A 54,765-nucleotide genomic window follows, 5' to 3' on the forward strand; every position below is an offset into this window, starting at 1 on the left:
GGCAGGCCGCGCCGCAGGGCGACGGGGAGGACTGGATCAAGGCCACCCGCCGGCTGGCGGAGACGGAGATCAAGGCCGGCAACGATGCCGCTGCCATGGCCACCTTGCAGGCCCTGGTGGAGCGCCACCCGGGCGATGCCGAGGCGCTGCGCCGGCTCGCCAACCTTGCCGAGGAATCCGGACGGCCGGCCCGGGCGGCCGACTGGCTTGCCCGGGCGATCGCCGCGGACGGCGCGGCGGCCGGTGACAGCGCGAGGGACGAAGCCGCCCGACGGAAGGAGCGGCTGCGCCTGGCGCGGCTCTACCTGGAGGCGGACGACCCGGCGGCGGCGGCGCGGGTGCTGGCGGCGATCCCGGAGCAGGCCCTGGACACGGAAGGCGAGACCCTGAAGGCAGAGATCCTGCTGCAGGTTGGCCGGCCGGGCGAGGCGGCTGCCATCTTCGAGAGACTGGCCGGCGAAGAAGCAGGTGAGCAGCGGGTGTCGGCCCTGCGCTCCGCGGTGGAGGCACTGCGTCGCGCCGGCGACCTGGATGACGAACTGGAGCTGCGCCGGGAACTGGTCCGGACCACCGGCTCGGAAGCCGACAGCCAGGCGCTGCTGGAGCGTCTTATCGCCGTGGGCCGGCTGGACGAGGCGGCGAAGATCCTGTCGGCAGAGGTGAAGAACGGCGACAGCGGCGCGATAGACCGGCTGCTGTCGGTCCTGGTCGCGGCGGATCGAGCCGAGGCCGGCATCGAGATGCTGACACGCCAGGGGCGGCTGGTGGAAGCCGCCGAACTGGCGGCTTCCGTCCGGCGCTGGGCGCAGGCCAGCGACCTGCTGCTGCAGGCCTATCGCCGCACGGACGGGCGCGATGCCGACCTGCTGGCGCGGGCGGTCTATGCCGCCGGCAGGGCCGGGGGCAAGGCGGCCGAGATCCGGGTGCTGGAGGGCGCGTTTCCCTATCCGGGGCTGCCCGCCAGCCGCCGCAAGACGCTGGGGCTGCAGCTGGTCCAGGGCCTGCGCGACGCCGGTCGCGCGCAGCAGGCGGAGCAGGTGCTGGAGCGCCTGGCGACGGCCACCGGCGATCCGGGGCTGGCGGTCGAGGTCGCGACCGGCCTGGCCGGCCGCGGCAATTGCGCCGCCGCGCTGGAATGGGCGCAGCGGGCCGCCGCCGGCTCGACCCCGCCGCCGCGCCTCTTCGCCCTGTCCGGTTTCTGCGCCGATCGCCTGGGCCGGACCGCGCAGGCCCGCCGCGACCTGCAGCGCGCGATTGCCATGGCGGATGCCGCCGGCACGAAGCCGGATCCTGCCTGGCTCAACACCCTCGGCTATCTGGAATCGGCGGCCGGCGACACGGCACGGGCCGTCGCCCTGTGGCAGCGCAGCCTGGCGCAGAGGTTCGATCCCGCCGTGGCGCTGTCTGCGGCCACGGCGCTGCGCAATCTCGGCGGCACTGCCGCGGCCGACAGGCTGCTGGCCCGGATCGAGCCGCAGACCCTGTCGCCGGACGACCGGGCCCAGTATTTCAGCGAGATGGCCGAAGCCGCGGCCGCGGCCGGCGATCCGACGACGGCGCAGGCGCTGCTGCGCCAGGCGCTGGCGCTGCAGCCGAATGCCGACCGCTGGTTCCGCCTGGGCAGCCTGCTGGCGGAGGCGCGCCAGACGGAGGAGGCGCTGGCCGCCTATGGCAAGGCGGTGGAGCTGGCGCCGGACAATGCGGAAATCCAGGCGGCAATGGGCTATGCCCTGGTCGAGCTGGGCCGGGATGCGGCGGCGGAAGAGCATTTCGCGCGGGCCATCGCCCTGAAGCCGGATGGCCTGGACCCGGTCTACGAGGATAGCGGCTATGTGAACAAGCGGCTGGCACGCAACGATGTCGCGGTGTCGCGCTTCAAGACCGCGATCGACCGGATCCACGATGACGGGCCGGAGGCGAGGGAAACCCGCTTCCGCCTGCGCCGCGAGGTGGAGCGGCTGGAGAACCGCTGGACCGCCACGGCCAATGTGACGGTGAACAGCCTGCAGGCGGCCACTGGCGCGCCGAGCCCGGTCCGCGACACCTCCAACGGCACCGGCGCGGTGGAACTCGCCTGGCAGCCGCCGGTGATCGGCAACCGGGACAGCCGGACGGTGGAGATCTTCTCGCGCCTGTTCTGGAACGCGGAGGAAGGCAGCATCGTGCCGGTGCAGAACTCGCTGCAGGCCGGAATCGGCGCCCGCTGGAAGCCGCTGACCGACTACAACCTGGTGCTCTCCTTCGAGCGGCTGTTCGCCATCGGCCGCTTCGCCTATGACGACTGGCTTGCGCGGGCCAGCATCTCGTTCGGCCAGAGCCTGGACTGGCAGCCGGTGCGCGACGACTGGCCGACCGGCTCGCTGTACCTGGACGCAGCCCGGGTGCTGGGGGAAGGCACGACCTTCCTCACCGCGATCGGCCAGTACGGCTATGCCTGGAAGAAGCCGTTCGGCATCGACCTGCCGGCGGAGGCCGACGCGGTTGCCGCCTATGGCCTGGCGACGGCGTCAAGCAGCCGCGACGACACCCTCTCCAGCAATCGCGTGGAGATCGGCGCCGGGCTGGGCTACCGGCTCTGGTTCAACGATACCAAGTACGAAGCCTATCGCTCCACCGCCGAGGTCGGCCTGGAAACCCGCTATCGGTTCCAGAACGATGCGCAGGACGACCTGGTACTGCAGGTGCGGGCGCAGATCCGGTTCTGAGGGGATCCGGCCTCAGGCCTTACCCCCGCGGCTGCCAAGGGTCATGGCCAGCCGGTGCAGTTCGTCCGGCACCTCCTCCTCCGCGACGCGGCGGCCGAGGTCCGGCAGGAGGGCATAGAGCTCTTCCCCCGGCTGCTCGAAGCCGGGCATCGCGCCGGAACCCGCCGCATCTTCCCCGGCCCCGCTGCCATCCGGTGCGGCGCCGCCCATCATGGCGTCTTCGGTCCGGGCGTCCCACCTCTGCGTGCCGGCGGCTGTGACCTCGCGCAGCCCGTCATCCGCGGCAGCCGGAGACCGGACGGTCCTGTCCTTCGTCTTCCCGTTCTGTTGCGTCATCGTGGAAAGCTCTTGTACGCCCCGTGCCGGGCATACGTGCCCGGATGCAGCAAGAATGCATGCAGTTCCACCGAAAAATGCCAGAAAGCCGGGCTTTCGTCCAGATTCCCGTAGCGCAGGGGGAGGCCGCGCGGTTGCACGCGGTCTGGGGTGAGTCGCGCAAGGCCTGCGTTCGGTCTATGCTCGAGCCGACCGCGCGGCCGGAGGCTGCCGCCGCGGCTTCACGCGGCTGCTGGCCGTGAGGAGGAGTGGGATGGCCGGCCGACAGAGCGCGTTGGTCCAGGCACTGCCGCAGCTGCGGCAGTACATGTACTGCATCACCGGGTCGCGGGACTATGGCGACGATGTCATCAAGCAATGGCTGCTCGCCCTGTCCGGCGACGGCGACCTGCCGGCGGAGGATGCGTCGCCGGTCGAGATCTTCGCCCGCTTCCATACCCATGCCCCCAACCATCTGGACCGGCAGAAGCTGACCGACGGCCGCTCGCCGGAGGAAGAGGGCCTGCATGCGCGGGTGCTGGCCCTGCCGGTTCGCGAGCGGCAGGTCCTGGTCCTGCGCGCGGTCCTCGACTTCGAGCAGGAAGAGGTGTCGGAGATCCTCGACATCCCGGAGCGCTTCATCCGCCGCTTCCTGCATCGTGCGGAGAACAGCCTGAAGCGCAGCCACCACACCGCCCTGGTGATGGAGGACGAGGCGCTGCAGGGGATCGAGATCGCGCGCGCCCTCAGCGATATGGGCTTCGAGGTGGCGCCGCTGGTCTCCACCGGCCAGGAGGCGATCGAGACCGCGGAGCGGGTGCGCCCGGACCTGATCGTCGCCGACCTGAGCCTGGCCGGCGGCGAGGACGGGCTGAGCGTGCTCCGGCATATCTGCAGCGAGCAGCAGCCAGCGATCATCTACGTCACCGCCTATCCGGAACGGGCCTTGAGCCTGGTTGGCGATCTCAGCGGGCCTGTGCTGTCCAAGCCGATCACGCCGTCGAAGCTGATCACCGTCGTGCACGAGGAGATGGAGCGCGCCAATTGACCCTCCGGCCGGCAGTGCCGGCCCGGGTCCCTGTCAGCAATCCAGGCTGTTGTCGCGCTCCCATTGCGTGAGGTGGCGCATATAGTCGGTCCATTCCGCCTGCTTCAGCTTCAGGTATGAGCCTACGAAGGCCTCCCCCAGGGCGGCACGCAGCGGCTTGCTGCGCTCCAGTTCGCGCAGCGCGTCCAGCAGGTTCAGCGGCAGGGTGCGGGCACCGCGGGCCTTGTGCCCCTCGGTGTACATGTTGATGTCCAGCCGCTTGCCCGGGGACAGCTTGCGCGCGATCCCGTCCAGCCCCGCCGCCAGGTAGGCCGCCGGCAGCAGGTAGGGATTGGCGGCGCCGTCGGCCAGCCGGATCTCGAAGCGGCCGGCATCGGGGATGCGCACCATGTGGGTGCGGTTGTTGCCGCCATAGCTAACGGTGTTCGGCGACCAGGTCGCGCCGGAGGCGGTGACCGGCGCGTTCAGCCGCTTGTAGGAATTCACTGCCGGTGCGGCCAGCGCGGTCAGTGCCGGCGCATGGGCCATCAACCCGCCCAGGAAGGCATAGCCCAGGTCGGAGATGCCGAGTTCGCCCTTGGGATCGTCGAACAGGTTCTTGCGGCCAGCCTTGTTCCACAGCGAGACATGCGCATGGCAGCCATTGCCGGTGAGATGGGCGAAAGGCTTGGGCATGAAGGTGGCGCGGAAGCCGTGCCGCTCCGCCACCGACCGCACCATGTACTTGAAGAAGGCATGCCGGTCGGCGGTGAGCAGGGAATCGTCATAGTCCCAGTTCATCTCGAACTGGCCGTTGCCATCCTCATGGTCGTTCTGGTACGGGCCCCAGCCCAGGGTCTGCATGTGGTCGCAGATCTCGGATACCACGTCGAAGCGGCGCATCAGCGCGGCCTGGTCGTAGCAGGGCTTGCCCTGGATGTCGGCGGGATCGGACAGGCCGCTGCCGTCAGGCGAGATCAGGAAATATTCGCACTCCACGCCGTGCTTCAGGCGGTAGCCCGCCGCCTCCGCCGCCTGCAGCACCTTCTTCAGGACGAAGCGCGGCGACTGCTCCACCGCCGCGCCGTCCATCATCAGGTCGGACGCCAGCCAGCCGACCTCCGGCTTCCAGGGCAGCTGGATCAGGCTGTCCGGGTCCGGCAGGGCGAACATGTCGGAATCCGCCGGCGTCATGTCCAGCCAGGTGGCGAAACCGGCGAAGCCGGCGCCGTCCTTCTGCATCTGGGCGATTGCCGCCGCCGGCACCAGCTTGGCCCGCATGGTCCCGAACAGGTCGGTATAGGAGATCAGGAAGTACCGGATCCCCAGATCCTTCGCCTTCTTCTGCAGGTCTGTTGCCACGGCCTCCGCCTCCTTCTGTCGCATCGCGCATCGCGCGTCCCGCTTCGTTCCGTCCGGCCCGTCTGCCGCCGCAGCTACATCCGGCCCGGAATCCAGCTGGTCCCGGCAAGCGGCACCTGCGCCATCGCCGCCGCCTCGACGGTCAGCGCGGCGAGGTCGGCCGGCTCCAGGTTGTGCAGGTGCGACTTGCCGCAGGCCCGCGCCAGGGTCTGCGCCTCCTGGGTCAGCACGTTGAGATAGTTGGCGACCCGCCGGCCGGCCGCCTCGGGATCCAGGCGGGATTCCAGCGCCGGATCCTGGGTGGCGATGCCCACCGGGCAGCGGCCGGTATGGCAATGCGCGCAGGCCCCGGGCTCGGTCCCCAGCGCGTGGTAATCCTCTTCATAGAGCGGCCGGTTGCAGTTCAGCGCCACCATCGCCGCGACGCCAATGGACACGGCGTCCGCGCCCAGCGCCAGCGCCTTGGCGACATCGGCGCCGGAGCGGATGCCGCCGGAGACGATGAGCTGCACCTTGCGGTGCATGCCCAGTTCCTGCAGCGCCCGCACCGCCTCCCGCACCGCCGGCAGGGTGGGAATGCCGACATGCTCGATGAAGACGTCCTGGGTGGCGGCGGTGCCGCCCTGCATGCCGTCGACAACGACCACGTCGGCGCCGGCCTTCACCGCCAGGGCGGTGTCGTAGTGGGGGCGGCTGGCGCCGACCTTGATGTAGATCGGCTTCTCCCAGTCGGTGATCTCGCGCAGTTCGCGGATCTTGATCTCCAGGTCGTCCGGCCCCGTCCAGTCGGGATGCCGGCAGGCGGAGCGCTGGTCGATGCCGGCCGGCAGGGTGCGCATGGCGGCGACCCTTTCGGTGATCTTCAGGCCCAGCAGCATGCCGCCGCCGCCTGGCTTGGCGCCTTGCCCGACCACCACCTCGATCGCATCGGCCTGCAGCAGGTCTTCCGGGTTCATGCCGTAGCGCGACGGCAGCAGCTGGTAGACCAGCATGCTGGAATGGCCGCGCTCCTCCTGCGTCATGCCGCCGTCGCCGGTGGTGGTTGAGGTGCCGGCGGCGCTGGCGCCGCGGCCCAGCGCTTCCTTCGCATGGGCGCCCAGCGCGCCGAAACTCATGCCTGCGATGGTGACGGGGATCTTCAGGTGAAGCGGCTTTCGGGCATGTCGGGTGCCGAGCAGCACGTCGGTGCCGCAGGCCTCGCGATAGCCTTCCAGCGGATAGCGCGACATGGAGGCGCCCAGCAGCACCAGGTCGTCGAAACTGGGGACCGGCCGGCGCGCGCCATAGCCGCGGATCTCGTAGACCCCCTGGTCGGCGGCACGCTGGATCTCCGCCACCACATGCGGCGGGAAGCTGGCGGAGCTGCGGATGCGGCGTGGATCCATGGCGGTGGCTTGTCCCCCTGTCGGCAGCGGAGGCCGGTTACCGGCTGCCGGCATTGTCGATCCTGAAGTTGTAGAGGCGCCGGGCGGAGCCGTAGTGCCGGAACGCGGCCGGGTCGGCATCCATCTCCGCCCGCCGCAGCAGGGCGGCGAGCTTTTCCCGGTCGGCGTCGGTCATCGGCTTCTCCTCGCAATCGGCGCCCAGCCCGGCGACCGCGCCGCGGACATAGAGGTCGGCCTCGTACAGGGAATCGCCGAAGGCGGCGCCGGCGTCGCCCAGCACCACCAGGTTGCCGGCCTGCGCCATGAAACCCGAGAGATGCCCGACATCGCCGCCGACGACGATATCGATCCCCTTCATCGAGATGCCGCAGCGGGCGGAGGCGGTGCCGGTCACCACCAGCAGCCCGCCATGGCCCGATGCGCCGGCGGACTGGCTGGCATTGCCCAGCACGCGCACGGTGCCCGACATCATGTTCTCTGCCACGCCGGTGCCGGCATTGCCGTCGATGGTGACCTCGGCCTCCCGGTTCATGCCGGCACAGTAATAGCCGACATGCCCCTCGATCCGGACCTGGAGCGGACTGCGCAGGCCGCAGGCCAGGGCATGCGCGCCGCCCGGGTTGCGGATCATCACCGCGCCGTCCGGCGCCGCATGAAGCGCCCTGTTCACGGCGCGCAGGTCCGTCGCCGCCAGGTCGTAGACGGTCTCGTTGCGGCCGGGCGCGAGCGGCGCGTCACGGCTCATGCCGCCGCCTCCCCGCGGTCCCGCGACCAGGAATAGACGATGCCCGGTTCCGGCTCCCAGATCTCGGCATGGCCGACCCCGGGCAGCCGCGCGATGGCGCGGAACTCCGAGGACATCGCCACCCAGTCGTCTGTTTCCGCGATCACCGCCGGCTTGCAGGCGATCGGGTCGCGCAGCACCGCAAAACCGTCGGCGGTGCCGACGGCGAAGGTGTAGAAGCCGTCGAGGTCGGCAATGGCGGCCTCCAGTGCCGACTTCAGGTCGCGGCCGCGGCGCATATGGGCGGCGACATAGGCGGCCGCCACCTCGGAATCGTTCTCCGTCTGGAAGCGCTCGCCCTCGCGTTCCAGGTCCAGCCGCAGCCAGTTGTGGTTGGACAGCGAGCCGTTATGCACCAGGCAGGTATCGGCACCGGTGGAGAAGGGATGCGAGCCGGCGATGGTCACCGCGGATTCCGTGGCCATCCGGGTATGGGCGATGGCATGGCTGCCGCTGCGCCCCTCCAGGCCGAAGCGCGCCGCTACCCGGTCGGGATCGCCGACCCCCTTGTACAGCTCGATCCGCCGCCCGGTGGCCAGGACCGTCAGGCCAGGTTCGTTGTCCAGCAGCCAGTGGCGCAAGGCGGCGGGGTCGCCTGCGGTTTCCAGGATCGCATGATCCGACACCCGGCGGGCGGTGACCGCGGCCCCCGGGCCGGCGCTCTCCAGGCCCGCCTCGGCCCGGGCGGCCAGTGCGGCCCAGTCGCGGCTTTCGCCATCGGCGGCCATCACGCTGACCTTGTGTGCGGTGCCGCCCTCGCCATAGATCGCGAAGCCGGCGGAATCCGGGCCGCGGTCGCGCATCTCGTGAAGCATCAGCGCGGTGAGGCGCCCGAGATCCGGCTCCAGCCGTTCCGCCTTCAGGAAAAGGCCCACGATGCCGCACATCTTCGATCCCGCCCGTCTGCTTCTTTTTTCTGCGCCTGCCCCGCAGGCCGGCGCCCGTCCTTATACTGGTGGTGAAAGTGATTGAACAGAAGGAAAAAGCTGTGCAGGCGGTGGCCGGCTCATGCCCGTGACGAGATGATCACCGACAGATAGATCGCCGGCAGGTCCAGCAGCTCGGCCGGGCCGTGCGGCGCGTCGGATTCGAAGAACAGGGAATCCCCTGGGCCCAGGGTGTAGGTGCGGTCGGCATAGCGATAGATCACCCGGCCCTGCAGCATGTAGATGAACTCGTAGCCCGGATGCTCGAAGACCGGGTAGGTGCTGGCTTCCTCGTCCAGGGTGATCAGGAACGGCTCCACCCGGACCTCGCCGCGCATGGAATTGCCCAGTAGCTGGTACAGATGGCCGGCACGGCTGCCGCGGCGCTCGATCGGCAGCCCTTCTCCCGCCCGTACGAAGGTCGCGTCCCGGCTTTCGTCGAAGCGGGCGAACAGCGCGGTCATCGGCACGTTGAGGGCGGTCGCCAGGCTCTGCAGGGAGGTCAGCGACGGCGATGTCTGGCCGTTCTCCAGCTTCGACAGCATGCCGACCGAGAGCGAGGTGGCGCGCGCCAGCTCCGTGATGGTGATTCCCAGCGACTGGCGGATGGTGCGCACCTGCCGGCCGATCGCGACCTCCAGCGACAGATCCTCCCGTCGGCGCGGCTTGTCGTCGGAACGCCCGACAATGCGGTCGGCCGGGGATGGCGGGGCGTCGTCCCGTGCGCCGCGCGGCGCGGCTGCGGGCGCCGGGCGTGGCTCGGGGGCGGCAGGGCTGCGCTTTCGCCGCTGCGGTGCCGCCGCCGTCGCGGGGGTGGCAGGGGTCGCGGGGGAGACGGGGGCGGGCTTCTTCGCCGGCTTGCGCGCGGCCGGCCCCGGCGCCCCAGCGCTGCGCCCGGCTTTCGCCCCGGCCGGCTGGGCCTTCGCCGGCTTGGCCTTCACCGGCTTGGCCTTCACCGGCGGTCGGGAACGAGCCTTGCTCATGCCGCGTCGATCGTCATCTGGCTGTCTCTTTTCGGGTGGGTGGTCCCCTGCCGGGATGCGGCGCCGGCGGCATGCGGATTGAGTTCCAGGAAAATATTATTCCGCCGGATAGTCCCGGTGCAAGCCGCCGCCAGGACCGGCGTTCGCCGGGCCATCGCGGGACGGATGGCCGCGATCTTCCCCTCCTTATCATGCCCGGCCGTGGCCGGAAGGGGTGGCGCATCGCTGACCCCGCCGGTGTAGACTGAAGGATGGGCGGCCGCCTGGCGACCGCTTCCTTCGATCCGCAGCGCCACCCCTGGAAGGCCGGCAAGCATCCATGACCCTGCACGCGCTCCTCGCCCTGCAGCATGCCGACAGCGCCTTTCCCAGCGGCGGCTTTGCCTTCTCGCAGGGGCTGGAGGCCTGGGCGGGCCTGCAGGCCGGCGGCGGCCGGCTGGCGCCGGAACGCCTTTCCGCCTTCATCGGCCAGCAGCTGCGCCAGCGCTGGCATCCGGCCGACCGTGTGGCGGTTGCGCTGGCGCACCGCAGTGCCGGCGACCTCCCGGCTCTGGCCGCGCTGGATTCGGAGGTCGAGGCGGCGACCCTGAACCGCCGTTTCCGCGTCGGCTCCCGCCGCAACGGTGCCGCCCTGCTTGCCACCCACGACCGGCTGGGTACGCCCGGTGCCGCCGCGTGGCGGCGGGAAGTGCTGGCGGGCCATGTCCACGGCCATCTGGCGCCGGTCCAGGGCCTGGTCTGGGCCGGCCTCGGCCTGGCGGAGGAGGTGGCGCTGGCGATGTCGGGCTATGTCTTCCTGACCGGACTGACCACCGCGGCGATCCGCATGAACCTGATCGGCGCGCTGGGCGCGCAGGCGATCCTGCGCGACATGCTGGACCTGGTCGCGGCATCGGCCGCCGAACCGGTGCCGGCGGATGCGGCAATCTCGGCCTTCACGCCGCTGACGGAAATCGCGATCATGCAGGGCGGCCAGGACGGCGCACGGCTGTTCTCCAGCTGACAGGGAGATCGACGGGATGCTGCTGACCCCGACGGAAATGGAACGCCTGACGATCTTCACCGCCGCGGAGCTCGCGCGGAAGCGGCGCGCCAAGGGCCTGAAGCTGAACCATCCAGAGGCGACGGCGCTGATCGCCGACGAAATCCTGGAGGGCGCGCGGGAGGGCCGCACGGTCGCCGACCTGATGGCCTTCGGCTCCACCATCCTGGACGCCGCCGACGTGATGCCCGGCGTGGCCGACCTGCTGCCGGTGCTGCAGGTGGAATGCAGCTTTCCCGACGGCACCAAGCTGGTGACGGTCCACGACCCGATCCGCGGCGACGCGCCGGCGGCGGAAGAGGGCGCGCGGGTGCCGGGCGAGGTGATCCCGGGCGAGGTGATCTTCGGCGATGGCGAGATCGAGCTGAATGCGGGCCGGCCGCGCAGCACCCTGACGGTTACCAATACCGGCGACCGTCCCGTGCAGGTCGGCAGCCACTACCATTTCTTCGAGACCAACAAGGCGCTGGACTTCGATCGGGAGGCGGCCTTCGGCAAGCGTCTGGACATCCCGTCGGGCACCGCAGTGCGCTTCGAGCCGGGGCAGAGCAAGGAGGTCACCCTGGTGCCGTTCGGCGGGCGCGGCCAGCTGACCGGCCTGAACGACCTGACCGGGGGCGCCGTGTCCGATCCGGTGGTGAAGGACGCCGCCCTGGCGGCGGCGAGGGCGAAGGGCTTCAAGGGCGCCTGACGCCCCTTCTGCCCGGGGCCTTCTTCCCGAACGCCCCGCGCCTAGACTGCGATCCCCGGAACGGGCGCGCCGCCGGCCGGCGCCAGGCCGCGAGCCTCCGACGGCGTGCGGCCGAAATGCGCCTTGTAGTGGCGGCTGAACTGGGCGTGGTCGCCGAAGCCCCAGCGATGCGCCAGCTCCGCGATGCTGCCGCGGCGCCCCGCCGCCTGCCGCAGTTCCCGGTCGCAGGCCTCCAGCCGTTGCTCGCGGATCCAGCGCCCGACCGTGGTGCCGCTGGCGCGGAACAGGCCGTGCAGGTAGCGGGTGGAGATGCCGCAGGCCCCGGCGATGCGGTCCGGCGCCAGCTCCGGGTCCGGCAGGTTCTGGCGGATATAGCGTTCGACCCGCGCCAGATGCGCCGCCTGCACGCTGCCCTGGTCGCTGCCCAGGACCCGATCGTCCTGCTCCAGCGCCAGGGCGAGCAGTTCCACGATGCTCTGGGTCAGCCGGCCATGGTCGTCGGTGCCGGCCTCCGACAGCCGCTGCGGCATCATCCGCAGCATGTCGAACAGCAGGGCGCCGATGCCGCGGCTGGCGTCAAAGGCATAGGGTGCGAACTTCTCAACCGGGCCGACATGCCAGCGCAGCAGTGCCGCCCGCACCCGCAGCACCCACAGCTCGTCCGGCGCCAGCTGGGTGAAGCGATAAGGCAGGTGCGCCATCTCGATGAAGAACTGCTGCGGCCGGCAGGCCAGCCGGATCCGCTCCTGCTCGAAATGCAGCTCGGACCGGCCGGCGAAGGTGATCAGCAGCCGTTCGTCGGTATCGCTCCGGATATGGCTGCGGTCGCGGACATAGTCGACCGGCTCGGAATCGATCCGGGTCAGGGAGATATCCCCCAGGTCCCAGTTCTGCAGCTCGCCCCGGAACCGGTCGGGATTGCCCGGCCTGGCATTCAGCGGAAACAGCGCCGACGTGATCGCATCGTGCCAGATGCGGGCCCTGTCGACCGGCGCCGCAGCCGCGGCCTGGCCGTCCCCGACAGAGCAAAGCTTGGGCATTGGAGCATCCTCCTTGCCGATCTTTCGCGCAGACCGGCGGATTGCGATGCCTGCGCGCCGATATCTTGCCTGATTTCGCAAGGCGTATGCCAGCGTAGCGCCGGCGGCCGGTGCCGCAATGCCGGCCCGGCCCTGCCTCTGCGGGCCGCAAGCTTTTGTGCGGTCATCGACAAGCCCTGCCCGGGGCGCGCGGATAGCCTCCATTGCCTTGGCAACTGCAGGCAGGGATCAGGATGGACCCCGCGACCACCAATGCCGGCCGGGCGGCCGCGGCGGCGGGCGACCGCGATCTTTATCGCGCGGCCGGCTTCGGCCGGCCGGTGCCGCGCGGCAAGCGGCCGGCGATCCTGGTTGTCGATTTCAGCCGCGGCTTCACCGACCCGGCGGTGCCGACCGGCGCGGACATGGCGGAGGAACTCGCCGCCACCCGCCGTTTGCTGGACCTGGGCCGGGAGAAGGGCGTGCCGGCGGTCTTCACCACGATCGCCTTCGACGCGGCGCAGCTGGACAGCCTGCCCTGGCTGCACAAGGCACCGGGCATGGCAGCCCTGGTGCAGGGCAGCCCGCTGGTGGCCGTCGACCAGCGGCTGGCGCGCCGCCGGGAAGAGCCGCTGATCGTGAAGACCGGCGCCTCCGCCTTTTTCGGCACGCCGCTGGCTGCCCAGCTCGCCGCCTGGCGTACCGACACCGTGATCGTCACCGGTGCCACGACCAGCGGCTGCGTCCGGGCCAGCGTGGTCGATGCGATGCAGTCCGGCTTCCATGTCCTGGTGCCGCGGGACTGCGTGGCGGACCGCGCGGCGGCGCCGCACGAAGCCAACCTGTTCGACATGCAGCAGAAATATGCGGACGTGATCCCGCTGGACGAGGTGCTGGCCTATCTGGGCGGGCTGCCGGCGGCTGCCGCGGCGGAAGGAGGCAGGCTGTGACGGCAGACCCCGACATCGCCATCGCCGGCCGGCCCCGCGACGTGCAGGCCAACGGCCTGCGCCACCGGGTGCTGGAGTATCCGGCGGAAGGCCGCGCGACGGCCAGGGCCGAGGTGGTCATGCTGCCCGGCATCACCAGCCCGGCGGCGACAACGGACTTCCTGGCGCGGCCGATCGCGGCCCGCGGCTTCCGGGTCTGGTCGCCCGACATCCGCGGCCGCGGCGACAGCGAGGTGCCGCCGGCCGGCGGCTATGCGATGACCGACTATGCCGCCGATGTGGCCGGCCTGGTGCAGGCGCTGGGCCTGCCGGCGCCGATCGTGATCGGCCATTCGATGGGCGCCCGTATCGCCGCCGCCCACGCCGTGCTGCACGGCGGCGCGGACCATCCCCTGCTGGTGCTGGTGGACCCGCCCGTGTCCGGCCCCGGACGCGCGCCCTATCCGACCAGCCGGGACTCGTTCCTGGCGCAGCTGCACGAGGCAAAGGCCGGCACGACGGTGGAGGCGGTGCGCCGCTTCTACCCGAAATGGCCCGAGCGCGAGCTGCGCCTGCGCCTGCAGGTGCTGCCGAGCTGCGACGAGACGGCAGTGCTGGAGAGCTACGAAGGGTTTCACACAGAGGACTTCTTCGATCACTGGCGCCGGGTCACGCCGCCGGCGGTGCTGATCCGGGGCGCCGACAGTCCCGTCGTGCCGCCGGGTGCCGCGGCGGAACTGGCCGCCGCCAACCCGGCCGTGCCGGTGGTCGCGGTCCCGGCGGCCGGCCACATGGTGCCGTGGGACAATTTCGAGGGCTTCATCGCGGAACTGCTGCCCCGCCTGGAGGCGGCGGCGCCCTGATCGCGCCGGGGCCTGGCGGTCGCGCGCGGCCAGGCGCAAGGCTTTGTGCTCGGATCGACAAGCCTGGCCGACAGGCGGTTGCTAGCCTGTCACATGACGGTAAAGGAGGGCCCGGCCCATGGCGAAATCCAGCTGGTCCTATCTGAAGGGCGAGCGACGGATCGGCGAGTACGAGGAACTCACCCTGCGCTCCGTCGGCCATTGGTGGATCGGCGACGATCCGCAATGGCCGGAGGAAGTGCGGGAGGCGTTCCATGTCCGCTCCGAGACCGGCATCGACATCGTCGAGCCGACCCGCCTGCACCTTGGCGATCGCGGCGCCTTCCGCGACCCCTTCAAGCTGACCTATCGCAGCTACAACCTGCAGCAGGACGGCGAGGAGAAGAAGCTGGACGGGCTGATCGAGGGCGCGAAGGCGGCCGACGCCTTCGCCGGCCTGGACGGCGCGCGGCAGCCCGGCCTGGCGGCGATCCTCGACAGCTACATCCCCGGCATGCGGCACGCCTTCTGGGGCTTCAGCCTGCTGCAGACCTACGGCGCCGCCTATACCCCGGCCGGCACCGCGATGAACGTGCTGCAGTTCCAGGCCTTCGACTGCATGCGGCATGCCCAGCGTTTCGTGGAACTGGCCTGGGAGCTGCCGCCCGGTGCCGCCGCGGGCGCGGAGGCGGAGCCCTGGATGACCTGGGCGCCGCTGCAGCCCCTGCGCCGCTTCGTGGAAATGTCGCTGTGCAATTTCGACTGGGCGGAGAACCTGGTCCTGCTGAACCATGTCCTGCTGCCGCTGTTCCAGCCGGCGCACCATGCCCTGATGGTCGACATCCCGCGGGCGCATGGCGACTGGGTGCTGCCGCAGTACTGGCTGCGCCTGGAGGAGGACATGAAGCGCCACATGGCCCAGGGCCGCGCCTTCGCGGCCGCGGTGATCAAGCATGACGAGCGAAACAGGGACATCGTCCAGGACTGGATCGACCGCTGGCAGGCGCCGGCGCAGGAGGCGGCCGACGCGCTGGGGCCGGTGATCGATGCTGCGGCCGGTGCGCCGGCCTATGGGGCGATCCGGACCGAGGCCCGGGCCGCCTGGGAGGCGCAGCTGGCGGAATGCGGCCTGCAGCCGGCGGCGGCCGCTGCCGCCACAACCGAGGGAGAGCGCGATGTCGCCGTCGGTGTTCCGGGATAACAGCGGCCATGTCGCCATGGAGCTGATGAAGGGCGAGGTGGCCGACGCCGTGCTCGAGGCGGTGCGCGAAACCCATGACGGGGTCAGCGTCAGCGAACTGCCCGGCTATGTCATCATCGAGGTGAAGGGCCGGCTGGACCTGGAGGCCGAGGCGGTGCGCGACGAACTCGGCCGCGACGACTGGGTGATGACGGACCTGAACGAGATCATGCACGCCTTCGCCGGCAATGTGGAAACCTTCACGGTCGACCGGCTGGTGCTGTCGCGACCGCAGAAATGACAGGAGGCGCCCCGATGTCCGACCGGCCCGCAGCCCAGACCCCGCCGCGCGACATGGACAGGTACTACCGCGAAACGTCGCGCGGGCTGTACTGGGAACCGAGCTACGTGCCGAAGGAGGGGATCTACCCGCAGCGCTATGCGCCCCAGGCCAGCCGGATCCACGTCCACAACTGGGACCAGTGGGAAGATCCGTTCCGCATGTTCTATCGCGAATATGTGCGGATCCAGGCGAAGAAGGAGACCTCCTACCACGCCATCGCCGATGCCAACCAGCGCTTCGAAGCGGCGAAGCGCATCGACCGGCGCTGGGTGGAGGGGATGAAGCTGTACATGGCGGCGCTGGCGCAGAGCGAGAATTTCAGCGCCAACCTGATGACCCGCATGGCCCGCTTCATTCCGATGCCGTCCTTCAGCCAGGCCGCGATGTACCAGGCGATGGACGAGATGCGGCACGGCCAGAACGACGTCAACTACATGCGCTGGCTGAACAAGCATTACGACGGCGTCGACGACTGGCTGACCTGGTTCCAGCGGCACTGGCTGTTCCAGACCGCCCGCACCTCGTTCGAGCATCTGTTCGTCAGCGACCCGTTCGAGATGGTGATCGGCGTCAACGGCGTGTTCGAGGCGGGCTGGACCAACCTGCTGTTCGTCGCCACCCCGGCTGTGGCGGTCGCCAATGGCGATGTCATGTTCGGCCAGCACCAGCTGACCACCCAGACCGACGAGACCCGGCATATCGCCATCGGCATGACCGGGATGCGGATCCTGCTGGAGGCCGATCCCCGCAACGTGCCGGTGGTGCAGGAATGGTTCGACAAGTGGAGCTGGCTGCTGCACCGCCTGGTGGGCGCGCCGACCAGCATCTTCATCGACTATTTCGGCAAGTCGAAGGTGATGTCCTACAAGGAGGCCTTCCAGCACTACTACCTGCAGAACTATATCGGCGGCCTGATCGAGGATCTGGGGCCGCTGGGCCTGAAGCCGCCGCGCTTCCTGGACCTGATGCTGCAGGAGAACGAGATCTACAGCCACGCGGTCTGGAAGAACCTGTTCGAGGGCAAGCAGGCGCATTTCCACCAGGTGGAGGCGCCGTCCGCCGAGGAGCGCGCCTGGTTCGCGGAGAAGTATCCGCTGTACGGCAAGCTGTACGAGCCGTTCTGGCAGGCGCATGACGGCGGCGACCCGCTGGACGTGAACGCGCCGCCGCTGCACTGCAAGGTCTGCCAGTTCCCGCTGATGATGGTGGATGCGGAGAACAAGCCGATGTTCCGCCACCGTCATCATGACGGCCCGGACGGCGGGCAGGAGCTCTATTTCTGCTCGGAGGCCTGCGACTGGATCTACGGCCTGGATCCGGAGAAGTACCTGCGCATGCTGACCCAGGACGAGATGCTGGCCCGCGGCCTGCTGCAGCCCGACCAGATGCCCCGCTTCTGGGGCCTGGAGCATGCCAATACCGGCGAACTGCACCGCTGAGGGGGATCGAGCATGGCCGTTCTGGTGCGACTGGAGAACGAGATGCCGCCGGTGCTGATCCCGCCCTATTCGCTGGGCGCGGACACGCCGGTGGCGGAGGTGATGCAGGCCGCCTGCGACTTCTTTCGGCAGGACCCGGCGACCGCCACCCTGTGGAACATGGTGACCGGCGCGCCTGTGCCGGTGGAAGGCACCCTGGCCGATCACGGGCTGGGCGACTGGTCGGCGCTGACCCTGGGCCTGCCGCCGGGCCAGCCCTACCGCCGCACCTCGTTCGGCTGACCCCCGAAAGGGATCTGACGTCATGACCGGTGAAGACGATGACGATATCGAGGTGTTCGTCTGCCTCAATGTCGACTGCAAGAGCCGTGGCGCGCAGGAGCTGCTGGACCGGCTGAACGACAGGGTGGAGGAGGCCGGGCTCGACCAGGTGGCGCCGGAACCGTATCTCTGCTTCTCCGCCTGCCAGCACGGCCCGAATGTGGTGATCCCGTCGCGGCGCTGCTGGCTCTCCGGTGTGTCGGCCGACGATGTCGACGAGGTGGTGGCCTTCCTGGCCGGCGGGCCTGAGCCGGCCCGGCTGAAGGCGAAGAACGACCCGAAGCTGGAGAAGTTCATCTTCGACATCATCGATGCCGGCCTGCTGCCGGGCCGGGGCGACTTCTTCTCGTGACCGCATCTGCCGCCTTCCGTCCCGCCTTTCCCGCTGGCCTGCTGGCCGGCGCGCCGGAGGATTCCGACGGCGGCGAGCCGCTGGCGGCCTATCGCGAGCGCGGCGGCTATGACCTCTGGCAGGGCCTGCCGGCGGCCGATGCCGGATCGCTGCTGGCGAAGCTGCAGGCTGCCGCCCTGGCCGGCCGTGGCGGGGCGCAGTTCCCGGCGCACCGGAAACTACGCGCGGTCCGCGACCGGCCGGGGTCGGACAAGGTCGTGGTGGTGAACGGCAGCGAGCACGAGCCGGGCTCCGTGAAGGACCGCATGCTGCTGGCGCGGCTGCCGCACCAGGTGCTGGAGGGCGCCCTGCTGGCGGCCGGCCTGGTCGGCGCCGGGCGCATCCTGGTCGCGGTGAACGCGGAGGCGCAGGCGGCGCTGGCGGCGATCCGCGCAGCGGCGGACGCATGGCGCGCCGCCTGGCCCGCGGCGGCGTCCGCCTGTGCGGTCGAGGTGGTGCCGGTGCCCGACGCCTATCTGGTGGGGGAGGAGACCGCCCTGCTGGAGGTGCTGGAGGGCCGCGAGCCGTTGCCGCGGCAGCGCCCGCCCTATCCGACCGAGGCCGGGCTGGGCGGCCGTCCGACCCTGGTCCACAACGTGGAGACCCTGGCCTGGCTGCCGCCGGTCCTGGGGGCGGCTGCGGGGGGCATGGCGGCGTCGATGCTGTGCAGCCTGGGGCCGGAATTCGCACATCCCGGCGTGCATGAGGTGCCGCTGGGGATGCCGCTGCGCGACCTGCTGTACGGCATCGGCGGCGGCCTGCGCGACGGTGCGGTGCTGCAGGCGGTGCAGGTCGGCGGGCCCGCTTTGGCCTTCCTGGGGCCGGACCGGTTCGACCTGCCGCTCGACGAAGCGGCGCTGCGGGCCGCGGGGAGCGGGCTGGGCTGCGGCGTGGTCCGGGGCTTCTCCGAACGGGACTGCATGATCGACGTGCTCGCCGCGCTGATGGCGTTCTTCGCCGAAGCCTCCTGCGGGCAATGCCCGGAATGCCGGATGGAGACGAACATGTGCCTGGCGATCCTGCGCCAGGTGCAGGCGGGCAAGGGCAGCGAGGCGCTGCTGGCCCGCATCCCGCAGCTGTTCGAACTGGCCGAGGGCAAGGGGCTGTGCGGCCTGATCGCCATGCCGCAGGCGCCCCTGCGCAGCGGCCTGCAGCTGTTCGAAGGCGCCTTTGCCGCCCATCTGTCGGGCGCCCCGTGCCCGGTCTGCAGGGAAAGCGTGACCCGTCTGGCCGGCTAGGCGGCGATGGCCGAGGAGACCCAGCCGGGCCTGCCGCGCGACATCCATTTCGGCAGCGCCGGGGTCCGGGACATCGCCGCCGGCGTCACCCTGCTCGCCCGCCTGGTGGGCGCCGCCTATGGCCCGCATGGCGGCCGGGTGATGCTGGAGCGGGCCTTCGACACGCCGCTGCATGCGAGGGACGCGGAACGGATCTGCCGCGACTTCGCCCTGGACGATCCCCTGGCCGAGATCGGCGTGCGCCTGGTGCGGGAGCTGCAGTTGCGCACCCGCCGTGCCGCCGGCGATGGCGGCGCGACGGCGACCTTGCTGTTCGATGCCATGCTGCGCGAAGGGCTGCGGCTGCTGGCCGGCGGCATCCAGCCGCGGGCCCTGGCGGCCGGCCTGGAGGCGGCCGCGCGTGAGGCCGACACGCTGCTGCAGACGCAGACACGGCCGGTGCGTGGCGCCGCTGCACGGCGGGCGCTGGCACAGGGCATTGCCGGTGACCGGGCGCTCGGCGACCTGCTGGCGCTGGCGATGGTGGCAGCGGGCCGCGACGGCGTCGTGCTGGTCGAACCGTCACGCCGAAAGGAAAGCGAGGTCGCACGGGAGACCGGCTTCCGGTTGCAGGCCGGCTATGCCAGCCCGCTGATGGCTGCCGACACGCTGCGCCTGCAGACCCGGCTTGACGCCCCGGAGATCTTCGTCGCCCTGGACAGGGTCGACGGCCGCGACATGGTGCTGCCGCTGCTGGAACGTGCCGTGGCGCGCGCGCGTCCGGTGCTGCTGGTGGCGCCGGAGGTGGCGGGGGCGGCCTTGGCCACCCTGGCGGCCAATGCCGCGCGGCGCGGCGCGGCTGCGGCGGTGGTGGCGGTGGCCCTGCCGGGGCATGGCACAGGCCGCGAGGAACAGCTGCAGGACCTGGCCGCCGCGACCGGGGCCCGGCCGGTTACGGCGGCGCGCGACCTGGCGGAGGCCGGCGCGCTGGATGCCCTGGCCGGCGTCGCGGGCGAGGCGCTGATCGGCAAAGGGGCGAGCGTGATCCGGGGCGGCCGGGCCGATCCCCTGCTCCGCCGCCTGCGGCTCCGCGCGATCGACGCGGCCTGTGCCGGCTGGCCGACCGAGCATGAGCGCGAGCAGCTGCAGCGGCGGCGCGGCAACCTGAGCGGGCGCACCGTACTGCTGCGGATCGGCGGCGACACCGACCCGGAAGCCGGGGAACGGCTGCATCGTGCGGAAGCCGCCCTGCGCGGCTATGGCCAGGCGCTCCGGGATGGCGTCCTGCCCGGGGCCGGAGTCGCCCTGCTGCGCGCGGCGGCGGCGCTGCCGGCCGCCCCGGGCGGCGACAGGACGGATCCCGGCCGGGCCGTGCTGCGCCGCGCCCTGTCGCGTCCGGCGGCGCGGCTGCTGGTCAATGCCGGGGTGCCGCAGCCGGCCCGGGCGGCGATCCTGGATCGCTGGAGTGCGAGCCGGGGCGCAATCGTCCTGCCGGGCAGCAGCGACGGGCGGCGGCGCATTGCGCCGCCGATGTCCGCCACCGCCCTGCGTGCCGGCCTGCGGGCCGCCGCCGCGATGGCGGCGATGCTGCTGACCGCGAGCGTCGTGGTCACCGACCGGCAGGACCCCGGCTGAGGCGCATCGCCGGCCGTGGCGTCACCCGGCAGGCGGCCGAAACGCCCGCCGCGCCGCTGCCGCTTCCGGCCGGATCGCGCAGCCCGGCGCATGGTCGTTGATCAGGCCCATCGCCTGCAGGAAGGCATGCACGGTTGTCGGTCCGACGAACCGCCAGCCGCGCTTCTTGAGGGCTTTCGACAGGGACTCCGACACCGCGGAGACCGGCGCCGCATGCGGCGGCAGGTCGGCCGGATCGGGCTCGTGCCGCCAGAGCCAGGCGGCGAAGGAGCCCTCCTGTGCCACCAGGTCCTGCAGGCGCTGTGCGTTGTTGATCGCGGCCTCGATCTTGCCGCGATGGCGGACGATGCCGGCATCGGCCAGGAGCCGCGCGACATCCCGCTCGTCGTAGCGCGCGACCTTCGCCGCCTCGAAATTGTCGAAGGCGGCGCGGAAATTCTCCCGCTTCGCCAGGATGGTCCGCCAGCTCAGCCCCGACTGGAAGCTCTCCAGGCAGAGCTTCTCGAACAGGCGCCGGTCGTCGGCGACAGGGAATCCCCATTCCCTGTCGTGATAGTCCAGGAATTCCGGTGCGCCGCCGCACCAGCGGCAGCGCGGGCGCCCGTCAGGCGCCTGAAACAGCTCGCTCACGACAGCAGGAAGGCAAGGCGGTCGTCGGCGCGCGCCGGCGCCAGTTCGACGATCCTTGGCCGGACCACGCCTTCCGCGACGAACGGGTCTTCGGCCACCCGCCGCTCCAGGTCGGTGCGGGACAGGCCGTGCGCCACGATGCCGCCGCCGCCATCGTCACCTTCGCCGGGTGCCAGGCTGCCGGCGACCAGGAAGACCCCGTCGTCGAAGCCGCGTTTCAGCCAGGCCTTATGCCCATCCATATGCTGCGCGGCTGTCTGCCGGTTCGCGCCGAAGGTCAGGGTGACGAAGAACATTGCGGTCTCCTTGTGCTGTCTGCCGCAGCTGCTACGCGGCGGCGATCTGTGTCTCCAGCCAGTCGCACATCGCGGCGACCTCCCGGGCGACGAAAGCCTCGTCCCGGTAGGCATTGGCCAGGGTCGCGACCCCCTGGCTGCGGGCCAGGAGGTGCATGGCCAGCACATCGGCATCCGCAGTGCGGCCGGCCAGCTCGAACTGCCGGCGCAGCCAGGTCCGGAACAGGTCGAACAGCGCCACGGCCTCCCCCTGCGCGGGATGGCGGAGCTTGGCCAGTTCCGTGGCAAGGGTGCCGACCGGGCAACCGAAGGCCATGATCGACTCCCGGTTGCGGAGCAGGATTCCGATGAAGCTGCGGATGCGCGCGGCGGGATCGGCGTCCTGCGCCGCCCACGCCTGCAGTATCGCGTGGGTATCGTCCAGGCGGCGCGCGACCACCGCGTCCAGGATCTCGTCCTTGCTGCGGAAGTGATAGTAGAAATTGCCGCGCGAGATCTTCACCGCCGCGGCGATGTCGGCGAACGAGGTGGTCTCGAAGCCCTGCCGGTAGAACAGCCTGTCGGCCGCCGCGACGATCTGTTCCCGTGTCGATTCTCCACCCGCCATTGGCACCCCCACCCGCATTCCGGCGCCGCATGCCGGGATCAGGTCTAGGACAATTGACCTAATTTCTAGGACGTTTGTCCCAGACGGTCAAGCGCCCCTGCACGGTACGCGCCGGGTGAACCGCGGCGCGGCCCGGCCTATACTGAGCCGGGGCGCGGACCACGGCCCGCGTCGCAGTCAGGCCGCAAGGATGCAGGTCCGCCAGGAACAGGGGGCGAGATGGCGACGATCAGCCGCGAACGCTATGCGGAGATGTACGGGCCGACGACAGGCGACGGCATCCGGCTCGGCGATACCGCCCTGGTGGCGGAGATCGAGCATGACCATGCCGTCTATGGCGAGGAATGCCTGCATGGCGGCGGCAAGACCCTGCGCGACGGCATCGGCCTGGCCGCGGGGCTGACATCGGCGCAGGGTGCGCTGGACATGCTGCTGGTCAATGCCGTGGTCATCGACCCGGTAATCGGCATCGTGAAGGGCGATATCGGCATCCGGGACGGCCGCATCGTCGGCATCGGCAAGTCCGGCAACCCGGCGATCATGGACGGGGTGGACCCGCGGCTGATCCCCTCGGCCGCCACCACCGTGCGTGACTGCGAGGGGCTGATCGCCACCCCGGGCGCGATCGACGTGCATGTGCATTTCGACTCAGCCCAGCTCTGCGAACATGCGATCGCGTCCGGCATCACCACGATGATCGGCGGCAGCCTGGGGCCGATCACCGTCGGCATCGATTCCGGCGGGCCGTTCAACACAGGCAAGATGCTGCAGGCCTCGGAAGCCTGGCCGATCAATTTCGGCTTCCTGGGCCGCGGCAATTCGCACCGTCCCGCCTCCCTGGTGGAGCAGATCGAGACCGGCGTGCTGGGACTGAAGATCCACGAGGATTGGGGCGCGATGCCGGCCTGCATCGACACCTGCCTCGCGGTCGCCGACGAACTGGACTTCCAGGTCCAGCTGCACACCGACACCCTGAACGAGAGCGGCTTCCTGGAGCAGACCCTGGCCGCGATCGCCGGCCGCACCATCCACATGTACCACACCGAGGGTGCCGGCGGCGGCCATGCCCCCGACATCATCCGCGTCGCGGGGGAGGCGAACTGCCTGCCCTCTTCGACCAACCCGACCAATCCGTTCACGGTGAACACCTTCGACGAACATCTCGACATGACGATGGTGTGTCATCACCTGAATCCGTCGATCCCGGAGGATGTCGCCTTCGCCGAAAGCCGCATCCGCGCCCAGACCATCGCGGCGGAGGATGTGCTGCACGATATCGGCGCGATCTCGATGCTGGGCTCCGACAGCCAGGGCATGGGCCGCATCGCCGAGGTGGTCTGCCGCACCTGGCAGCTGGCGTCGAAGATGCGGGAGCAGCGCGGCCGCCTGCCCGAAGAAACGACCCGGATCGGCGACAATGCGCGGATCCGCCGCTATATCGCGAAGTATACGATCAATGCCGCCCGCACCTTCGGCATCCACGACCATGTCGGCTCGCTGGAAGACGGCAAGATGGCGGACGTGGTGCTGTGGAAGCCAGGCTCCTTCGGCATCAAGCCGGAGCTCGTGGTGAAGGGCGGCTTCATCGCGTGGGGCGCGATGGGCGACAGCGCCGCCTCCCTGATGAGCTGCGAGCCGCTGGCGATGCGGCCGCAATGGGGTGCCTTCGGCCGGACCAAGCAGGATCTCAGCGCCTGCTTCGTGAACCCGCTGGCGATCGCGGGCGGGCTGCAGGACCGGCTGGGCATGTCGAAGGCATTGCTGCCGGCGCGGGGCACCCGCTGGATCTCAAAGACAGACATGCTGCACAACACGGCCGTTCCCCAAATGCGGGTCGACCCGCAGACCTTTGACGTCTTCGTTGACGGCGAACTGGCGATCTGCGCGCCGGCGGAGCGGCTGCCGCTGACCCAGCGCTACATGCTGCGCTGACCGTGGCGGTGGCACGGGCGGAAGCGGCGTGGGAATCAGCCGCCCATCATCTGGACCTGCAGTTCCGTGCCGACGGTCGCGGCCGCAGCTACCTGCACCGGCAGTATGTCCGCTATCCCTTCCACCTGACCCGGCCGTTCTACCTGGACCGGCCGCAGCTGCCTGGCCTGGCGACCCTGTATCTGCAGTCCGCGGCCGGCGGCCTCTATGGCGGCGACCGGCTGACGATGGAGATCGCGGTGGCGGCCGGCGCGACCGCCCAGGTCACCAGCCAGTCCTCCACCATCGTGCATCGCGCCCATGGCGGTGCCGGCGCCAGTCTGGCCACCCGGATCATCCTGGAAGGCGGAGCTTTCCTGGCCCTGACCCCGGATCCGACCATCCTGTTCCCGGAGGCAGAGCTGTCGACCGGCACCACGGCCCTGCTGCCCGCCGATGCCACCCTGATCCTGGGAGAGGCGCTGCTGGGCCATGACCCGGAAGCGGGCGCAGGCGGCGCGATGCGGCCTGTGGGCCGCTTCTTCAGCGAGGTGCGGATCGAGGTGCCGGGCCTGGGCCGTGCCGTCGACCGGCAGGCCTTCGACCGCCAGGCGGTCCCGACGGCCCTGGATCCGGATGCGGGCCTCGGCGGCGGCGCCGGCCATGCCGCGCAGGCCGCCTTCTATTGCATCGGCCCGGCCTTCCGCGGCGGCAATCCGGTCGACCTGCTGGCCGGCCTGATACCGCCGGACGGCGCCATCTGGGGTGCGGACGAACTGCCCGGCGGGCTCGGCATCTGGGTGCGGGTCCTGGCACCGTCGGGCCATCTGCTCACCGCGGCCATGGCGGCGCTGTTCGCCGCGTCCTTCACCCGCCACTTCGGTACGGCGCCGGCGCCCCGCCGGAAATAGCGGGGCGCCGCGCCTGTTCCGGATCAGGCGTCGGGTGCGGCCTCGGCGCCGATCACCTTGTCCCACTCGCAGGGCAGCGGCTTCGGGCTTTCAACCAGGGCCTTCGCCTGGCTGCGCTGCGCCGGGTTCATGTCCTGCCACAGGGACTGGGCCCGGTCCCTGGCGCCGTCGACCTTCTTCGCCTCGGCCTGGCGCAGCCAGGCATAGGCGACCGGCGGGTTCTCGGCCGTGCCGACGATGCCGGCGGCCGCGCGGCGCATCAAGCGGACCCCGTCGACGACGTCGCCGGCATAGACCTTGCCCACCTTGTAGGATGCCGGGCCATAGCCCTGGGCGGCGGAGGCGCAGAGCCACTGCACCGCCTTCTTGGTGTCATAGAGGCCGGCCTTCTTGCCGGCGCCGATCAGGTTGCAGCACAGTGCCTCGCCCACCTTGTACTGGGCTTCGGCATCGCCGGCCTTCGCCTTGTCGATATTCTCGTCGTAGATCACCTGATCCTTGGCGACACTGGCGCCTTCCATCACAGGTGCCGCGCAGGCGCCGAGCAGCCCCGCGGCTGCGACCAGCGTTGCGATACGTGCGAGCATGTCCGGATTTCCCCCGTTGTCGAATGGCCGCTGAAGCGGTGCGGGGAGAATAATCCGCGCTGGCGGGACCCGGCCAGTGTCCGATCGGCTCAGCCGATCACGGCGCCGAAGTTCATGTAGACGGTCGCCATGAAGGCGAGGATCAGCAGCAGGCAGAGCATGGTTGCCACCAGCCAGGAAAGGGACCGGCCCTGACCTTGCGCCTGCAGGTTTAACAAAACGGAAATGGCTGGCGCGGGGCGCTCAACGGTCTGCCTCTTCGTCCCGCCAGTATCTGCCGCAGGCCGCGTACAGATAGCCTGCCGACCAGGTCAGCAGCATGAAGCCGCCGAGGGACTGCAGCATCGTCACCATGCGCAATGGCCCGCTGACCTCCAGCTGGGCATAGCCGAGGGTCGTGTAGTTGATGCCGGCGATATAGAGCAGATCGACCGGCGCGACGGCAGGCAGGCTGGCGGGCCAGAGCCAGGCGGACAGGACAGCCAGGATAGCGGCGAAGGCGACGATCTCGACAATATGGACCAGCGCCAGCAGGGCGAAGACGCAGAAGGTCACCCAGTGCTTGCCCAGCCGCTGCCGCGGCACAAGGGCGCTGATGCGCAGCAGCAGGACGTTGTGCAGCAGTGCCGCTGCCACGATGGAGCAGATTCCCAGTGCCAGTCCGAGCAGCATGAGCAATGCCCCCTTCCGTTTCGTCGCGGGATGCGGGGCCGCGCCATCCGTTTGCCGCGGCCCGGAAGAACGCAATGGGCAGGTGGCGCCGGGGGTTCCCCGGCGGGGCGCAGCCTGGCGAGGCAGTGCAGCCGGTCGGCCCCTTCAGCGTCACCGGCAGGCGGCAGGCATGGGGGCGGCCTTCGATGCCGCTTGTCTGGCAGCGCGCATTCGACCACCCTTCCGGGAGCGTTTCACGGCCCGAGGGGCCGATCATCCTGGGCTGACCCATTGCCGGCATGACCCGATACTCCGCCTTCTCGCTGCTGCGTCATGCCGTGACCGGACATCGCGGCTGGCGCCCCGCCTGGCGCAAGGCGGAGCCGAAGCCGTCCTACGACGTGATCGTCGTCGGCGGGGGTGGGCATGGCCTGGCCGCCGCCTACTACCTGGCGAAGGAGCATGGCATCACCAACGTCGCCGTGCTCGAGCGCGGCTGGCTCGGCAGCGGCAATGTCGGGCGGAACACAACCATCGTCCGGTCCAACTACCTGCTGCCGGAGAATATCCGCTTCTACGAGATGGGCATGAAGCTGTGGGAGGGGCTGTCACAGGAGCTGAACTTCAACGTCATGTTCTCCCAGCGCGGGGTGCTGAACCTGGCGCATTCGCCGGCACAGTTCGACGCCTACGCCCGGCGCGGCAATGCCATGCTGCTGGACGGCGCCGATGCGGTGCTGCTGGACCGCGCCGAGGTGGCGGAGATGGTGCCGGGGCTCGACACTTCCGACGCGGCCCGCTTTCCGATCCTGGGCGGCCTGCTGCAGCCGCGGGCCGGCACGGCGCGCCATGACGCGGTGGCCTGGGGCTATGCCCGTGCGGCCGACCGGCTGGGTGTCGACATCGTCGAGAACTGCGCCGTCACCGGCTTCCTGCGCGACGGCGACCGCATCACCGGGGTCGAGACGGTGCGCGGCCCGATCCGCGCTGCAAAGGTCGCCGTGTCGGTCGCCGGCCATACCTCCGAGGTGCTGCGCCTGGCCGGGATCGAGGACCTGCCGATCGAGAGCCATGTCCTGCAGGCCTTCGTCACCGAGCCGCTGAAGCCGCTGCTGGATACCGTCGTGACCCTTGGGGTGGGGCATCTCTATATCAGCCAGTCCGACAAGGGCGGGCTGGTCTTCGGCGGCGACCTGGACGGCTACAACTCCTATGCCCAGCGCGGCGGCCTGCCGGTGTTCGAGGATGTGGCCGGGCTGGCGGTCGCCGCTTTCCCGGCCTTGTCCCGCCTGCGGGTGGTGCGCAACTGGGGCGGCGTGGTCGACATGTCGATGGACGGCAGCCCGATCATCTGCACCGGCCCGCTGCCCGGCATGTACCTGAATGCCGGCTGGAACTATGGCGGCTTCAAGGCCACCCCGGCCGCCGGCTGGTGCCTCGCCTGGACGGTGGCGAAGGACGAAGCCCATCCGCTCAACGCCGCCTTCACCCTGGACCGCTTCCGCACCGGCCGCCTGCTGGACGAAAAGGGCGCCGGTCCGGTGCCGCGGCTGCACTGAGGGCGGGGCGATGCGGATCACCTGTCCCGTCTGCGGTCCCCGTTCCGTCGCCGAGTTCGCCTATGGCGGCGATGCGACCGTGGCGCGTCCCGCGCTCGACGCCCCCGCCGCCGACTGGCACCGCGCGGTCTATGCCCGCCGCAATCCGAAGGGGCTGCATCGCGAGCATTGGCAGCATGTCGGCGGCTGCCGTGCCTGGCTGGAGGTGGAGCGCGACACGGCCAGCCATGCCGTCGCCGGGGTGCGGCTGATCGGCCCCTGGGGCGGCGGCGAAGGGGGGCAGGAGGGGTGAGCGGCTGGCGATTGGAAAGCGGCGGCGCCCTGCTCGACCGGGAGAAGGCGCTGTCCTTCCGGTTCAACGGCGCGCATCTTACCGGGCTGGCCGGCGACAGCCTGGCCTCCGCCCTGCTGGCCGCCGGGCGGACACTGGTGGGCCGCAGCTTCAAGTATCATCGGCCGCGCGGGATCTTTTCCGCCGGGCCGGAAGAGCCCAGCGCCCTTGTCACCCTGCATGAGGGGCCGCGCACCGAGCCGAACAGCCGCGCCACCATGGTGGAGCTCTACGAGGGCCTCGTGGCGCACAGCCAGAACCACTGGCCGTCGCTGGAGCTGGATGCCGGCGCTCTGGCCGGCCTGGTCGCGCCGCTGCTGCCGGCGGGCTTCTACTACAAGACCTTCATGGCTGGCGGGCAGCGCGGCTGGCACCACATGGAGCGCCATATCCGGCGTGCCGCCGGCCTGGGCCGCGCCAGCCTGGAAGCCGATCCCGACAGCTACGATCAGCGCCACGCCTTCTGCGACGTGCTGGTGGTCGGTGCCGGTCCGGCCGGCCTGCAGGCGGCGCGCGCCGCCGCCGCGGCCGGGGCGCGGGTGATCCTGGCGGACGAGCAGGCGGTGCCCGGCGGCAGCCTGTGGGAGGCGCAGGGCCAGCTCGACGGCATGGCGCCGGGCGACTGGGGTCAGGGCCGGTTTCAGGCGCTGGCCGCGCTGTCCAACGTCACCCTGCTGCCGCGCACCACGGTGGTCGGCTACTATGACGGCAACCGGCTGGCGGCGGTGGAGCGGCTGACCGACCATCTGCCGCCCGGCTCATCGGCCGGGCCGCGCCAGCGCCTGTGGAAGCTGCAGGCCGCCGAGGTGGTGATCGCCGCCGGCGCGACGGAGCGCCCGATCGTCTTTCCCGGCAACGACCGGCCCGGCGTGATGCTGGCCGGCGCCGCCCTGCGGTTCGCGGCACGGCAGGCGGTGGCGGCCGGCCGCAGCCCGGTCCTGTTCACCTGCCATGACGGCGGCCATGACTGCGCCTTCGCCCTGCACGATCTGGGCGTGCCGGTCACGATGATCGTGGACTGCCGCGGCCAGGTCCCGCAGCGCCTGCGCGACGGTGCGGCGCAGCGCGGGATCACGCTGCGCGCCGGCGCCGTCGTCTGCGAGGCCGGCGGCGGGGCGAAGGGGCTGTCCCGGCTGTCGGTCGCGGAATGGGATGGTGCCCGGCCCCGCGGCCGGGTGGAACGGGTGGTGGCCGACGCCCTGCTGGTCGCCGGCGGCTGGACCCCGAACCTGCAGCTGCCGGCACAGGCCGGCGGCCCGCCGGTCTTCGATGTGGACCGCCTGGCCTTCCTGCCCGGCACGGCGCGGGAGCGCTGGCGGACCGCCGGGGCGGCGGCCGGCCTGGCCGGCCTGCGCGCCTGCCTGGACAGCGGTGCTGAAGCCGGCGCCGCGGCGGCACGGGCCGCCGGCTTCGATGCCGACCCGGCGCCGACCCCGGCGATCGAGGGGACGGGGCCCGCGGAAGGCGGCGGAGCCATCGCCCCCCTGTGGGAAGTGCCGCCGCGGCGCGGCCGCGGCAAGGCGTTCGTGGACCTGCAGAACGACGTGACGGCGGAGGATGTGCGGCTCGCCGCGCGCGAGGGCTATCGTTCGGTCGAGCATCTGAAGCGCTACACGACATTGGGCATGGCGCCGGACCAGGGCCGGACCGGCAACCTGAACGGCCTGGCAATCCTGGCTGCGGCGACCGGCCGACCGATCGCGGAGACTGGCACGACGACATTCCGCCCGCCGGCCGTGCCGGTGGCCCTGGGGCCGGTGGCCGGCACGGCGACGGCTGCGCATGTCCGCCCGGTCCGCCGCACCCCGATGCACGACTGGCATGTGGGTGCAGGTGCGGAGATGCTGGCTGCCGGCCTGTGGATGCGGCCGCGGGTCTATCGCCGCGAGGGCGAGAGCCTGGAGCAGGCCTATGTGCGGGAAGCCCGGCATGTCCGCGACGCGGTCGGCATCGTCGATGTCTCGACCCTCGGCAAGATCGACGTGCAGGGGCCCGACGCGGCGGAATTCCTGAACCGGATCTATGCCAACGGCTTCGCGAAGCTGCCCGTGGGCAAGGCCCGCTATGGCGTGATGCTGCGCGACGATGGCCTGGTCTTCGACGACGGCACCACGTGGCGGCTGTCGGAGCATCACTTCCTGATGACGACCACCACCGCCAACGCCGCCGCGGTGCTGACACATATGGAGTACCAGCTGGCCGTGGCCTGGCCGGAGCTGCGGGTGCACCTGGCCTCCGTCACCGACCAGTGGGCGGCGATGGCGGTGGCCGGACCCCGTTCGCGGCAGGTCCTGCAGGCCTGCGTGACAGACCTGGACCTGGGCAATGCCGCCTTTCCGATGATGGCGGTCGGCGCCGGCACCCTCTCCGGCATGCCGGTGATGGTCGCGCGGCTGTCGTTCTCGGGCGAGCTGGCCTTTGAGGTCTATGCCCCGGCTCATCTGGGCCGTCCGGTGTGGGAGGCCCTGATCGCGGCCGGCAAACCGCAGGGCATCATGCCCTACGGCACCGAGGCGCTGGGCACCCTGCGGATCGAGAAGGGGCATGTTTCCGCGCCCGAACTCGACGGCCGCGCCACCCTGGACGATCTGGGTCTGGGGCGGATGGTGTCGACGAAGAAGCCCTATATCGGCCGTGCCCTGATCGACCGCCCCGGCCTGACCGCGCCGGACCGGCGGGTGCTGGTGGGGTTGAAGGCGCTGGAGGGCCGGGCGCTGCGCGCCGGCGCGCATCTCGTCGCTGCGCTGGCACCGCCGGGTCGTGGCACGGCGGAGCAGCACAAGCTGGGGCCCAGCCTGGGCCATGTCACCTCCGCCACCTACAGCCCGGCGACGGAAGGCTATGTCGCGCTGGCGCTGCTGGCCGGCGGGCGGGCGCGCATGGGAGAGACCCTGACCGCTGCCGACCCTCTGCGCTGGGACAGCCAGCGGGTCGAGGTGGTGGCGCCCTGCTTCGTGGACCCGGAGGGGAGCCGGATGCATGGCTGATCCTGCGCCGCACCAGCCGGTCTTTCCGGAGCTGTTTCCGCGCCGTCCCGCCATGGCCGGGCGGCCGGCGCCCCTGCTGCTGCGCGAGCTGCGCCCGGCGGGTTGCGCGGAAGTGGCGTTCTGGCCGCAGCGGGCGGCGGAGGGCACGGCAGCCTTGCGCGACTGGTCGGGCATGGAGCTGCCGCCGGCGTCGGGCCTGTTCCGGATCGGCGGCGCCTGCCTTCTGGCAGCCACCGCCCCGGGCCGCTTCCTGGTCCTGGCCGACGGCGTCGATCCGGTGCCGGGGCTGCGGGACTGCCTGCCGGCGGAACTCGGCGCGGTGGTCGACCTGGGCCATAGCCGCTGCGGCATCCGCCTGGCCGGCCCGCCGGCGGCGGCGGTCCTGCTGAAGGGACTCGACCTGGACCTGGACCCTGCCGCCAGCCCGGTCGGCCGGGTAGCGCAGTCGGTGGTGCACCATGTCGGCGTGACCCTTCTGGCCCGGGCGCCGGAGGTCTACGACCTCTATGTCTATCGCAGCCTGGCGCTGGATTTCGCGGCCTGGATGCGAGAGGCCTGTGCGGAACATGGCGTGGCCATCGCACCGGCGGAGCCGGGCTGCATTGCCCTGGCATGAGGGGCGGCGGGCGATCGGCCGGACGGATTAAGCCCTCCTTTACCACCCGATCGTAGTCTGAATGTGTCCGCCCCTCGTAGCGGCAGGCTCCTGCTGGTGACCGGCGGGAACAGAATGAGTGCCCGACATGCGTGTGTCCCTCGGGACCAAGTATATCCTGTTCACCTGCGGCATCGCCGTCCTCGCCGCCGTATTGCTTGGCGGTTTCAACTACTATTGGGTCCGGCAGCTGAGTCTCCGGCACGCCTACGCCTCGCTCGACAACGAGGCGCAGCTGATCGCCCCGCAGATCGAGATCGCCTACGAGCGAATGCGAACCGACGCCACGGCGATCGGGGAGATGCCGCCCTTTCAGGGCATCGTCCGCGCCAGCCGCAACGGCGGCATCGACCCTGTGGACGGTTCGACGACCGCAGAGTGGCGCGACCGGCTGCAGACGATCTTCCGCGCGATCCTGCAGCGCCGGCCAGCCTACGTTCAGATGCGCTTCATCGCACTCGCCGATGGCGGAATGGAACTCGTGCGTGTTGATCGGTCGGCCGGTCGGATCTTTGCCGTCGCGGCCGGAGACCTCCAGGCCAAGGGCGACCGCCCCTATGTGCGAGAGGGCATGTCCGCCGCAGCGGACGAAGTCTATTTCTCTCAGGTCACCCCGAATTACGACCATGGCAGGGTCCAGCTAGACCTGCCGGTCATCCGTGTTGTCAGCCAGATGCGGGATGAGGCGAGCATACTGTACGGCCTCATCGTGATCAATGCGGACTATCAGGCCCTGGTTGGCAATGCCCTGACGGCCGTTGCGGTTCCGGGCGACATCTATGTGGTCACCGGGTCGGGGGATTATCTGAAGCGGGACAAGGACGGCCGCGTCCTGCCGCTGGCGGTTGCCGGCGCGGCCGACTATCGCGCGCCGGCGGCCAGTTCCGGCGACGGCGAGCTTGTCGGCGAGGCGCATTTCGATCTTGAGGGCGCAATCGGCCCCGGCCGCTCGGCGACCATCGTGCTGGCGCGGCCGGAATCGACGGTGCTTGCATCGGCAGACAGCACCAACAGCACGATCCTCGCACTTTCCGGCGGCCTGGTTGTCATGGCGGCACTGCTTGCGATGGCGGCCGCGCGACAATTCTCGCGGCCGATGCGGCAGGCCATCGCCGCGATCAGGGGTTACCGGCCGGGCACCACCAGTCTGAGCCTGCCGGTCGGGCGGCACGACGAGATCGGCGACCTGTCACGCGCTTTCGCCAGCCTGCTGGCCGAACTGGAGGCAGCGCAGATGGCGGAGCAGAAGTCGCTGGCCCGCCTCAGCACGATCATGGACAACACGGTAGACGGGCTGGTTACGGTCGATGCCACGGGCAGGGTGCGGGACTTCAATCACGGGGCCGAGAAGCTCTTCGGCTACGAAGCGTCCGAAGCGATCGGCAGCAAGATCGGCATGCTGATACCCGATGCGGACCGCCGCGAGGTCGACCGGGAATTGCGGCAGACTGCCGGCGAGAAGTCCGGCGACGCGATCGGCGTTACGCGCGAAATTTCCGGACGCCATCGCAGCGGTCGCATCCTGTCGTTGGAGCTTGCAGTGAGTGAGATCCAGGTCAGCGGCGAGCGTCTGTTCAGCGGCGTCATGCGCGACATCTCCGGGCGCAAGGCGATGGAGGCCCGGCTGGCGGCTCAGGCCGCGGCACTGCGCAAGAGCAATCAGGACCTGGAGGAGTTCGCCTATATCGCCTCCCACGACCTGAAGGAGCCGCTGCGGGCGATCAGCAACCACGTCCAGTTCCTAGCGGAGGATTGCGGCGAGGCGATCGACGAGGATAGCCGCGCGCGCATCGACCGCATACGCCTGCTGTGCCGCAAGGCCGAGCAGTTGATCAGCGATCTGCTCCACTTCTCCCGTCTCGGCCGGGCGGAACTGGCAGTGGAGAAGATCGATATGGAGGCGCTCGTCGCAGAAGTAAGGGATGGATTGTCTGACCTGCTGGCGGAGCGCGACACCGAGGTCCGGCTGATCCTGCCGCTGCCACCGGCACGGGCCGATCGGACGCGGATCGTCAGCCTCCTGCACAACCTGATGGTCAACGGCATCAAGTACAACGACAGCGAAAGGCCGCTGATCGAGATCGGCTTCGCGCCCGGCGCAGTGGGCCTGCCCGGCGGCGGAAAGGCCGGCTCCTACTTCGTCCGCGACAATGGCATCGGCATCGCCGAGGAATTCCGCGACGCGGTCTTCAAGATCTTCAAGCGGCTTCACAACGAGAAAGCCTACGGACCGGGCACCGGCGCGGGGCTGAGCTTCGCCCGCAAGATCGTGGAGCGGCATGGCGGCACCCTGCGCTTCGAGTCGGTGCCAGGCGAGGGCACGACCTTCTATTTCGACCTGCCGGAGGCAGAGACATGACTGATGTCGGCTTGAACCCGATCCTGATCGTCGACGACAGCGACGATGATTGCGAGGCGATGATGCGCGCATTGAAGCGGGGAACGGATGTGGCCAATCCAATCGTCCGGTTCGACAACGGGCAGGCGGCGCTGGATTACATTCTGGCGCCACGCAGCGATGGGAATCCCGGGCCCGGTCCGCGGCCGGCGCTGGTTCTGCTGGACCTGAACATGCCCGGTGTGGACGGGCGGCAGGTGCTCCGGGCGATCAAGGCCGACGAATCGTCGCGGACGGTCCCCGTTGTTGTCCTCACCACCTCTGACGACGACTGGGACATTCACAACTGCTACGCGGAGGGCGCCAGCACCTATATCAAGAAACCGGTCGAACTGGACGGCTTCTTCAAGGCCGTCGGCGTACTCAAGGACTACTGGCTGCAGGTCGCTCTGCTGCCGAAGGCCTAGAGACGGGGCCGGCCATGCGTATCCTGGTGATTGACGACAGTCCTGACGATCGGGAGGCGATCCGGCGCAATCTGCGGCGGACAACGGAACTGGATGTCTCGGAGGTGGTAGAGGCGGAGTCGGCGGAGCAGGGTCTGGAATGCCTGAAGGCAGATTCGTTTGACTGCGTTCTGCTCGACTTCTCGATGCCGGGGGCCAGCGGGCTGGACCTTATTCAGGAACTCCACATGCGCCATCCCGACCTGCCGATGGTGATGATCACCGGGTCGGGAAACGAAAGAGTGGCCGTCGATGCGCTGAAGGGGGGCGCGGCGGACTATGTCAGCAAGTCGGAGATCTCGACGGCTCTTCTCGCTAAGACCATCGGCGAGGCCTTGGACGCCAAACGGCAGGAAACGGAGGCCCTGCGAAGCGCGTCGGTCGACGAACTGACGGGTCTGCCCAATCGTCGTGCTTTCAATGAGCGACTGGACTATCTGGCGCATCGCGCGGAACGGCATGACATTGCCTTCGGTATCGCATTCATGGACTTGGATGGCCTTAAATCCGTGAACGACACGCATGGCCATGAGGCAGGCGACGAACTGCTGCGGCAGGCGGCGGCGCGCCTCGCCGGGTGCCTGCGCAAGAGCGATCTGCTCGCCCGGATTGGCGGTGATGAATTCGTGGCGATCCTGGAGGATCTCGAACGTGGCGAACCTGCGGTGCCGCAGACGGCGGTCGATAGGTTCGTCACGGCCATCGACGGTGCGCCGTTCGACCTCGGCGGCATCAGGGTCAGTGCCGGTATCAGCGCCGGGCTGGCCCTGTATCCGTGCGATGCACGAAGCTGCGCGGAACTCCTGCGACTGGCCGACGAGGCGATGTATCGGATCAAGAGTGCACGGAAGCGGACCATCAAGGGCGCTGGAGTGGCCGATGGCTGAGCGGGAGGATGGTGGCGACGACTGGCGGCCCAATGCCAGTCTGGGCAACGCGCTACCAGTGATGCTGTTGCGGGCGCGGGAGGCGGTCATGCAGCTCTACCGGCCGCTGTTCCGGTCGGCAGGGCTGACGGAACGGCAGTGGCGGGTGCTACGCGCGCTCTACGACGCGGACAGGCTCGAACCCTCGGAGCTGGCGCGCCAGGCCTTCATGCACCCGCCGAATGTCTCCCGCGTGCTCAACGAGATGCGGATGGCGGGTTACCTGGACCGGCTGGCCGTGGATGGCGACCAGCGCCGGGCCCAAGTCGTGCTGACCCCGGCCGGGCGGCGGCTCTGCATGCAGGTCGGCGCGGCCCTGGATGCCCGCACCGCGCAGCTGCGGCAGGTCGTGGACCGGCCCAGCCTGCTGGCGCTCACCGAACTGCTTGGTGAAATCGTCACCCTGCCGGAGCGGCACCCCTACCTCACCGACCCCGACAGCCTGCCGGGGGCCGCGCCACGATCGACTCGAGACGGCGGCCGCACGGAGGGCGGCGACACGGACGGCGGCGATGCGGACGAGGAGGCCTGACCCGGCCCGTCAGAAGTAGGGCTGCGACCAGTCCAGTTCCTTCGGGCCGATCTTTTGCCCAATGCAGCGGGCTGCGGCGAAGCCGGCGATCTCCCCGGTCTGGCTGCACCAGGGGAAGTTCCGCATCACCATGAAGATCGTGTCGTAGGTGAAGGAGAGCGAGGCGCCGGTCAGGATGAGATTGTCCACCTTCTTCGGCAGGAAGCAGCGGAACGGCACCTCGATCTCGTAGGGCCGGTGGCCGTCCCAGTGGAACGCCTTCTTCATCGGCCGGGTCACGGCGTCGGGGAAGCGTCGCTCCGCCCGCGCATCTTCCAGACTGAAGACATGCTCGCCGACCGGGTGGCGGCCGTCGCGCACGCCGACATAGCGGCCAACGCCGGCGATCGCGGCATTCTCGAAGCCGGGGACATACTTCCTCAGGAAGCCCGCCTCGGCGGCGACGAAGCCGCGCAGCAGGCGGGTGGCCAGGGCCTCGTCCGCGGCGCTTTCGTCCATGTGCAGCGCCAGTTCGTAGGGCACGTTCTGCCAGAAGCAGTAGGTACCGTCGGCGGCGATCGGGCTCATGTCCACGGTGGGATGGCCGATATAGAAGTCGCCATAGATGTTGCTGCCGGCCATGCGCGGCCGGTATAGGTCGGCCGGCAGGTCGCCGGCGGCCTGCGCCTCCGCGATCACCTTCTCCAGCAGCGGGTCCTGCGCGTCGCGCTGGTGGCGGACTACGGCGTCGAAATCGACATTGTTCATGAACCACAGCAGGCCGCCGGGGATCGGCCGCGCCACGCCGTCCCAGGCCGCCGTGTCCGGCTGGCCGCCGCCGCCGCGGACGAAGGGGGCGCCGGCACGGGCGACCAGTTCGCCGGTGCCCGACCCCTCGATGAAGATGCGGCCGGTGATCGCCTGCCGGCCGCTGGCATTCTCCACGACGATGGCGCGGATCCGGTCGTCGCCCGGGCCCTGCGCCATCACGCAGTCGACGAACCGGGTCTGGTAGAGGGCGGTGACGCCGGCCTCCTCCAGCATCTGGCTCATCACGCAGCCGGCACCTTCCGGATTGAAGGTCATCCGGGTGAACGGATCTCCCGGTGTCTTGAACCGCTCGTAGTGCGAAAGCGGATTGCCGGCCCAGTCCGGATGGGTCTTCTCCGTCGCCGTATAGATCAGGCCCTCGTCGGCGAAGCGTGCCATCAACTCGCTGTGAATGCCGCCGACTCCGGCACCGGCGGAGCCCTGCAGGCCGGAGGTATGGACCCCGCCGGGCATGTCGAACTTCTCCACCAGGATGACCTTCGCGCCCATCCGCGCCGCCTGCAGGGCGGCGGCGAAGCCGCCAGGTCCGGCGCCCACGACGACGATGTCGGCGTCATGCTCCACCGGCACCGTCCGTTCCTCGTGAATCGCAGGCATCGGGGCCTGGGGCCCGTCGGGACCGTTGCTGCTCATCGCTCGCCTCCGCGAAATCGGCGAATAGTTATTATGATAATGATCATGGGGCAATACCGCCTCATTGCAATGCGTGAATGCCCTGTTCAGGGAAATTCGTTCGGCACCGCCGGGCCGCGATGGTATCGGGGGGCGTGTCGTACAGCCGAACGGGGAGAGCAGCCATGTCCGAGACAGACGGGAATGCCGCATCCGGCCGCGTGTCGGGGGTCCGGCGGGGCAGCTGCGCCTGCGGCGCGGTGCGCTTCGAGGTGGCGGGGCCCCTGCGCCCGATCATCGCCTGCCATTGCGGGCAGTGCCGCAAGATGTCGGGGCACTTCACCGCGGCGACCGAGGTGCCGGAGGCGCGGCTGCGACTGCTGCACGAGGAGGGGCTGCGCTGGTACGCCTCCTCGGCCAAGGCGCGCCGGGCCTTCTGCGGCACCTGCGGGTCGACCCTGTTCTTCAAGCTGAACGAGCGCGACCATGTCGCGGTATTCGCCGGCGCACTGGACGATGTCGAGGGGCTGAGCCTTGCCGGCCAGATCCATGCGGCGGACGCGGCGGGCTACTACCGGGTTCCCGACGACCTGCCGCAGCTGGAACGCGCGGCGATCGACGCCTTGCCGCCGCAGGGGTGACGGCCGCCTGGAAGAGGGCCGCTGGGGGCTATTCCCGGAAGATCTCCACCGAATAGAAGAAGCGGTCCGCCGGCAGGGTATTGACCGAGACCTCGATCAGGCGCCGGCCGGTGGAGAAGTAGCGCCGCGTGATCTGCAGCGCGGCGGCGCCCGGCTCCGCCGCCAGCCGCCCGGCATAGACCGGGTCCAGGGTGATGGCGCGGATCTCCTGCTGGATCTCGACCACCGTCTCGCCCGACTGCTGCTCCAGCAGCGCGAACAGCGCGGAGCGGAAGCGGCTCCGGCCCTTCAGGATCGGCGCCAGCCGGCCGTCGACATAGATGTCGGTCCAGGCCAGGGGCCGGGTCTCGCCCGCGATCACGCGCAGGCAGCCCAGATGCAGCCAGCGATGACCGCTGCGGCAGCCCAGCAGGGCGGCACTGCGGCCGCGCGCGGTAAAGGGGGTCCGGCTCTTCACCTGCATCTCGGTATCGGCGGCAAGGCTGAACAGGTCCTCCACCGACTGGACGGAATAGTTGAACCGCCGTGCCGCGCGGATCGAGTCCACCCGCGTGCCCACGCCCTTGCGGGCGGAGACCAGGCCCTTCTGCCGCAGCTGGGCGATGGCCTGGCGGACCGTCTGTCGGCTGACGCCGTAGAGCGCCGCCAGTTCCACCTCGGTCGGCAGCAGCGTGCCGACCGGATAGTCGCCGCGCTGGATCTGCTCCAGCATGCGATGGGCGACCTTCAGGTAGAGCGGCGGCTCCCCCGTAGCCGGCGCGAGCGGCGCGGCATCGGCGGGCCCGCTGCCGGTCGCCGCGGCCGGCCGGTCCCCGTCTCCGGGCCCGGCCGTCACCGCCGGTGCCCTGCAGGGGCGTGTCCGGTCGCAGGCATGCATAAGTACGCACATTTCCGACAGGGCATTCCGGTCGGATCCTCCATGCACCGCTCTGGTCCGCCACACAGCTTTACACACTGCTGGCCGAGTGCAAGGATAAGTACGTACTTATGGCCGCGGGCATGGAAAGCCCGCCGGGCGGCGCCTACGATCATAGGACAGCTCCCGCGGGCGGCCAATGCCGGACATGTTCGCGGCCCCGGCGCCGCAGGCCCGCATCCGGCGCGGCCGGCGGTGGCCGCATCCGTTCGCGGAAGGGGAGGCTTGACGGCATGAAGGCGATCGTCCTCAAGGGCTATGGCGGGTTCGACGAGCTGCGCTACGAGGAGGCGCCGACGCCGGAGCCCGGCTATGGCGAGGTCCTGATCCGCAATCATGCCACCGGCGTGAACCACTGCGACACCGATGTCCGCCGCGGCATCTTCGGCGTGGCACAGTCCTTCCCCCATGTGATGGGCGTCGACAGCGCCGGCACGGTCGAGGCCGTGGGTCCCGGGGTCACCGCCTTCAAGCCCGGCGACCGGGTGGCGCCGCACTTCCTGCTGAGCTGCGGCACCTGCCGCAACTGCCTGCGGGGGCGTGAGAATATCTGCCTGAAGGGCGAGGTCCTGGGTGTCACCACCTGGGGCACCTATGCCGAATTTACCAAGGTGCGCGAGAACAATGTCGTGCGGCTGCCCGACGGGCTCGGCTTTGCCGAGGCGGTGGCCGCGCAGGTGCCCTTTGCCACCGCATGGGAGGCACTGATCGATGTCGGCCGCCTGCAGGTGGGCGAGACGGTGCTGATCAATGCCGCCGGCTCCGGCGTGGGCTCGGCCGGCATCCAGGTCGCCAAGCTGGCCGGCGCCCATGTCATTGCCACCACCGGTTCCGACGAGAAGTTCGCCGCCGCCCGCGCGCTGGGGGCGGACGAGGTCCTGAACTATGCCACCACCAATATCGGCGAGGCAGTCTACGGCCTGACCGGCGGTCTGGGTGTCGATATCGCCTTCGACATGGTCGGCGGCGACCGCCTGCTGGACTGCGTAGCGGCCACCGCCGATGGCGGCCGCATCGTCACCGTCGGTGCCCATGCCGGCGAGCAGGTGGAGATCGACATGATCGAGTTCTTCCGCAAGCACATCTCGATGCATGGCTGCGGCCGCTCCACCCGGGCGATCGTCTCCACCGTCCTGGACCTGGTGGCGCAGGACAAGCTGAAGCCGGTGATCTTCAAGACCTTCGACCTGGCCGAGGCCGGCGCCGCGCAGGAGGTGATGGAGAGCCGCAACTTCTTCGGCCGCATGGTGATGCTGCCGGAGGGCAAGGAATGAGCAGGGGATGAGGGCGCCGATCATCCGCAGCCTGCTCTTCGCGCCGGCGAACGAGCCGCGCAAGACCGGCAAGCTGGGCGCCAGCGGCGCCGATGCCGTCGTGCTGGACCTGGAGGATGCGGTCGCCGACGACCAGAAGGCCGCCGCCCGCGGCGCCGCGCGGCAGGCGCTGGCCGCCCTGCGTGCGGAGCGCCGGGCGCGCGGCGTCGGACCGCTGGCCTGCGTGCGGGTTAATGCCTACGACACCGGGCTGACGGTTGAGGACCTGCGCAGCATCGCCTGCGCCGACCTGGACCTTGTCGTGCTGCCGAAGGTGGAGAGTCCGCGCGACCTGGCGCGCGCGTCGCAGGTGCTGGACGCGGCGGAGGCGGAAGCCGGGCTGCAGCCCGGCGCCATCGGCATCATCGCCCTGGTGGAGACCTGTGCCGGCATTGCCGTGTCCGCCGACATCTGCGCCGCCGGCGGGCGGCTTGTGTCGATCGGCTTCGGCTCCGGCGACCTGGGCAAGGATATCGGCATCCCGACGATCCGCGGCGACCTGTCGGCGGCGATCGCCTATGGCCGGGCGAAGCTGGTCTACGACGCCCGCGCCGCCGGCCTGCCGCGCCCGATCGACGGGCCGCACCTGGCGGTGCGCGACCTGGAGGCGCTGGAAGGGGATTGCCGGGTGGCGCGCGACCTGGGCCATGGCGGCAAGGTCTGCATCCATCCGGCGCAGGTGCCGGTGGCGAACCGGATCTTCGCCCCCGACCCGGACGAGGTCGCCTTCGCCCGCCAGGTGGTGACGGAATTCGCCGCCGCCGAGGCGCGTGGCGCCGCCGCGATCACCGTCGGCGGTGTCTTCATCGACTATCCGATCGTGCTGAAGGCGAAGAGCATCATCGCCCTGGCCGAGGAACTGGACGCGCGGACGGCAGCGGCCGGCGCGACGGGCCCGGCGCAGGTCGCAACGGCAGAGGGAGCAGGCGCGTGAGCCAGCGGCATCGGACGGAGGGAATGGCATGAGCGGTGCGGAGGCTGCCCGGCCGATGAGCGGCGTGCGCGTCCTGGACTGCGCCACCTTCATCGCAGGCCCGACGGCGGCGACCCTGCTGGGCGAGTTCGGCGCCGAGGTGATCAAGGTCGAGCTGCCGAAGACCGGCTGTCCCCTGCGCAAGTTCGGCACGCCGACGGAGGCGGGCATGACCCTGCCCTGGCTGTCGGAAAGCCGCAACAAGAAGTCGCTGACCCTGGACCTGCGCACGGAAGAAGGCGCGGCGATCCTGAAGGACCTGGTCGCGCAGTCCCATGTCCTGGTGGAGAATTTCCAGCCCGGCACCCTGGAGGGCTGGGGCCTGGGCTGGGACGTACTGCAGGCGATCAACCCAGCCCTGGTGATGGTGCGGATCTCCGCCTATGGCCAGACCGGCCCCTATCGCGGCCGGCCCGGCTTCGGCCGCATTGCCAATGCCTTCGGCGGCATCTCCTACCTGGCCGGCTATCCGGACCGGCCGCCGGTCACCCCCGGCAGCGCCACGCTGCCGGACTATCTGTCGGGCATCTACGGCGCGGTGGGCGCGCTGATGGCGCTACGGGTCGCGGAGAGCACCGGCCAGGGACAGTATGTCGATATCGGCCTTTATGAATCGGTGTTCCGGATCCTGGACGAGCTGACGCCGGCCTATGCCTATCGCGGCTATGTGCGGGAACGGATGGGGCCGGGCACGGTGAATGTCGTGCCGCACAGCCACTATCCCACCCGCGACGGCAAGTGGATCGCGATCGCATGCACCAACGACAAGATCTTCCAGCGCCTGGCCGACCTGATGGAAGAGCCGGAGCTGGGCGGCGACGGCCGCTGGGGCACGATCGAGAAGCGCGAGGCGGAGCGCGCGACGGTGGACGCGCATGTCGCCGCCTGGACGCAGAAATATGACCGCGACCAGCTGATGGAGATGTGCGACCGCGGCCAGGTGCCCTGTGGGCCGCTGCTGTCGATCGCGGAGATCTTCGAGGATCCGCAATACGCCGCCCGCGGCAATATCGCCCGGGTGGCGCACGACCTGCTGGGCGAGGTGGCTGTGCCTGAGGTGATGCCGCGGCTGAGCGCCACGCCGGGCGGGATCGACAGCCTGGGGCCGGAGCTCGGCGCGCATACCGAGGAGATCCTGGGCGGGTTGCTGAACCTCGACCCGGAGCGGATCGCCGCGCTGCGCGAGCGCGGAGTGATCTGACGGCAGGCGGCTTGCGCGGCATCAGGACAGGGCAGCAGGAGGGCAGGGAAGATGACCAGGAAACCGTTCGCATTCGCCGACGTGCCGGGACCGCGGCGCGACATGCCCGGCTATGGCCGGCATGTGCCCCGGGTGCGCTGGCCGGGCGATGCCCGGATCGCGGTGAGCCTGGTGATCAACTACGAGGAAGGGTCGGAATACAGCCATCCCGGCGGCGATGGCCGCAACGACGGACTGGCGGAGCTGATCTACGACATGGACCCGCAGTACCGCGACCTGTGCGTGGAATCGGTCTTCGAATATGGCAGCCGGGCCGGCATCTGGCGGCTGGAGCGCCTGCTGACCGAATTCCGCCTGCCGGTCACCTTCTATGCCTGCGCCGCCGCGCTGGAGCTGAACCCGGAGGTCGGCGCCTGGATAGCCGAGGCCGGGCACGAACCCTGCAGCCACGGCTGGCGGTGGGAGGAGGTCTGGAAGCTGAGCCGCGAGGAGGAGCGCGAGCATATCCAGTGGGCGATCGAGTCGATCCGGGAAACCACCGGCCAGCGGCCGCAGGGCTGGTACTGCCGCTACGGGCCGTCGGTGAACACCCGCGAGCTGATCGTCGAGGAAGGCGGCTTCGTCTACGATTCCGACGCCTATAACGACGACCTGCCCTACCATGTCGACGTGAACGGCAAGCGGCACCTCGTGGTGCCCTATTCGATGACCTACAACGACGGCAAGTTCGGCGCGCTGCCGGCCTATGGCTCGCCGACCGATTTCGCCGACAACCTGAAGCGCGGTTTCGACCAGCTCTATGCGGAGGGCGAGACACATCCCCGGATGATGTCGGTCGGCCTGCATCCGCGGCTGATCGGCCAGGCCAGCCGGATCCATGCCCTGCGCGAGTTCATCGAGCATGCGCTGGGTCATGACCGGGTCTGGTTCTGCCGGCGCATCGACATCGCCAACTGGTGGCTCAAGCACGGGGAGAACTTCTCCGCATGATCCCCGCCCCGGGCAGCCCGCGACCGCAGCACGCCCCGCCCGGCCCGGGCGGGGGCCAGGGCGGGACGGCTGCCGGACATGGGGCGCCGGCGCGGATGCCGGAGGTGGCCGAGGTCGAGGCCAGCGGCGACACCCTGCGGATCTACGGGGAATTGCGGGCGATCGGCGGCTACGAGCTGGTGCCTTTGTTCTACCGCGTGCTGGCCACCGACCCGGCGGCCCTGTGCTGGGCCTGGCACGTGCTGCGCCCGGCCTTCCGCAGCGGCATGGTGGCAGCCGCCGCCCGCGCCGCGGTGCCGCCTCCGGGGCGGCCCTTCGCCCGGCTTCCGGCGCCGGGCTGGGCGCTGCTGGGGCTGTCGGCACAGGACCTGGCCGAGGCCCGCGCGGTCGTGGCCGGCTTCAATGCCGCCAATCCCTTCAACCTGACCGTGGTCCTGCTGCTGGAACAGGCCCTGCGCGACGGCCGCATGATCGACGGCGCCGATCCCTCCCTGGTGGGGGAGCAATTGCCGCATCCCGGCATTCCGCATCGCCCGCCGCTGGACTTCGACACCCTGCCGGCGGCGCAGGCCGATCTGATCGCATGGCTGTCCACCCGCGGCGGGCGGGAGGCCTTCGCCGCCGCACCGACCCTGTGGCGCTGCCTCGCCCATTGGCCGCCTCTGCTGGCCATCGCGGCCGCGCAGCTGGAGCCGCTCTATGCCGACGGCACCGTGGAGGCGCTGTCCCGTGCGATCCGCCGAGCGGTCGAGAAGGATCTCAGGGAACGGGCCGAGGTGATCGGCACCCGCAGCGTCGCCGCGGCCGAGCCGTCGCAGGCGGACCATGTCCTCCGGGTCTGCGCCTTTTTCGGCGCCAAGATCCCGGAGATGATCCTGACCGGCCATCTTCTGCAGGCGCTGATGGAACAGGGGGAGGGCTGAGATGCTGCAGGCGCGGCTGGACCGGATCGCGGCATTGAATCCGGCCTATTGCGCGATGGCGCTGGTCGACGAGGATGGCGCGCGCGCTGCTCCGGCGGGACCTGCCGGCGGCCTCCTGCAGGGCATGACCCTGGCGGTGAAGGACAATATCGACACCGCCGGCCTGCGCACCGCCTGCGGCTCGCAGCTGTTCGCCAATCATGTGCCGAATGCCGATGCCCCGGTGGTGGAGCGGCTGCGCCGCGCCGGCGCGGTGATCCTGGGCAAGGCGGCGATGATGGAGCTGGCCTTCGGGGTGCGCTCCACCGATGCCGTTGCCGGCCAGGTGCGCAATCCCTGGGACCCGGCGCGGATCGCCGGGGGCTCCAGCGGCGGGTCCGCCGCCGCGGTGGCGCTGGACTTCTGCGACGCGGCGCTGGGCACCGACACCGGCGGCTCGATCCGGGTGCCGGCCGGGTTCTGCGGCATTGCCGGCCTGCGGCCGACCCATGGCCGGGTCTCCAACCGCGGCTGCCTGCCGGTCAGCACCACCTTCGACACGATCGGGCCGATGGCGCGCGAGGTGGGTGACCTGGCCCGCATCCTCTGCGTGCTGGCCGGCTATGACGATGGCGATCCGCTGTCGCAGGACCGGCCGCTGGAACCCGACCTGCTGCTGCCGCGGCCCGACGTGGCGGGCCTGCGGATCGGCCTGCCGCGCAATTTCTACTTCGACGATGTCGATCCGGAAGTGGCGGATGCGGTGCGTGCCGCCGCCGATGCCTTCGCCGCCGGCGGTGCGGAACTGGTGCCGGTGACCGTGCCCGATGCGCAGGTGGCGCATGCCCATGCCACCGCGATCATCCTGTCGGATGCCTGCGCCCTGCATGAAGAGGCGCTGGACCATCGCCGGGCGCAGATCTCCGACCCGGTTTTCGAGCGCATGATCAAGGGCCGCGCCGTCAGCGGCACCGGCTATGCGCGCGCGATGCGGTTCCGGGAGGCCTGGTGCCGCGGCCTGAAGCGCATCTTCGCCGGCATCGACATGCTGCTCTTTCCGACTTCGCCCTTCCCGGCCCCGCCGATCGTGGAGGAGAGCCACCTGGAAGAGGCGACCCGACATGCCACCCGCTTCACCTATGGCGGCGGCCTGGCCGGCACGCCGGGACTGAGCCTGCCCTGCGGCCTCACCGCCGCCGGGCTGCCGATCGGCATGCTGCTGGAAGGCGCCTGGTGGAACGAGGCGGCATTGCTCCGCGCCGGTGCCTATTGGCAGGCGCGCACCGACTGGCATCTCCGTCGTGCGCCGGTGGCGCCGACGACAGGGCAGGAGTGACCGAGACTGTAACCGGATCGAGTACGGCAGCCCGGCGCATTGCCGGGCGAAAGATGGAGGAGAAGAACATGTCGACCCGAAGCGTACCTGTTCGCGTCCTTGCCTGCGCGGCGGCCCTGTCGGCCCTTGCGTTCGCCACTCCCGGCGCCAAGGCCGACGGCCTCGCCGACGCCAAGGCCATGGTGGCGGCACATTCCAGCCTGCCGGAGAAGTTCGCTCCACCGAACCCGCCCTTCGATGCCAAGGCCTGCGTGGGCGGCAAGAAGCTGCTGGTCATCCCGGTCTCCAGCGCCAACCCGTTCACCAAGAACATCGCCACGGCGATGACCGCAGCCGGCAAGGAGGTCGGTCTGGAGGTGGTGGAATGGGAGAACCAGGCCCGGCCCACCCAGTGGGTGCAGGGCTTCGACTACGCCATCAACAACGGCTTCGATGCCATCGACCTGCTGGGCGGCGTCAACCCGGCGGTCCTCGGGCCGCAGATCAAGGCGGCAAAGGCGGCCGGGCTGAAGGTCTTCACCTCGCATTTCTACGACACGACCCAGGATCCCGATCCGAGCCTCGACGGCACCTCGCGCATCCCCTTCCACAAAGCGGGCGAGATCATGGCCAACTGGGCGATCGCCCAGACCGGTGGCAAGGTGAACGCGATCATCATCGGCTCCGACGAGATCGTGCCGACGGCGCCGTTCGTCGAAGGCATCAAGAAGACCCTCGATGCCAACTGTGCCGACTGCAAGTACACCTACGTCAATGCACCGGTGCCGGAATGGTCGACAAAGATCCAGTCCAGCGTCCAGTCGGGGCTGATCTCCGATCCCACGGTGAACTATATCCTGCCGATCTATGACAGCATGTCCCAGTTCGTCATTCCGGCGATCAAGATCACCGGCAAGACCGGCCAGGTGAAGATCGCGACCTTCAACGGCACACCGTTCGTGATCGACGCGATCCAGAAGGGCGAGGTGGAGATGGATGTCGGCGAGAGCCTGGGCTGGATCGCCCGCGGCATCCTGGACAACGAGATGCGGCTGATGTGCGGCATGGAGGCGTCCGACCAGCTCTACGTGCCGTTCTATCTGTTCACCGAGGCCAATGCGAAGGATGCCGGCACGCCGGCGGACTATGACCGGGGCTATGGCGACATGCATGTCGGCGGCTACCGGAAGCTCTGGGGCGTCGAGTGAGCCAGGGGGCGTCGCCGGCCGACCGGGCGGCGGCGCCCGCCTCCCGCACCGATGGTGGCGCCCCGGCGGATGCCGGAGCGCCGGACGTTCGGGCGGCACTGTCGATCCGGGGCCTGAGCAAGCGATTCGGCGGGGCGCTCGCCCTGGACGATGTCGACCTCGACATCGCCAGCGGGGAAGTGCACGGCCTGCTGGGCCAGAACGGCTCCGGCAAGTCGACCCTGATCAAGATCCTGGCCGGCTTTCACGAGCCGGAGCCGGGGGGACGGCTGCTGCTGCACGGCAGAGAGGTGCCGCTGCCGATCCCGCCCGGCGAGGCGCGCCGGCTCGGGCTCGCCTTCGTCCATCAGCACTTGGCGATGCTGCCCTCGCTCACGGTGCTGGAGAACCTGCGCCTGGCGCGCTTCGCGACCGAGACCAGCTGGCGCATCGACTGGGCGCGGGAGCGCGCGCTGGCGCGCGAGACCTTCGCCCGCTTCGGCCTGGACATCGATCCGCAGGCCCGGCTCGCCGACCTCTCCCAGGTGGAGCGGGCGCTGGTCGCGATCGTGCGGGCCTTCGAGGATGTGCATCATGTGGACCGCGGCGAAGGGGCCGGGGGCGGCGGCCGCGGCATCCTGATCCTGGACGAACCGACCCCGTTCCTGCCCTCCTCCGGGGTCGATCAGCTTTTCTCCCTGGTGCGCGACGTGGTGCGCGAAGGCGCCTCGGTGATCTTCGTCTCGCACGATGTCGACGAGATCATGGAGATCACCGACCGCGCGACCGTGCTGCGCGACGGCCGGCTGGCCGGCACCCTGGTCACCGCGGAGTCCGATGCCGACGCCTTCGTCGAGATGATCATCGGCCGCCGGGTGGAGCTGTTCCATGCCCGTCCGCACGACGCTGCCGGCGAACCGCTGGCGGTACGCATCCAGGGCCTGAGCGGCGGCCCGCTGCAGGACGTCTCCCTGGACCTGCACCGTGGCGAGACGGTGGGCCTGACCGGCCTGCTGGGCTCCGGCTTCGATGCGCTGCCCTATCTCCTGTACGGCGCCCGCCCCGCGGGCGACGGCCGGATCGAGCTGCCGAAAGGCAGCTTCGACCTGCGCCGGATGGCGCCGCCGGAGGCGATCGCCGCCGGCATGGCGCTGCTGCCGTCGGACAGGCTGCATGCCGCGGGAATCGGCTCCCTCTCGGTGGCCGACAATGTCACCCTGCCGGTGCTTGGTGACTTTCTGGGCGGTCTCGGGCTGGACTGGGGCGGCATCCGCGACCGGGCGGGCGACCTCGGCAGCCGCTACGACGTGCGGCCCAACCGGCCCGACTATCTGCTCAGCGCGCTGAGCGGCGGCAACCAGCAGAAGGTGCTGATGGCGAAATGGCTGCAGACGCAGCCGGACCTGCTGCTGCTCGACGAACCCACCCAGGGGGTCGATGTGGGCGCCCGGCAGCGGCTGTTCCAGGCACTGGACGAGGCTGCTTCCGCCGGGACCTCGGTGGTCGTGGCCAGCACCGATGCCGAGCAGCTGGCGCAGATCTGCGACCGGGTCCTGGTCTTCGCCCGCGGCCGGGTGGTGCAGGAACTGACGGGTGCGCAGGTCACCAAGGAGATCATCACGGAACAATGCCTGCGCAGCCTGGGCGGCGGCCCCGGCTCCGGCATCCAGGGAGGGGAGACGGCGCGGCCATGAGCGAGACGCGGCAGACGGCGGAAGGCACGGGCGGCGGGCGAAGGCAGATCAACTGGCTGCGCATCGCGGAAGCCTATGCGCTGGTCGTGGCCCTGCTGGTCCTGGTCGCCATCTTCGGGGCGCTAAAGCCGGCGGCCTTCCTGTCCTGGGGCAATATCTCCACCATGCTCGGCTCGCAGGCGGTCCTGGTGGTGCTGACCCTGGCGCTGATCATTCCGCTGACCGCCGGCGATTTCGACCTTTCCGTCGCCTCGGTCGCGACCCTGTCGGCGATGACCCTGGCGGTCCTAAATGCGCAGGACGGCTGGCCGCTCTGGGCGGCGATGCTGGTCGCGGCCGGGACCGGCATCGCCACCGGCATCGTCAATGCCGCCTTCATCCTCTATTTCCGCATCCATTCGCTGATCGTGACATTGGGCACCGGTACGTTCCTGCAGGGGGTGGTGCTTTGGATCTCGGGCTCGATGACGATCAGCGGCCTGTCGGACGGCCTGACCGAGTACGTCATCATCACCCGCCTGTTCGGGATCCCGCTGGCCTTCTACTACGCGCTCGGGCTGTGCATCCTGCTCTGGTACGTCTTCGAGTACACCACGCCGGGCCGCCGCCTGCTGTTCGTCGGCCGGGGCCGCGAGGTCGCCCGCCTGTCGGGCATCAGGGTGGAGCGGGTGCGCTTCGCCGCGCTGATCGTCTCCGGCTTCCTGGCCGCCTGCGGCGGCATGCTCTATGCCGGCACCATCGGCGCCGCCGACCCGCTGTCGGGCCTGACCTTCCTGCTGCCCGCCTTCGCCGCCGCCTTCCTGGGCGCGACCGCGGTCTATCCGGGCCGCTTCAACCCCTGGGGCTCCCTGGTGGCGGTCTATTTCCTGATCGTCGGCATCACCGGCCTGACCATCCTGGGCATCCAGACCTTCGTGCAGAACCTGTTCTACGGCGGGGCCCTGGTGATTGCCGTCGCCCTGTCGCAGCTGGTGCGCAACCGGGAACCGCAGGACTTCAACTAGGCGCGGCTGTCGTCCCGCCGCCTGTGTGAGGCGCTGCGCCGCTGCTACGATCGGCGCAGCGCAACCGAGCATTCGGGTCCGGGCCGATGGCCATCGATATCCTTGTCCTCGGCGCCGGGGCGGCCGGCATCGCCGCCGCGCGCCGGCTTGCCGGTCTGGGCCGGAGCTGCCTTGTGCTGGAGGCGGGGCCGGCGGCCGGCGGCCGGGCCCGCACCGATCGCGCCACCTTCGGATTGCCCGTCGATCTCGGCTGCCACTGGCTGCATGCGCCGGCGCACAATCCCCTCCGCGGCCTGGCCGACCGGCTGGGCCATCGCTACGAGGCGACGGGCCAGCCGCTCCGCCATGCGGCCCCGGGCGGCGGCTGGCTGGGCAATCGCGCGGTGCAGGCGCGCGGCGCATACCATGCGCGCTGCCGAGACCGGATCCTGGCGGCTGCGCGGGCGGGCGAGGACCGCCCCGTCGCCGAACTTCTCGACACCCCGGCAGAGGATGCCCTGCAGGCGTCCTTCGAAAGCGACTTCATCGCCAAATGGGGGGTCGCGCCGGAGGCGGCGTCCAGCCTGGATTATGCACGCTATGTGGACGAGGGCGGCGACCTGCCGGTGACCGACGGGCTGGGCGCGCTGATCGGGCGCCTCGCTGAGGGGCTGCCGCTGCGGCTCGGCACGGCCGTGACCGCCGTGCGGCTGGTTTCGCCGGCCGGCATCCGGGCGGAGACCGCCGCCGGCACGGTGGAGGCGCGCGCGGCAATCCTGACCATGTCGACCGGGGTGCTTCAGGCGGAGGCGATCCGCTTCGACCCGCCGCTGCCGGCCTGGAAGCTGGACGCCATCGCCGGCCTGCCGATGGGGCATTGCAACAAGATCGTCCTGGCGTTCGAGCGGCAGGTCTTCGACCTGCCCGACCATTGCCTGGTGCTGCCGGCCGGTGCCGCGCACGAGGCGGTCGAACTGCTGCTGCGGCCGGGCGGCCGGCCGGTCGCGATCGCACTGTACAGCGGCCCGCTCGGTCGCGACCTGGCCGTGGCCGGGGCGGCGGCGATGGCGGAGGACTGCATCGACCGCCTCGCCGCCCTGTTCGGTTCGGCGCTGCGGGCGCGGGTGGCGCCGGGCCGCCTCATCGCCGACTGGGACGCGGCGCCGTTCGTGCGGGGCTATGTGGCGGCGGCCCTGCCCGGCCGGGCGGATGCGCGCATCGATCTGGCAAGGCCGGTGGAGGACCGCCTGTTCTTCGCCGGCGAGGCGGCCTCCACCCGCTTCATGGGCGACCTGCATGGCGCCTGGCTCAGCGGCATCGCGGCGGCGGAAGCGGCGGACCGGGCGTTGGCGGCGGGCGGCAGCTGAGCCAAGCCGCTTCCGGCGATCAGGGCCTGCTGGCGGCTCGCTTGGCGGCAGGGCGTGCAGGGCGCGCGCCGGACTGCGTCTTGGACGTGCGTTTCACGGGCGGTTCCGCCCAGGTGTTCTGCTGGGCGCGGACGAGATGATCGTGCAGGCTGGTCAGGTGGGCGTTCATTTCCGCCGCCGCCAGGTCCGCATCGCCGGCGCGCAGATGAGCCAGGAAGCGGTGCCGGTGCTCGACCAGGTCATGCTTTGGATCCGGACCGACCTGGCTGACCACCAGCCGCAGGATATGGGTCAGCGCGTCGATCACGATGATCATCACCTGGTTCTGCGTGGTTTCCGCCAGGATCCGGTAGAACTCGATGCTGTGGTCCAGCCGGTCGCGCAGATGGCCGGTGCGGCTCAGCGCCGCGACCTTCTCGATATCCGCCTCCAGCGCCTGGAAATCGGACTCCTCCGCCCGTGCGCAGGCCAGCCGGACGATATCCTCCTGGATCAGCATGCGGGCCTCGGTCAGGTCGTTCAGGGAGATCCGGCCCAGGCTGACCATGTCCTGCAGCGAACGGGTGACGGTCGGGTTGCCGTCCAGGATCGTGGCGCCGCCCTTGGCGCCCTTCTGCAGCCCGACCAGGCCGGCAATCTCCAGGCTGCGCAAGGCCTCGCGCACGGCGGTGCGGCTGACGCCGAACTGCGCCGCCAGTTCGCGTTCCGGCGGCAGCTTGTCGCCCGGGCCCAGGCTGCCTGCGGCGATGCGCTCGCGGATCCGGTCGCAGATCTCCTCGAACACCCGCTTCGGCTTGATGGGCTCGAATTCCGGTTTCCCGACGTCGCTCATGCTCTCTCCGGACAGGCTCCACTCGACCACGCAATCTAGCGGCCTTTCCGCCGCCCCGCGACTGCCGGCCGCGGCGGGCCTGCCGGCCCGGCGGCTTTCGGCTAGAGTTCCGGCCGGACGGAAACGGGATGGAACGTGGCATGCCTGACGAACGGGAGGGGCGGTCTGAGGGATTCGCGATACAGCGTCTGTCCGGCGCAATCGGGGCGGAGATCCGGGACATCGACCTGTCCCGTGACCTCTCCCCGGCAACGGTGGCGGCGCTGCGTCGGGCGCTGCTGGACCATCTGGTGATCGTGTTCCGGGGACAGCACCTCACGCCGGACCGCTTCCTGGCCGTCGCGACGGCCTTCGGCACGCCGGCCGACTATCCCTTCCTGCACGGCATCGAGGGTCATCCGAAGATCATCCGGGTCGCGAAGCTGGAACATGAGCGGGTGAATTTCGGCGGCATCTGGCATACCGATACGGCCTATCTGGACTGCCCGCCGATGGGCACGATGCTGCTGGCCGAAGAGGTGCCGCCGCAGGGCGGCGACACCCTGTTCGCCAACCAGTACCTGGCCTATGAGACCCTGTCGCCGGGGCTGCGCCGGATGCTGGATAGCCTGCAGGCGGAGCACAGCTCGGCCAAGGCCGCAGTGGCCGCGACCCGTGCCGACCGCATTGCCGAGGCCGGCCGCGATGCCAGGGCCGAATTCGTCGCGACCCATCCGGTCGTCCGCATCCACCCGGAGACTGGCCGCCGCGCGCTCTACGTCAATATCGCCCATACCCGCCGCTTCGCCGAGATGACGGAGGCGGAAAGCGCGCCCCTGCTGGACTATCTGTTCCGCCACCAGGTGGCGCCGGAGTTCACCTGCCGGCTGTCCTGGCGCCCGGGAACGCTGGCCTTCTGGGACAATCGTGCCGTCCTGCACTATCCGGTGAACGACTATCACGGCCACCGCCGCACCGCGCTCCGCATCACCCTGGCGGGCGAGCGGCCGCAATGACCGCGGCTTGACGGACGCCGGAGATGAACTAAGTTCATATGACTTAGTTTATAGGGGCGGCAGTTGGACATCATCAACATCCACCAGGCGAAGACCCATCTTTCGCGGCTGGTGGAGAAGGCCGCCAGAGGCGAGCCCTTCATCATCGCCAAGGCGGGCAGGCCGCTGGTGAAGGTGGTCCCGCTCGACCAGGATCTGCCGGCGCCGGCCGACAGGGTCGGCTTCATGGCGGGCGAGATCGGCGTGCCGGACGATTTCGACCGCATGGGCCAAAAGGAAATCGAGGCCCTGTTCGGCGTCGACGGCACATGATCGCCGGATGATGAGATACCTGTTCGACAGCCACCTGCTCCTATGGGCGGCCGGTGCGCCCGCGCGGCTGGGCGAAGATGTGCTGAAGCTGTTGCGTGACCCGGGTACGGTGCCGTTGTTCAGTGCCGCCAGCCTGTGGGAGATCTCGATCAAGGCGGGGCTCGGCCGCGCCGATTTCGCGGTGGATCCGCGGCTCCTGCGCCGGCGCCTGGGTGAGCATGGCTGGGATGAGCTAGCGATCACCTCGGCCCATGCCGTGGCCACGGGCGGCCTTCCGCCTCTGCACAAGGATCCCTTCGACCGCATGCTCGTCGCCCAGGCCATGGTCGAGGGCATTCTGCTGCTGACATCGGATCGCATGGTCGCCGCGTATCCCGCCCCGGTCCGACTGGTCTGAGCCACCCTCGCCGCGTCCGCGGCGCGGGTCTATGCTCGCCGCCATGCAGACCCGTACCGCATCCCGCCTGCCATGACGACTCGCGCCCTCTGCGTCGGCTCGGCCATGGCCGACATCATCGTCCTCGTCGCCAACCGCGACGTGGAGCGGATGACCATGCACAACGCCACCTCCTCCTTCCTGCTGCTGGAACAGGGCAAGAAGATCGAGGCGGAGAGCATCACCCAGCATGTCGGCGGCGGGGCGGTGAACGCCGCCGTGGCGATGGCCCGGCTGGGCCTGGAAGCCGGGGTGCTGGTGAAGATCGGCCGCGACCGCAACGGCGACCGGATCCTTGACCGGCTGGCGGTGGAAGGGGTGGATGACCGGCATGTCCTGCGGGCGGAGGAATTGCCGACCGGCACCGCGGTGATGGTCTCGTCCCACGACCGCAACGCGACCATCTTCACGCAGCGCGGTACCAACACCCTGCTGCGGCCGGCGGAGATCCGTCCGGAGATCTTTGCCGACCGCGACCTGGTCTACATCACCAACCTGTCGAACCGCTCCGCCGACTGCTTTCCGGCTTTGACCGCGGGCGCGCGCGACGCCGGCGCCTTCGTCGCCGTCAATCCGGGGATCCGGCAGCTCACCTCGCGCACCGGCACCTTCCTGGACTGCCTGGACAAGGTCGACCTGCTGGCGATCAACCGGGTGGAGGCGGAGACGCTGGTGCCGGCGCTGTCGGCACAGGACGAGGAGGATCCGGTGCCCGAGCGCTGGGGCGAGGCCGCGCCGCGGCTGCTGCGCATGGGCCTTTCCTTCGGCGGCTTCGACATGGGCCTGGCCGATTTTGTCTCCCGCCTGCGCCGCCGCGGTGCCGGCCGCGTGCTGGTGACCGACGGGGTGGAGGGTGCCTACCTGGCCGATGCGGACGGGCTGCACCATTGTCCGGCATTGCGCGCGGAGGTCGTCGGGACGGCAGGGGCGGGCGATGCCTTCATTGCCACCCTCGCCGCCTTCCTGGCGCAGGGGCGCCCGGTCCAGGCGGCCCTGCAGGCGGCCGCAGTCAATGCGGCCGCCGTCGTTTCCGGCCTGGATACCCAGGGCGGCCTGCTGACAATGCCGGCGCTGGAGGAGATGCTGTCGGAACGTGCCGCGGAACTGCGCACCGTCCGATTCGACATCGACTGACCGGGAAGGATGGGGGAAGGCCTGGCGCCGGGCCGGGGATCTTTACATTTCGTGCGGCTTGCGATCATTTGCGGGAAACAACAAGGCTGCACCAGCCGCTCCGGCATCGCGGGCAGGCGATGCCGGGTTGAGGGCTTCGATGGCGGCGGCCGCACCGGATCTCGTTGTGCCGGCGCCGTTCGGGGACCC

General features: G+C 70.2%; 55 protein-coding genes (1 of these 55 cut by a window edge). 38 read left to right on the forward strand and 17 right to left on the reverse strand.

What is annotated here, in order from left to right; genetic code table 11:
* Positions 1-2,705: the 3' portion of an NfrA family protein gene (locus ACFOGJ_RS14485; RefSeq protein ID WP_379901567.1), read on the forward strand. 661 nt of this gene lie to the left of the window's left edge; only the last 2,705 of its 3,366 coding nucleotides appear in the window; its start codon lies off the left edge, out of view; the stop codon is at positions 2,703-2,705.
* A 12-nt stretch (positions 2,706-2,717) separates the two neighbouring features.
* Here ACFOGJ_RS14485 and ACFOGJ_RS14490 read toward each other — a convergent pair whose 3' ends face one another.
* On the reverse strand, positions 2,718-3,041 hold the full coding sequence (locus ACFOGJ_RS14490) for a hypothetical protein (protein WP_379901569.1): 324 nt from the start codon (positions 3,039-3,041) through the stop codon (positions 2,718-2,720).
* A gap of 253 nt (positions 3,042-3,294) precedes the next feature.
* Here ACFOGJ_RS14490 and ACFOGJ_RS14495 point away from each other — a divergent pair, with 253 nt between their 5' ends.
* Positions 3,295-4,068: a response regulator gene (locus ACFOGJ_RS14495; protein WP_379901571.1), complete on the forward strand. Its 774-nt coding sequence runs from the start codon at positions 3,295-3,297 to the stop codon at positions 4,066-4,068.
* A 33-nt stretch (positions 4,069-4,101) separates the two neighbouring features.
* Here ACFOGJ_RS14495 and glnT read toward each other — a convergent pair whose 3' ends face one another.
* The 6 genes from glnT to ACFOGJ_RS14525 all read right to left on the reverse strand — a co-directional run bounded on the left by glnT (position 4,102) and on the right by ACFOGJ_RS14525 (position 9,804).
* Complete coding sequence (gene glnT / locus ACFOGJ_RS14500; RefSeq protein WP_379901573.1) at positions 4,102-5,409, reverse strand: type III glutamate--ammonia ligase; 1,308 nt, start codon at positions 5,407-5,409, stop codon at positions 4,102-4,104.
* 74 nt (positions 5,410-5,483) lie between these two features.
* Positions 5,484-6,794 (reverse strand): FMN-binding glutamate synthase family protein, encoded by a 1,311-nt coding sequence (locus ACFOGJ_RS14505; protein ID WP_379901575.1) that lies wholly within the window; start codon positions 6,792-6,794, stop codon positions 5,484-5,486.
* Positions 6,795-6,831: 37 nt separating this feature from the next.
* A complete protein-coding gene (locus ACFOGJ_RS14510) occupies positions 6,832-7,539 on the reverse strand; it encodes a protein glxC (RefSeq protein ID WP_379901577.1) in 708 nt (235 codons plus the stop codon).
* A complete protein-coding gene (locus ACFOGJ_RS14515) occupies positions 7,536-8,465 on the reverse strand; it encodes a glutamine amidotransferase (protein ID WP_379901579.1) in 930 nt (309 codons plus the stop codon). Before ACFOGJ_RS14515 ends, ACFOGJ_RS14510 begins: the two co-directional genes overlap by 4 nt.
* Positions 8,466-8,584: 119 nt before the next feature.
* Positions 8,585-9,487, reverse strand: coding sequence for a helix-turn-helix domain-containing protein (locus tag ACFOGJ_RS14520; RefSeq protein ID WP_379901581.1), 903 nt, complete (start codon positions 9,485-9,487; stop codon positions 8,585-8,587).
* Positions 9,484-9,804, reverse strand: coding sequence for a hypothetical protein (locus ACFOGJ_RS14525; RefSeq protein ID WP_379901583.1), 321 nt, complete (start codon positions 9,802-9,804; stop codon positions 9,484-9,486). Before ACFOGJ_RS14525 ends, ACFOGJ_RS14520 begins: the two co-directional genes overlap by 4 nt.
* 2 nt (positions 9,805-9,806) lie before the next feature.
* Between ACFOGJ_RS14525 and ACFOGJ_RS14530 the strand changes: the two genes are divergently transcribed.
* Together ACFOGJ_RS14530 and ACFOGJ_RS14535 are read left to right on the forward strand one after the other, a co-directional pair.
* Positions 9,807-10,490 carry an urease accessory protein UreF gene (locus ACFOGJ_RS14530; RefSeq protein ID WP_379901585.1) on the forward strand — a complete coding sequence of 228 codons (684 nt, stop codon included), beginning with the start codon at positions 9,807-9,809 and terminating at the stop codon, positions 10,488-10,490.
* A gap of 16 nt (positions 10,491-10,506) precedes the next feature.
* Positions 10,507-11,220 (forward strand): urease subunit beta, encoded by a 714-nt coding sequence (locus ACFOGJ_RS14535; protein WP_379901587.1) that lies wholly within the window; start codon positions 10,507-10,509, stop codon positions 11,218-11,220.
* A gap of 41 nt (positions 11,221-11,261) precedes the next feature.
* On the opposite strand, the gene ACFOGJ_RS14540 is transcribed toward ACFOGJ_RS14535, so the two are convergent.
* Complete coding sequence (locus ACFOGJ_RS14540; RefSeq protein ID WP_379901589.1) at positions 11,262-12,260, reverse strand: AraC-like ligand-binding domain-containing protein; 999 nt, start codon at positions 12,258-12,260, stop codon at positions 11,262-11,264.
* A gap of 233 nt (positions 12,261-12,493) precedes the next feature.
* Between ACFOGJ_RS14540 and ACFOGJ_RS14545 the strand changes: the two genes are divergently transcribed.
* From ACFOGJ_RS14545 to ACFOGJ_RS14585, 9 genes are all read left to right on the forward strand, one after another.
* Entirely contained in the window at positions 12,494-13,189 is a 696-nt protein-coding gene (locus ACFOGJ_RS14545; protein ID WP_379901591.1) for an isochorismatase family protein, read from the forward strand.
* Positions 13,186-14,031, forward strand: coding sequence for an alpha/beta fold hydrolase (locus ACFOGJ_RS14550; protein WP_379901593.1), 846 nt, complete (start codon positions 13,186-13,188; stop codon positions 14,029-14,031). Before ACFOGJ_RS14545 ends, ACFOGJ_RS14550 begins: the two co-directional genes overlap by 4 nt.
* 118 nt (positions 14,032-14,149) lie before the next feature.
* Positions 14,150-15,211, forward strand: coding sequence for a hypothetical protein (locus ACFOGJ_RS14555; RefSeq protein WP_379901595.1), 1,062 nt, complete (start codon positions 14,150-14,152; stop codon positions 15,209-15,211).
* Positions 15,186-15,491 carry an MmoB/DmpM family protein gene (locus ACFOGJ_RS14560; RefSeq protein ID WP_379901597.1) on the forward strand — a complete coding sequence of 102 codons (306 nt, stop codon included), beginning with the start codon at positions 15,186-15,188 and terminating at the stop codon, positions 15,489-15,491. Before ACFOGJ_RS14555 ends, ACFOGJ_RS14560 begins: the two co-directional genes overlap by 26 nt.
* A gap of 14 nt (positions 15,492-15,505) precedes the next feature.
* A complete protein-coding gene (locus tag ACFOGJ_RS14565; RefSeq protein WP_379901599.1) occupies positions 15,506-16,972 on the forward strand; it encodes a hypothetical protein in 1,467 nt (488 codons plus the stop codon).
* 12 nt (positions 16,973-16,984) lie between these two features.
* Entirely contained in the window at positions 16,985-17,254 is a 270-nt protein-coding gene (locus ACFOGJ_RS14570) for a hypothetical protein (RefSeq protein ID WP_379901601.1), read from the forward strand.
* 22 nt (positions 17,255-17,276) lie between these two features.
* Positions 17,277-17,645, forward strand: coding sequence for a (2Fe-2S) ferredoxin domain-containing protein (locus ACFOGJ_RS14575; RefSeq protein WP_379901603.1), 369 nt, complete (start codon positions 17,277-17,279; stop codon positions 17,643-17,645).
* Positions 17,642-18,922, forward strand: a complete 1,281-nt coding sequence (locus ACFOGJ_RS14580) for an NADH-ubiquinone oxidoreductase-F iron-sulfur binding region domain-containing protein (protein ID WP_379901605.1) — start codon at positions 17,642-17,644, stop codon at positions 18,920-18,922. The genes ACFOGJ_RS14575 and ACFOGJ_RS14580 overlap by 4 nt, the downstream gene beginning before the upstream one ends.
* A gap of 6 nt (positions 18,923-18,928) precedes the next feature.
* Complete coding sequence (locus ACFOGJ_RS14585; protein ID WP_379901607.1) at positions 18,929-20,536, forward strand: TCP-1/cpn60 chaperonin family protein; 1,608 nt, start codon at positions 18,929-18,931, stop codon at positions 20,534-20,536.
* A 21-nt stretch (positions 20,537-20,557) separates the two neighbouring features.
* Here the strand turns inward: ACFOGJ_RS14585 and ACFOGJ_RS14590 are convergent, their stop codons facing one another.
* From ACFOGJ_RS14590 to ACFOGJ_RS14600, 3 genes are read right to left on the reverse strand one after another with little or no spacing between them, the layout of a single operon-like run.
* Positions 20,558-21,166 carry a DNA-3-methyladenine glycosylase I gene (locus tag ACFOGJ_RS14590; RefSeq protein ID WP_379901609.1) on the reverse strand — a complete coding sequence of 203 codons (609 nt, stop codon included), beginning with the start codon at positions 21,164-21,166 and terminating at the stop codon, positions 20,558-20,560.
* A complete protein-coding gene (locus ACFOGJ_RS14595; RefSeq protein ID WP_379901611.1) occupies positions 21,163-21,462 on the reverse strand; it encodes a YciI family protein in 300 nt (99 codons plus the stop codon). The genes ACFOGJ_RS14590 and ACFOGJ_RS14595 overlap by 4 nt, the downstream gene beginning before the upstream one ends.
* A 31-nt stretch (positions 21,463-21,493) precedes the next feature.
* On the reverse strand, positions 21,494-22,069 hold the full coding sequence (locus ACFOGJ_RS14600; protein ID WP_379901613.1) for a TetR/AcrR family transcriptional regulator: 576 nt from the start codon (positions 22,067-22,069) through the stop codon (positions 21,494-21,496).
* 219 nt (positions 22,070-22,288) lie between these two features.
* On the opposite strand from ACFOGJ_RS14600, the gene ureC reads away from it, so the two are divergent.
* Positions 22,289-24,001 carry an urease subunit alpha gene (ureC, locus tag ACFOGJ_RS14605; protein WP_379901615.1) on the forward strand — a complete coding sequence of 571 codons (1,713 nt, stop codon included), beginning with the start codon at positions 22,289-22,291 and terminating at the stop codon, positions 23,999-24,001.
* Between the two features lie 2 nt (positions 24,002-24,003).
* Complete coding sequence (locus tag ACFOGJ_RS14610; RefSeq protein ID WP_379901617.1) at positions 24,004-24,891, forward strand: urease accessory protein UreD; 888 nt, start codon at positions 24,004-24,006, stop codon at positions 24,889-24,891.
* A gap of 23 nt (positions 24,892-24,914) precedes the next feature.
* Here the strand turns inward: ACFOGJ_RS14610 and ACFOGJ_RS14615 are convergent, their stop codons facing one another.
* The 3 genes from ACFOGJ_RS14615 to ACFOGJ_RS14625 form a co-directional block, all read right to left on the reverse strand.
* Complete coding sequence (locus ACFOGJ_RS14615) at positions 24,915-25,478, reverse strand: hypothetical protein (RefSeq protein WP_379901619.1); 564 nt, start codon at positions 25,476-25,478, stop codon at positions 24,915-24,917.
* 89 nt (positions 25,479-25,567) lie between these two features.
* Positions 25,568-25,696 (reverse strand): hypothetical protein, encoded by a 129-nt coding sequence (locus ACFOGJ_RS14620; RefSeq protein ID WP_379901621.1) that lies wholly within the window; start codon positions 25,694-25,696, stop codon positions 25,568-25,570.
* Between the two features lie 25 nt (positions 25,697-25,721).
* Positions 25,722-26,150, reverse strand: a complete 429-nt coding sequence (locus ACFOGJ_RS14625) for an ion channel (protein WP_379901623.1) — start codon at positions 26,148-26,150, stop codon at positions 25,722-25,724.
* Positions 26,151-26,428: 278 nt separating this feature from the next.
* Here ACFOGJ_RS14625 and ACFOGJ_RS14630 point away from each other — a divergent pair, with 278 nt between their 5' ends.
* From ACFOGJ_RS14630 to ACFOGJ_RS14665, 8 genes are all read left to right on the forward strand, one after another.
* Positions 26,429-27,688: a sarcosine oxidase subunit beta family protein gene (locus ACFOGJ_RS14630; RefSeq protein ID WP_379901625.1), complete on the forward strand. Its 1,260-nt coding sequence runs from the start codon at positions 26,429-26,431 to the stop codon at positions 27,686-27,688.
* A 10-nt stretch (positions 27,689-27,698) separates the two neighbouring features.
* On the forward strand, positions 27,699-27,980 hold the full coding sequence (locus ACFOGJ_RS14635) for a sarcosine oxidase subunit delta (RefSeq protein ID WP_379901627.1): 282 nt from the start codon (positions 27,699-27,701) through the stop codon (positions 27,978-27,980).
* A complete protein-coding gene (locus tag ACFOGJ_RS14640) occupies positions 27,977-31,006 on the forward strand; it encodes a sarcosine oxidase subunit alpha family protein (protein WP_379901629.1) in 3,030 nt (1,009 codons plus the stop codon). Before ACFOGJ_RS14635 ends, ACFOGJ_RS14640 begins: the two co-directional genes overlap by 4 nt.
* Positions 30,999-31,622: a sarcosine oxidase subunit gamma family protein gene (locus ACFOGJ_RS14645; RefSeq protein WP_379901631.1), complete on the forward strand. Its 624-nt coding sequence runs from the start codon at positions 30,999-31,001 to the stop codon at positions 31,620-31,622. The genes ACFOGJ_RS14640 and ACFOGJ_RS14645 overlap by 8 nt, the downstream gene beginning before the upstream one ends.
* A gap of 127 nt (positions 31,623-31,749) precedes the next feature.
* Positions 31,750-34,020 (forward strand): sensor histidine kinase, encoded by a 2,271-nt coding sequence (locus tag ACFOGJ_RS14650; RefSeq protein ID WP_379902541.1) that lies wholly within the window; start codon positions 31,750-31,752, stop codon positions 34,018-34,020.
* A complete protein-coding gene (locus ACFOGJ_RS14655) occupies positions 34,017-34,466 on the forward strand; it encodes a response regulator (RefSeq protein WP_379901633.1) in 450 nt (149 codons plus the stop codon). The genes ACFOGJ_RS14650 and ACFOGJ_RS14655 overlap by 4 nt, the downstream gene beginning before the upstream one ends.
* 14 nt (positions 34,467-34,480) lie before the next feature.
* Complete coding sequence (locus ACFOGJ_RS14660; protein WP_379901635.1) at positions 34,481-35,392, forward strand: diguanylate cyclase domain-containing protein; 912 nt, start codon at positions 34,481-34,483, stop codon at positions 35,390-35,392.
* Positions 35,385-35,963, forward strand: coding sequence for a MarR family transcriptional regulator (locus tag ACFOGJ_RS14665; protein ID WP_379901637.1), 579 nt, complete (start codon positions 35,385-35,387; stop codon positions 35,961-35,963). The genes ACFOGJ_RS14660 and ACFOGJ_RS14665 overlap by 8 nt, the downstream gene beginning before the upstream one ends.
* A 9-nt stretch (positions 35,964-35,972) precedes the next feature.
* On the opposite strand, the gene ACFOGJ_RS14670 is transcribed toward ACFOGJ_RS14665, so the two are convergent.
* Positions 35,973-37,406, reverse strand: a complete 1,434-nt coding sequence (locus ACFOGJ_RS14670; protein ID WP_379901639.1) for an FAD-dependent oxidoreductase — start codon at positions 37,404-37,406, stop codon at positions 35,973-35,975.
* Positions 37,407-37,570: 164 nt separating this feature from the next.
* Here ACFOGJ_RS14670 and ACFOGJ_RS14675 point away from each other — a divergent pair, with 164 nt between their 5' ends.
* Positions 37,571-38,026: a GFA family protein gene (locus ACFOGJ_RS14675; RefSeq protein WP_379901641.1), complete on the forward strand. Its 456-nt coding sequence runs from the start codon at positions 37,571-37,573 to the stop codon at positions 38,024-38,026.
* Between the two features lie 28 nt (positions 38,027-38,054).
* Here ACFOGJ_RS14675 and ACFOGJ_RS14680 read toward each other — a convergent pair whose 3' ends face one another.
* Complete coding sequence (locus ACFOGJ_RS14680) at positions 38,055-38,861, reverse strand: GntR family transcriptional regulator (protein ID WP_379901643.1); 807 nt, start codon at positions 38,859-38,861, stop codon at positions 38,055-38,057.
* Between the two features lie 314 nt (positions 38,862-39,175).
* On the opposite strand from ACFOGJ_RS14680, the gene ACFOGJ_RS14685 reads away from it, so the two are divergent.
* The 10 genes from ACFOGJ_RS14685 to ACFOGJ_RS14730 all read left to right on the forward strand — a co-directional run bounded on the left by ACFOGJ_RS14685 (position 39,176) and on the right by ACFOGJ_RS14730 (position 50,867).
* Entirely contained in the window at positions 39,176-40,216 is a 1,041-nt protein-coding gene (locus tag ACFOGJ_RS14685; protein WP_379901645.1) for an alcohol dehydrogenase catalytic domain-containing protein, read from the forward strand.
* A 7-nt stretch (positions 40,217-40,223) separates the two neighbouring features.
* On the forward strand, positions 40,224-41,189 hold the full coding sequence (locus ACFOGJ_RS14690) for an HpcH/HpaI aldolase/citrate lyase family protein (protein ID WP_379901647.1): 966 nt from the start codon (positions 40,224-40,226) through the stop codon (positions 41,187-41,189).
* 28 nt (positions 41,190-41,217) lie between these two features.
* The gene (locus ACFOGJ_RS14695; protein WP_379901649.1) at positions 41,218-42,429 is read left to right on the forward strand and encodes a CaiB/BaiF CoA transferase family protein; all 1,212 of its coding nucleotides are present in this window, start codon (positions 41,218-41,220) and stop codon (positions 42,427-42,429) included.
* A 51-nt stretch (positions 42,430-42,480) separates the two neighbouring features.
* Positions 42,481-43,419, forward strand: a complete 939-nt coding sequence (locus ACFOGJ_RS14700; RefSeq protein ID WP_379901651.1) for a polysaccharide deacetylase family protein — start codon at positions 42,481-42,483, stop codon at positions 43,417-43,419.
* Between the two features lie 104 nt (positions 43,420-43,523).
* Positions 43,524-44,342 carry a hypothetical protein gene (locus ACFOGJ_RS14705; protein ID WP_379901653.1) on the forward strand — a complete coding sequence of 273 codons (819 nt, stop codon included), beginning with the start codon at positions 43,524-43,526 and terminating at the stop codon, positions 44,340-44,342.
* A 1-nt stretch (position 44,343) separates the two neighbouring features.
* Entirely contained in the window at positions 44,344-45,657 is a 1,314-nt protein-coding gene (locus tag ACFOGJ_RS14710; RefSeq protein ID WP_379901655.1) for an amidase, read from the forward strand.
* Between the two features lie 68 nt (positions 45,658-45,725).
* Complete coding sequence (locus tag ACFOGJ_RS14715; protein WP_379901657.1) at positions 45,726-46,844, forward strand: sugar ABC transporter substrate-binding protein; 1,119 nt, start codon at positions 45,726-45,728, stop codon at positions 46,842-46,844.
* The gene (locus tag ACFOGJ_RS14720; protein WP_379901659.1) at positions 46,841-48,517 is read left to right on the forward strand and encodes a sugar ABC transporter ATP-binding protein; all 1,677 of its coding nucleotides are present in this window, start codon (positions 46,841-46,843) and stop codon (positions 48,515-48,517) included. The genes ACFOGJ_RS14715 and ACFOGJ_RS14720 overlap by 4 nt, the downstream gene beginning before the upstream one ends.
* Complete coding sequence (locus tag ACFOGJ_RS14725; protein WP_379901661.1) at positions 48,514-49,521, forward strand: ABC transporter permease; 1,008 nt, start codon at positions 48,514-48,516, stop codon at positions 49,519-49,521. The genes ACFOGJ_RS14720 and ACFOGJ_RS14725 overlap by 4 nt, the downstream gene beginning before the upstream one ends.
* 86 nt (positions 49,522-49,607) lie before the next feature.
* Positions 49,608-50,867 (forward strand): flavin monoamine oxidase family protein, encoded by a 1,260-nt coding sequence (locus ACFOGJ_RS14730; RefSeq protein WP_379901663.1) that lies wholly within the window; start codon positions 49,608-49,610, stop codon positions 50,865-50,867.
* 19 nt (positions 50,868-50,886) lie between these two features.
* On the opposite strand, the gene ACFOGJ_RS14735 is transcribed toward ACFOGJ_RS14730, so the two are convergent.
* Positions 50,887-51,699 carry a FadR/GntR family transcriptional regulator gene (locus tag ACFOGJ_RS14735; protein ID WP_379901665.1) on the reverse strand — a complete coding sequence of 271 codons (813 nt, stop codon included), beginning with the start codon at positions 51,697-51,699 and terminating at the stop codon, positions 50,887-50,889.
* 140 nt (positions 51,700-51,839) lie between these two features.
* On the opposite strand from ACFOGJ_RS14735, the gene ACFOGJ_RS14740 reads away from it, so the two are divergent.
* The 4 genes from ACFOGJ_RS14740 (at position 51,840) to ACFOGJ_RS14755 (ending at position 54,576) form a co-directional block, all read left to right on the forward strand.
* A complete protein-coding gene (locus tag ACFOGJ_RS14740) occupies positions 51,840-52,694 on the forward strand; it encodes a TauD/TfdA dioxygenase family protein (protein WP_379901667.1) in 855 nt (284 codons plus the stop codon).
* 63 nt (positions 52,695-52,757) lie between these two features.
* A complete protein-coding gene (locus tag ACFOGJ_RS14745) occupies positions 52,758-53,006 on the forward strand; it encodes a type II toxin-antitoxin system Phd/YefM family antitoxin (protein WP_379901669.1) in 249 nt (82 codons plus the stop codon).
* A gap of 7 nt (positions 53,007-53,013) precedes the next feature.
* Complete coding sequence (locus ACFOGJ_RS14750; RefSeq protein ID WP_449288587.1) at positions 53,014-53,403, forward strand: type II toxin-antitoxin system VapC family toxin; 390 nt, start codon at positions 53,014-53,016, stop codon at positions 53,401-53,403.
* Positions 53,404-53,475: 72 nt separating this feature from the next.
* Positions 53,476-54,576, forward strand: coding sequence for a carbohydrate kinase family protein (locus tag ACFOGJ_RS14755; protein WP_379901671.1), 1,101 nt, complete (start codon positions 53,476-53,478; stop codon positions 54,574-54,576).
* Positions 54,577-54,765: the final 189 nt, after the last annotated feature.

Origin of the sequence: Marinibaculum pumilum (assembly GCF_042646425.1) — a bacterium.
In the GTDB taxonomy this organism is placed as follows: domain Bacteria; phylum Pseudomonadota; class Alphaproteobacteria; order Ferrovibrionales; family Ferrovibrionaceae; genus Marinibaculum; species Marinibaculum pumilum.

Coding starts and splice junctions, on each gene's coding strand:
- ACFOGJ_RS14490 (WP_379901569.1), bottom strand. CDS start 3,041: ATGACGCAACAGAACGGGAAGACGAAGGACAGGACCGTCCGGTCTCCG.
- ACFOGJ_RS14495 (WP_379901571.1), top strand. CDS start 3,295: ATGGCCGGCCGACAGAGCGCGTTGGTCCAGGCACTGCCGCAGCTGCGG.
- ACFOGJ_RS14505 (WP_379901575.1), bottom strand. CDS start 6,794: ATGGATCCACGCCGCATCCGCAGCTCCGCCAGCTTCCCGCCGCATGTG.
- ACFOGJ_RS14510 (WP_379901577.1), bottom strand. CDS start 7,539: ATGAGCCGTGACGCGCCGCTCGCGCCCGGCCGCAACGAGACCGTCTAC.
- ACFOGJ_RS14515 (WP_379901579.1), bottom strand. CDS start 8,465: ATGTGCGGCATCGTGGGCCTTTTCCTGAAGGCGGAACGGCTGGAGCCG.
- ACFOGJ_RS14520 (WP_379901581.1), bottom strand. CDS start 9,487: ATGAGCAAGGCTCGTTCCCGACCGCCGGTGAAGGCCAAGCCGGTGAAG.
- ACFOGJ_RS14525 (WP_379901583.1), bottom strand. CDS start 9,804: ATGCTTGCCGGCCTTCCAGGGGTGGCGCTGCGGATCGAAGGAAGCGGT.
- ACFOGJ_RS14530 (WP_379901585.1), top strand. CDS start 9,807: ATGACCCTGCACGCGCTCCTCGCCCTGCAGCATGCCGACAGCGCCTTT.
- ACFOGJ_RS14535 (WP_379901587.1), top strand. CDS start 10,507: ATGCTGCTGACCCCGACGGAAATGGAACGCCTGACGATCTTCACCGCC.
- ACFOGJ_RS14540 (WP_379901589.1), bottom strand. CDS start 12,260: ATGCCCAAGCTTTGCTCTGTCGGGGACGGCCAGGCCGCGGCTGCGGCG.
- ACFOGJ_RS14545 (WP_379901591.1), top strand. CDS start 12,494: ATGGACCCCGCGACCACCAATGCCGGCCGGGCGGCCGCGGCGGCGGGC.
- ACFOGJ_RS14555 (WP_379901595.1), top strand. CDS start 14,150: ATGGCGAAATCCAGCTGGTCCTATCTGAAGGGCGAGCGACGGATCGGC.
- ACFOGJ_RS14560 (WP_379901597.1), top strand. CDS start 15,186: ATGTCGCCGTCGGTGTTCCGGGATAACAGCGGCCATGTCGCCATGGAG.
- ACFOGJ_RS14565 (WP_379901599.1), top strand. CDS start 15,506: ATGTCCGACCGGCCCGCAGCCCAGACCCCGCCGCGCGACATGGACAGG.
- ACFOGJ_RS14570 (WP_379901601.1), top strand. CDS start 16,985: ATGGCCGTTCTGGTGCGACTGGAGAACGAGATGCCGCCGGTGCTGATC.
- ACFOGJ_RS14575 (WP_379901603.1), top strand. CDS start 17,277: ATGACCGGTGAAGACGATGACGATATCGAGGTGTTCGTCTGCCTCAAT.
- ACFOGJ_RS14585 (WP_379901607.1), top strand. CDS start 18,929: ATGGCCGAGGAGACCCAGCCGGGCCTGCCGCGCGACATCCATTTCGGC.
- ACFOGJ_RS14595 (WP_379901611.1), bottom strand. CDS start 21,462: ATGTTCTTCGTCACCCTGACCTTCGGCGCGAACCGGCAGACAGCCGCG.
- ACFOGJ_RS14600 (WP_379901613.1), bottom strand. CDS start 22,069: ATGGCGGGTGGAGAATCGACACGGGAACAGATCGTCGCGGCGGCCGAC.
- ureC (WP_379901615.1), top strand. CDS start 22,289: ATGGCGACGATCAGCCGCGAACGCTATGCGGAGATGTACGGGCCGACG.
- ACFOGJ_RS14615 (WP_379901619.1), bottom strand. CDS start 25,478: ATGCTCGCACGTATCGCAACGCTGGTCGCAGCCGCGGGGCTGCTCGGC.
- ACFOGJ_RS14625 (WP_379901623.1), bottom strand. CDS start 26,150: ATGCTGCTCGGACTGGCACTGGGAATCTGCTCCATCGTGGCAGCGGCA.
- ACFOGJ_RS14630 (WP_379901625.1), top strand. CDS start 26,429: ATGACCCGATACTCCGCCTTCTCGCTGCTGCGTCATGCCGTGACCGGA.
- ACFOGJ_RS14635 (WP_379901627.1), top strand. CDS start 27,699: ATGCGGATCACCTGTCCCGTCTGCGGTCCCCGTTCCGTCGCCGAGTTC.
- ACFOGJ_RS14645 (WP_379901631.1), top strand. CDS start 30,999: ATGGCTGATCCTGCGCCGCACCAGCCGGTCTTTCCGGAGCTGTTTCCG.
- ACFOGJ_RS14650 (WP_379902541.1), top strand. CDS start 31,750: ATGCGTGTGTCCCTCGGGACCAAGTATATCCTGTTCACCTGCGGCATC.
- ACFOGJ_RS14655 (WP_379901633.1), top strand. CDS start 34,017: ATGACTGATGTCGGCTTGAACCCGATCCTGATCGTCGACGACAGCGAC.
- ACFOGJ_RS14660 (WP_379901635.1), top strand. CDS start 34,481: ATGCGTATCCTGGTGATTGACGACAGTCCTGACGATCGGGAGGCGATC.
- ACFOGJ_RS14665 (WP_379901637.1), top strand. CDS start 35,385: ATGGCTGAGCGGGAGGATGGTGGCGACGACTGGCGGCCCAATGCCAGT.
- ACFOGJ_RS14670 (WP_379901639.1), bottom strand. CDS start 37,406: ATGAGCAGCAACGGTCCCGACGGGCCCCAGGCCCCGATGCCTGCGATT.
- ACFOGJ_RS14675 (WP_379901641.1), top strand. CDS start 37,571: ATGTCCGAGACAGACGGGAATGCCGCATCCGGCCGCGTGTCGGGGGTC.
- ACFOGJ_RS14685 (WP_379901645.1), top strand. CDS start 39,176: ATGAAGGCGATCGTCCTCAAGGGCTATGGCGGGTTCGACGAGCTGCGC.
- ACFOGJ_RS14690 (WP_379901647.1), top strand. CDS start 40,224: ATGAGGGCGCCGATCATCCGCAGCCTGCTCTTCGCGCCGGCGAACGAG.
- ACFOGJ_RS14695 (WP_379901649.1), top strand. CDS start 41,218: ATGAGCGGTGCGGAGGCTGCCCGGCCGATGAGCGGCGTGCGCGTCCTG.
- ACFOGJ_RS14700 (WP_379901651.1), top strand. CDS start 42,481: ATGACCAGGAAACCGTTCGCATTCGCCGACGTGCCGGGACCGCGGCGC.
- ACFOGJ_RS14710 (WP_379901655.1), top strand. CDS start 44,344: ATGCTGCAGGCGCGGCTGGACCGGATCGCGGCATTGAATCCGGCCTAT.
- ACFOGJ_RS14715 (WP_379901657.1), top strand. CDS start 45,726: ATGTCGACCCGAAGCGTACCTGTTCGCGTCCTTGCCTGCGCGGCGGCC.
- ACFOGJ_RS14725 (WP_379901661.1), top strand. CDS start 48,514: ATGAGCGAGACGCGGCAGACGGCGGAAGGCACGGGCGGCGGGCGAAGG.
- ACFOGJ_RS14730 (WP_379901663.1), top strand. CDS start 49,608: ATGGCCATCGATATCCTTGTCCTCGGCGCCGGGGCGGCCGGCATCGCC.
- ACFOGJ_RS14735 (WP_379901665.1), bottom strand. CDS start 51,699: ATGAGCGACGTCGGGAAACCGGAATTCGAGCCCATCAAGCCGAAGCGG.
- ACFOGJ_RS14740 (WP_379901667.1), top strand. CDS start 51,840: ATGCCTGACGAACGGGAGGGGCGGTCTGAGGGATTCGCGATACAGCGT.
- ACFOGJ_RS14750 (WP_449288587.1), top strand. CDS start 53,014: ATGATGAGATACCTGTTCGACAGCCACCTGCTCCTATGGGCGGCCGGT.
- ACFOGJ_RS14755 (WP_379901671.1), top strand. CDS start 53,476: ATGACGACTCGCGCCCTCTGCGTCGGCTCGGCCATGGCCGACATCATC.